At 65.6% G+C, this 57,671-nt stretch carries 50 protein-coding genes, 1 tRNA gene and 1 pseudogene (2 of these 52 cut by a window edge); 19 read left to right on the top strand and 33 right to left on the bottom strand.

Annotation, left to right across the window (positions count from 1 at the left end):
* The 7 genes from AC3A6P_RS23725 to AC3A6P_RS23695 form a co-directional block, all read right to left on the bottom strand.
* Positions 1 to 112, bottom strand: partial view of an SDR family NAD(P)-dependent oxidoreductase gene (locus tag AC3A6P_RS23725; RefSeq protein WP_487694309.1) — the 5' end (the start) only. 725 nt of this gene lie to the left of the window's left edge; only the first 112 of its 837 coding nucleotides appear in the window; it begins with the start codon at positions 110 to 112; the stop codon falls past the left edge of the window.
* A 202-nt stretch (positions 113 to 314) separates the two neighbouring features.
* Positions 315 to 1,583 (bottom strand): phosphoribosylamine--glycine ligase, encoded by a 1,269-nt coding sequence (gene purD, locus AC3A6P_RS23720; protein WP_487694308.1) that lies wholly within the window; start codon positions 1,581 to 1,583, stop codon positions 315 to 317.
* A 21-nt stretch (positions 1,584 to 1,604) separates the two neighbouring features.
* Positions 1,605 to 2,216 carry a TetR/AcrR family transcriptional regulator gene (locus AC3A6P_RS23715; protein ID WP_487694307.1) on the bottom strand — a complete coding sequence of 204 codons (612 nt, stop codon included), beginning with the start codon at positions 2,214 to 2,216 and terminating at the stop codon, positions 1,605 to 1,607.
* A 61-nt stretch (positions 2,217 to 2,277) separates the two neighbouring features.
* Positions 2,278 to 2,721, bottom strand: a complete 444-nt coding sequence (locus AC3A6P_RS23710) for a carboxymuconolactone decarboxylase family protein (RefSeq protein ID WP_487694306.1) — start codon at positions 2,719 to 2,721, stop codon at positions 2,278 to 2,280.
* Between the two features lie 2 nt (positions 2,722 to 2,723).
* Entirely contained in the window at positions 2,724 to 3,599 is an 876-nt protein-coding gene (locus AC3A6P_RS23705) for an NAD(P)-dependent oxidoreductase (RefSeq protein ID WP_487694305.1), read from the bottom strand.
* Positions 3,596 to 4,357, bottom strand: a complete 762-nt coding sequence (locus AC3A6P_RS23700; RefSeq protein ID WP_487694304.1) for an SDR family oxidoreductase — start codon at positions 4,355 to 4,357, stop codon at positions 3,596 to 3,598. The genes AC3A6P_RS23705 and AC3A6P_RS23700 overlap by 4 nt, the downstream gene beginning before the upstream one ends.
* 20 nt (positions 4,358 to 4,377) lie before the next feature.
* Positions 4,378 to 5,847 carry an aldehyde dehydrogenase gene (locus tag AC3A6P_RS23695; protein WP_487694302.1) on the bottom strand — a complete coding sequence of 490 codons (1,470 nt, stop codon included), beginning with the start codon at positions 5,845 to 5,847 and terminating at the stop codon, positions 4,378 to 4,380.
* Positions 5,848 to 6,035: 188 nt separating this feature from the next.
* Here AC3A6P_RS23695 and AC3A6P_RS23690 point away from each other — a divergent pair, with 188 nt between their 5' ends.
* The 7 genes from AC3A6P_RS23690 (at position 6,036) to AC3A6P_RS23660 (ending at position 12,028) form a co-directional block, all read left to right on the top strand.
* Positions 6,036 to 6,629, top strand: coding sequence for a TetR/AcrR family transcriptional regulator (locus AC3A6P_RS23690; RefSeq protein ID WP_487694301.1), 594 nt, complete (start codon positions 6,036 to 6,038; stop codon positions 6,627 to 6,629).
* Entirely contained in the window at positions 6,626 to 7,849 is a 1,224-nt protein-coding gene (locus AC3A6P_RS23685; protein ID WP_487694300.1) for a cytochrome P450, read from the top strand. The genes AC3A6P_RS23690 and AC3A6P_RS23685 overlap by 4 nt, the downstream gene beginning before the upstream one ends.
* Positions 7,850 to 7,852: 3 nt before the next feature.
* Entirely contained in the window at positions 7,853 to 8,680 is an 828-nt protein-coding gene (locus AC3A6P_RS23680; protein ID WP_487694299.1) for an SDR family oxidoreductase, read from the top strand.
* Positions 8,677 to 10,038: a cytochrome P450 gene (locus AC3A6P_RS23675; RefSeq protein WP_487694298.1), complete on the top strand. Its 1,362-nt coding sequence runs from the start codon at positions 8,677 to 8,679 to the stop codon at positions 10,036 to 10,038. Before AC3A6P_RS23680 ends, AC3A6P_RS23675 begins: the two co-directional genes overlap by 4 nt.
* Before the next feature lie 5 nt (positions 10,039 to 10,043).
* A complete protein-coding gene (locus AC3A6P_RS23670; protein WP_487694297.1) occupies positions 10,044 to 10,250 on the top strand; it encodes a ferredoxin in 207 nt (68 codons plus the stop codon).
* Between the two features lie 2 nt (positions 10,251 to 10,252).
* Positions 10,253 to 10,792: a nuclear transport factor 2 family protein gene (locus tag AC3A6P_RS23665; protein ID WP_487694296.1), complete on the top strand. Its 540-nt coding sequence runs from the start codon at positions 10,253 to 10,255 to the stop codon at positions 10,790 to 10,792.
* A gap of 108 nt (positions 10,793 to 10,900) precedes the next feature.
* A complete protein-coding gene (locus tag AC3A6P_RS23660) occupies positions 10,901 to 12,028 on the top strand; it encodes an NDMA-dependent alcohol dehydrogenase (protein ID WP_487694295.1) in 1,128 nt (375 codons plus the stop codon).
* Here AC3A6P_RS23660 and AC3A6P_RS23655 read toward each other — a convergent pair.
* The 7 genes from AC3A6P_RS23655 to AC3A6P_RS23625 form a co-directional block, all read right to left on the bottom strand.
* A complete protein-coding gene (locus tag AC3A6P_RS23655) occupies positions 12,007 to 12,297 on the bottom strand; it encodes a hypothetical protein (RefSeq protein WP_487694294.1) in 291 nt (96 codons plus the stop codon). The two genes, AC3A6P_RS23660 and AC3A6P_RS23655, sit on opposite strands and share 22 nt — an antisense overlap.
* Entirely contained in the window at positions 12,294 to 13,514 is a 1,221-nt protein-coding gene (gene otnK, locus AC3A6P_RS23650; protein WP_487694293.1) for a 3-oxo-tetronate kinase, read from the bottom strand. The genes AC3A6P_RS23655 and otnK overlap by 4 nt, the downstream gene beginning before the upstream one ends.
* Before the next feature lie 23 nt (positions 13,515 to 13,537).
* Positions 13,538 to 15,334: a dipeptide ABC transporter ATP-binding protein gene (locus tag AC3A6P_RS23645; protein WP_487694292.1), complete on the bottom strand. Its 1,797-nt coding sequence runs from the start codon at positions 15,332 to 15,334 to the stop codon at positions 13,538 to 13,540.
* On the bottom strand, positions 15,331 to 16,251 hold the full coding sequence (locus AC3A6P_RS23640) for an ABC transporter permease (protein ID WP_487694291.1): 921 nt from the start codon (positions 16,249 to 16,251) through the stop codon (positions 15,331 to 15,333). The genes AC3A6P_RS23645 and AC3A6P_RS23640 overlap by 4 nt, the downstream gene beginning before the upstream one ends.
* Positions 16,252 to 16,254: 3 nt before the next feature.
* Positions 16,255 to 17,277, bottom strand: a complete 1,023-nt coding sequence (locus AC3A6P_RS23635; protein ID WP_487694289.1) for an ABC transporter permease — start codon at positions 17,275 to 17,277, stop codon at positions 16,255 to 16,257.
* Between the two features lie 2 nt (positions 17,278 to 17,279).
* Positions 17,280 to 18,893 (bottom strand): ABC transporter substrate-binding protein, encoded by a 1,614-nt coding sequence (locus AC3A6P_RS23630; protein WP_487694288.1) that lies wholly within the window; start codon positions 18,891 to 18,893, stop codon positions 17,280 to 17,282.
* Positions 18,894 to 18,954: 61 nt separating this feature from the next.
* A complete protein-coding gene (locus AC3A6P_RS23625; RefSeq protein ID WP_487694287.1) occupies positions 18,955 to 19,719 on the bottom strand; it encodes an SDR family NAD(P)-dependent oxidoreductase in 765 nt (254 codons plus the stop codon).
* A 206-nt stretch (positions 19,720 to 19,925) separates the two neighbouring features.
* Between AC3A6P_RS23625 and AC3A6P_RS23620 the strand changes: the two genes are divergently transcribed.
* Both AC3A6P_RS23620 and AC3A6P_RS23615 read left to right on the top strand, forming a co-directional pair.
* The gene (locus AC3A6P_RS23620; RefSeq protein ID WP_487694286.1) at positions 19,926 to 21,050 is read left to right on the top strand and encodes an LLM class flavin-dependent oxidoreductase; all 1,125 of its coding nucleotides are present in this window, start codon (positions 19,926 to 19,928) and stop codon (positions 21,048 to 21,050) included.
* Positions 21,047 to 21,412: a cupin domain-containing protein gene (locus tag AC3A6P_RS23615; RefSeq protein WP_487694285.1), complete on the top strand. Its 366-nt coding sequence runs from the start codon at positions 21,047 to 21,049 to the stop codon at positions 21,410 to 21,412. The genes AC3A6P_RS23620 and AC3A6P_RS23615 overlap by 4 nt, the downstream gene beginning before the upstream one ends.
* 48 nt (positions 21,413 to 21,460) lie before the next feature.
* Here the strand turns inward: AC3A6P_RS23615 and AC3A6P_RS23610 are convergent, their stop codons facing one another.
* The 12 genes from AC3A6P_RS23610 to AC3A6P_RS23555 all read right to left on the bottom strand — a co-directional run bounded on the left by AC3A6P_RS23610 (position 21,461) and on the right by AC3A6P_RS23555 (position 34,434).
* A complete protein-coding gene (locus AC3A6P_RS23610) occupies positions 21,461 to 22,273 on the bottom strand; it encodes a hypothetical protein (protein WP_487694284.1) in 813 nt (270 codons plus the stop codon).
* Between the two features lie 17 nt (positions 22,274 to 22,290).
* Positions 22,291 to 24,204, bottom strand: coding sequence for an ABC transporter permease (locus AC3A6P_RS23605; protein ID WP_487694283.1), 1,914 nt, complete (start codon positions 24,202 to 24,204; stop codon positions 22,291 to 22,293).
* The gene (locus AC3A6P_RS23600) at positions 24,204 to 25,244 is read right to left on the bottom strand and encodes a glycine betaine ABC transporter substrate-binding protein (protein ID WP_487694281.1); all 1,041 of its coding nucleotides are present in this window, start codon (positions 25,242 to 25,244) and stop codon (positions 24,204 to 24,206) included. Before AC3A6P_RS23600 ends, AC3A6P_RS23605 begins: the two co-directional genes overlap by 1 nt.
* Positions 25,241 to 26,458, bottom strand: coding sequence for a quaternary amine ABC transporter ATP-binding protein (locus AC3A6P_RS23595; protein WP_487694280.1), 1,218 nt, complete (start codon positions 26,456 to 26,458; stop codon positions 25,241 to 25,243). Before AC3A6P_RS23595 ends, AC3A6P_RS23600 begins: the two co-directional genes overlap by 4 nt.
* 63 nt (positions 26,459 to 26,521) lie before the next feature.
* Positions 26,522 to 26,890 (bottom strand): nuclear transport factor 2 family protein, encoded by a 369-nt coding sequence (locus tag AC3A6P_RS23590; protein ID WP_487694279.1) that lies wholly within the window; start codon positions 26,888 to 26,890, stop codon positions 26,522 to 26,524.
* A gap of 57 nt (positions 26,891 to 26,947) precedes the next feature.
* Positions 26,948 to 28,255 carry a flavin monoamine oxidase family protein gene (locus AC3A6P_RS23585; protein WP_487694278.1) on the bottom strand — a complete coding sequence of 436 codons (1,308 nt, stop codon included), beginning with the start codon at positions 28,253 to 28,255 and terminating at the stop codon, positions 26,948 to 26,950.
* Positions 28,256 to 28,280: 25 nt separating this feature from the next.
* Complete coding sequence (locus tag AC3A6P_RS23580) at positions 28,281 to 29,135, bottom strand: SMP-30/gluconolactonase/LRE family protein (protein WP_487694276.1); 855 nt, start codon at positions 29,133 to 29,135, stop codon at positions 28,281 to 28,283.
* Entirely contained in the window at positions 29,132 to 29,725 is a 594-nt protein-coding gene (locus AC3A6P_RS23575; RefSeq protein ID WP_487694274.1) for an NADPH-dependent FMN reductase, read from the bottom strand. The genes AC3A6P_RS23580 and AC3A6P_RS23575 overlap by 4 nt, the downstream gene beginning before the upstream one ends.
* A gap of 61 nt (positions 29,726 to 29,786) precedes the next feature.
* Positions 29,787 to 30,440, bottom strand: coding sequence for an aspartate/glutamate racemase family protein (locus tag AC3A6P_RS23570; protein ID WP_487694273.1), 654 nt, complete (start codon positions 30,438 to 30,440; stop codon positions 29,787 to 29,789).
* Positions 30,440 to 31,195 (bottom strand): SDR family NAD(P)-dependent oxidoreductase, encoded by a 756-nt coding sequence (locus AC3A6P_RS23565; RefSeq protein ID WP_487694272.1) that lies wholly within the window; start codon positions 31,193 to 31,195, stop codon positions 30,440 to 30,442. The genes AC3A6P_RS23570 and AC3A6P_RS23565 overlap by 1 nt, the downstream gene beginning before the upstream one ends.
* 112 nt (positions 31,196 to 31,307) lie before the next feature.
* Positions 31,308 to 32,972, bottom strand: coding sequence for a PucR family transcriptional regulator (locus AC3A6P_RS23560; RefSeq protein ID WP_487694271.1), 1,665 nt, complete (start codon positions 32,970 to 32,972; stop codon positions 31,308 to 31,310).
* A 13-nt stretch (positions 32,973 to 32,985) separates the two neighbouring features.
* On the bottom strand, positions 32,986 to 34,434 hold the full coding sequence (locus AC3A6P_RS23555; protein WP_487694269.1) for an APC family permease: 1,449 nt from the start codon (positions 34,432 to 34,434) through the stop codon (positions 32,986 to 32,988).
* Between the two features lie 115 nt (positions 34,435 to 34,549).
* On the opposite strand from AC3A6P_RS23555, the gene AC3A6P_RS23550 reads away from it, so the two are divergent.
* The gene (locus tag AC3A6P_RS23550; RefSeq protein ID WP_487694268.1) at positions 34,550 to 34,951 is read left to right on the top strand and encodes an HIT family protein; all 402 of its coding nucleotides are present in this window, start codon (positions 34,550 to 34,552) and stop codon (positions 34,949 to 34,951) included.
* On the opposite strand, the gene AC3A6P_RS23545 is transcribed toward AC3A6P_RS23550, so the two are convergent.
* Together AC3A6P_RS23545 and AC3A6P_RS23540 are read right to left on the bottom strand one after the other, a co-directional pair.
* On the bottom strand, positions 34,952 to 36,409 hold the full coding sequence (locus AC3A6P_RS23545; protein ID WP_487694266.1) for a sensor histidine kinase: 1,458 nt from the start codon (positions 36,407 to 36,409) through the stop codon (positions 34,952 to 34,954).
* Between the two features lie 17 nt (positions 36,410 to 36,426).
* Positions 36,427 to 37,152, bottom strand: coding sequence for a response regulator transcription factor (locus AC3A6P_RS23540; RefSeq protein ID WP_487694265.1), 726 nt, complete (start codon positions 37,150 to 37,152; stop codon positions 36,427 to 36,429).
* 115 nt (positions 37,153 to 37,267) lie between these two features.
* Here AC3A6P_RS23540 and AC3A6P_RS23535 point away from each other — a divergent pair, with 115 nt between their 5' ends.
* From AC3A6P_RS23535 to AC3A6P_RS23510, 6 genes and pseudogenes are all read left to right on the top strand, one after another.
* On the top strand, positions 37,268 to 38,017 hold the full coding sequence (locus AC3A6P_RS23535) for a hypothetical protein (RefSeq protein WP_487694264.1): 750 nt from the start codon (positions 37,268 to 37,270) through the stop codon (positions 38,015 to 38,017).
* 95 nt (positions 38,018 to 38,112) lie between these two features.
* Positions 38,113 to 38,172 (top strand): annotated as a pseudogene (locus AC3A6P_RS23530) (hypothetical protein); the annotation flags it as partial.
* Positions 38,129 to 38,203 (top strand) — tRNA-Thr (locus AC3A6P_RS23525). The pseudogene AC3A6P_RS23530 and the gene AC3A6P_RS23525, both read left to right, overlap by 44 nt.
* Positions 38,204 to 38,556: 353 nt before the next feature.
* On the top strand, positions 38,557 to 44,871 hold the full coding sequence (pks2, locus tag AC3A6P_RS23520) for a sulfolipid-1 biosynthesis phthioceranic/hydroxyphthioceranic acid synthase (RefSeq protein ID WP_487694263.1): 6,315 nt from the start codon (positions 38,557 to 38,559) through the stop codon (positions 44,869 to 44,871).
* A 9-nt stretch (positions 44,872 to 44,880) separates the two neighbouring features.
* Positions 44,881 to 46,332, top strand: a complete 1,452-nt coding sequence (locus AC3A6P_RS23515) for an acyltransferase (RefSeq protein WP_487694262.1) — start codon at positions 44,881 to 44,883, stop codon at positions 46,330 to 46,332.
* Between the two features lie 28 nt (positions 46,333 to 46,360).
* Positions 46,361 to 47,608 (top strand): glycosyltransferase, encoded by a 1,248-nt coding sequence (locus AC3A6P_RS23510; protein ID WP_487694261.1) that lies wholly within the window; start codon positions 46,361 to 46,363, stop codon positions 47,606 to 47,608.
* 2 nt (positions 47,609 to 47,610) lie between these two features.
* Here AC3A6P_RS23510 and AC3A6P_RS23505 read toward each other — a convergent pair whose 3' ends face one another.
* Complete coding sequence (locus tag AC3A6P_RS23505; RefSeq protein ID WP_487694259.1) at positions 47,611 to 48,579, bottom strand: rhamnan synthesis F family protein; 969 nt, start codon at positions 48,577 to 48,579, stop codon at positions 47,611 to 47,613.
* Positions 48,580 to 48,589: 10 nt separating this feature from the next.
* Positions 48,590 to 50,320 carry an AMP-binding protein gene (locus tag AC3A6P_RS23500; protein WP_487694257.1) on the bottom strand — a complete coding sequence of 577 codons (1,731 nt, stop codon included), beginning with the start codon at positions 50,318 to 50,320 and terminating at the stop codon, positions 48,590 to 48,592.
* A gap of 251 nt (positions 50,321 to 50,571) precedes the next feature.
* Between AC3A6P_RS23500 and AC3A6P_RS23495 the strand changes: the two genes are divergently transcribed.
* The 3 genes from AC3A6P_RS23495 (at position 50,572) to AC3A6P_RS23485 (ending at position 55,574) form a co-directional block, all read left to right on the top strand.
* Positions 50,572 to 51,402 (top strand): phthiotriol/phenolphthiotriol dimycocerosates methyltransferase, encoded by an 831-nt coding sequence (locus AC3A6P_RS23495; RefSeq protein WP_487694256.1) that lies wholly within the window; start codon positions 50,572 to 50,574, stop codon positions 51,400 to 51,402.
* Positions 51,403 to 51,547: 145 nt separating this feature from the next.
* Complete coding sequence (locus AC3A6P_RS23490; RefSeq protein WP_487694254.1) at positions 51,548 to 54,721, top strand: adenylate/guanylate cyclase domain-containing protein; 3,174 nt, start codon at positions 51,548 to 51,550, stop codon at positions 54,719 to 54,721.
* A 106-nt stretch (positions 54,722 to 54,827) separates the two neighbouring features.
* The gene (locus AC3A6P_RS23485) at positions 54,828 to 55,574 is read left to right on the top strand and encodes an SDR family oxidoreductase (protein ID WP_487694253.1); all 747 of its coding nucleotides are present in this window, start codon (positions 54,828 to 54,830) and stop codon (positions 55,572 to 55,574) included.
* Positions 55,575 to 55,589: 15 nt separating this feature from the next.
* Here AC3A6P_RS23485 and AC3A6P_RS23480 read toward each other — a convergent pair whose 3' ends face one another.
* The 3 genes in view from AC3A6P_RS23480 to AC3A6P_RS23470 are tightly spaced (at most 9 nt apart) and all read right to left on the bottom strand, a layout consistent with a single transcriptional unit that may run on beyond the window.
* A complete protein-coding gene (locus AC3A6P_RS23480; protein ID WP_487694252.1) occupies positions 55,590 to 56,072 on the bottom strand; it encodes a MarR family winged helix-turn-helix transcriptional regulator in 483 nt (160 codons plus the stop codon).
* Between the two features lie 9 nt (positions 56,073 to 56,081).
* Positions 56,082 to 57,329 (bottom strand): MFS transporter, encoded by a 1,248-nt coding sequence (locus AC3A6P_RS23475; protein ID WP_487694251.1) that lies wholly within the window; start codon positions 57,327 to 57,329, stop codon positions 56,082 to 56,084.
* Positions 57,326 to 57,671: the 3' portion of an ArsR/SmtB family transcription factor gene (locus tag AC3A6P_RS23470; protein ID WP_487694250.1), read on the bottom strand. It continues 41 nt past the right edge of the window; the window shows 346 of its 387 coding nt (coding positions 42–387); its start codon lies beyond the right edge, outside the window; the stop codon is at positions 57,326 to 57,328. The genes AC3A6P_RS23475 and AC3A6P_RS23470 overlap by 4 nt, the downstream gene beginning before the upstream one ends.

Raw genomic sequence — 57,671 nt, 5'->3', positions numbered from 1 at the left:
CATCGGTGCACAACACGTGAGCACCTACCTCGATCAGCGCGCGGCACAGTGCGGCGCCGATTCCCGAGCCCGCACCGGTGACGATGGCGTGTTTGCCGACAAGAGATCTCACGCCTGCGCCGTCCGCGCGGCGTGGCCGAGCACGGTGCCGACCCGGACCAGCGGTGTGGGACAACAGTCGACCACGGCGTCGCGGTCAGCGTCGGTTTCGGACAACTCGGCTCCTGGCGCGTGCGGGGGCATTACAGCTGACGCGTCAACTGTAAGTCATACCGCACGGACTCCGGCAGCGTTTCGCACAAGCCCGCCCGGCCTCAGAGCTGGATGCGGCCTTCCAGTGCCGCCAGCCCGATGTCGGTGCGGAAATGGCTGCCCGGCAACCGAATCGCCCCCGTGAGTGCATAGGCGGCGTCGCGCGCGGCGGCCAGGTCGGACCCGGTTCCCACCACCGACAGCACCCGTCCACCGGAGGAGACGACGGCCCCGTCGTCGCGGCGGGCGGTGCCCGCATGCAGGACGCCGGCGGCCTCCGCACCGGTGATGACATCACCCAGCCGCGGACGGCCGGGATAGTTCTCCGCGGCGATCACCACGGTGACCGCCGAACCGTCCTGCCAGCGCAGCGGGCCGAAGTCACTCAATGTCCCGGTGGAGGCGGCGTAGAGCAGCTGGCCCAGCGGTGACTCCAGCAGCGCGAGCACCGCTTGGGTCTCCGGGTCGCCGAAGCGGCAGTTGAACTCCACCACAGCAGGACCGCCCGACGTGATGGCCAGCCCCGCGTACAGCAGTCCGGTGAACGCACTGCCGCGGCGGACCAGTTCCGCCGCAACAGGTTTGACAATCTCGTCGACGATCTGGGCGGTCACCTCGTCGGGCAGCCACGGCAACGGTGCATATGCGCCCATCCCACCCGTGTTGGGCCCGGAATCATCGTCGCCCACCCGTTTGAAGTCCTGAGCCGGCAGCAGCGGCACCACCGTTTCACCGTCCACCACACAGAACAGCGACACTTCTGGACCGTCGAGGAACGACTCGAGCAGCACGGGGTGACCGCCGTCGAGCAGGCCGGCCGCATGGGCGCGCGCGACGTCGCGGTCCGGAGTCACCACCACACCTTTGCCGGCGGCCAGCCCGTCATCCTTGACCACCCACGCCTGTTGGCCGGCCGCCGGACCGAATCGGTCGAGCGCGGCATCGAGGTGGCCGGGGTTGTCGACGACCTCGCTGACAGCGGTGCGCACTCCGGCCGCCGCCATGACATCCTTGGCGAACGCCTTCGAGCCCTCGATGCGCGCCGCGTCCTTGGACGGGCCGAAGGCCGCGATACCGGCGGCACGCAGCGCATCGGCCACGCCGAGGACAAGCGGCACCTCTGGCCCGATGACCACCAGGTCGGCGCCGAACCTGCGGGCCAGCGCCACCACTTCGTCGCTGGAGCTGATGTCGACGTCGTGCTGTTCGGCCGCTGCGGCGGTGCCGGCGTTACCCGGGGCGATTGCCACCGCGTCAACCTGGGGATCCCTGCCCAACGCCAGCAGCAGAGCATGTTCACGAGCACCGGAGCCGATTACGAGGACGCGCACGAGGGTCAAGCCTAAACCGTGTCAGGACGCGCGCCGAGCAACCTCATGAGCGGCAGCGAAGGCAGCGACCGCGGCGCCGGCCCACACCCAGGGCCGAGCGGTGGCGCCGCACAGGGTGGGCGCGACCAGGAACGCGAACACCAGTTCCCGGTCGACCTCCCCGAGATCGGCTCTGGCCTGCGGACAGTCCAGGACGTCGTACAGCGGCGCCAGGCACCATTCCCGCAGGTGATCGGACAGCGCGCGCCGCTCGTCGGCGTCCGCGTCATCAGGTACCAACACCTCATCGAGGCGCGCGGCGGACCCCCGGTCGAGCGCTAGCCAGCACAGGCCTTCCACCAGATGCGGCGACTCGGTGACTGCGCGGGCCTGCTCGGCGAGTACCGCGCTGAGCCGCTCCCGCCACGGTCCCGGCGGCGGTGGCGGCGGCGTGGGCGGGATGGTTTCGTTGAACGCGGCGGCGACCAGTTCCCCGCAACCCGGAAACTGCCGGTACAGCGTGGCCCGAGATACCTGGGCGGCGGTGGTCACCGCGTCGACGGTGATGGCCGCCGCGCCCCCGGTGTCCAACAACTCGACGGCGGTGTCGATCAGCAGCTCACGCGACCACACCGGCCGTGCGTCCGCCACCACGATGCCACCCCTTTGCCTCGCCGCCTACTGAAAGTTATACAGTAGCGACGTCAGTTGACGGTCACTCCTCGCCGAGGTTCTTGCCGGTATGCATCCGCACCGCGTCGTTGACATTGGACTTCTTGTCCGCGCCTTGGCCCTTCTCCGCGGCTTTCCTGCGCTTGGCCGCGACCCGGCCGACCACGCCGTTGAGGCCGGACCCCAGGGGGAACCCGACGTAGTGGGTCAGGAAGACCGCCATCTCCTTCAGCTCGGCCTCGGTGAGCTCTTCGTTCTCCAGGGCCGCGTTGACTTGTACCTCGGTCAGATCCTGCAGCCCCAGCGCGGTCACCACCGACAGGGTCATCAGGCGCTTGTCGCGCATCGACAGGCCCGGCCGGGTCCAGATGCTGCCGAAGAGATGCTCGACGGTGAGGTCGAAGTACTCGTCACCCTCGATGTTGGGCATCTCCCAGGCGTAGACCTCGTTCATCTTCTGCAGGCCTTTGCGGCGCAGCTCGTCCATCGTCATTTCCCTCGGTCATCTTCTTCGCCGTGCGGCACACCGAGCCCGGTGGCCAGATTCTGCAGCGCGATCTTCGCCAGGGGCAGGTCCACCCCGGTCGCCTCACCCAAGCCGAGCGCCAACCGCAGGTCCTTTTCCCCCAGGCCGCGGGTGTGGACGAACATGTCGTACAGGAAGTGGTCGGGGGTCAGCGGTTTGGTGTCATCCCGGGCCATGATCGCGCCGGGCCCACCGCTCTGCGCATCACTGTGGCGCACCACCCGGCCCAGCTTCTGCAAATCGATACCTGCCGCCTCGGCGAGCTGCTGCGCCTCACATGCAGCGGCAAAACCGATGAACGTCAGCATGTTCCGGGCCAGCTTCATCCGGGTTCCCGCGCCCGGTTCGCCGGCGCGAACCACCAGGGAAGCCCACTTCTTGAACACCGGCTTGACCAAGGCGTAGGCGTCCTCGTCGGCGCCGACCATGACAGCCAGTTCACCCTTGTCAGCTGCCGCCGCACCACCGCTGACCGGCGCATCGACGATGTGAACGCCCCTGGGCCGCAGCTGCTCGGCCAACTCACCGGCGGTGCCGGGCTCGATCGTGGAATGGATGGCGATGACGGTGCCGGGTTCGGCATGCTCGGCCAGCTCGCCGACGACACTGCGCACCTGCGCGTCGGTGAGCACGGTCACGCTGATGACGTCAGCCCGGGCGACGTCGGCGACGGTGTCCGCCGGCGTCGCTCCCAGCTCGGTCAGCGGGCTCATCGCCTCCGCCCGAACGTCGAAAACGACAAGGCCGCCCGGCCAATCGACGAGCCTCTTGGCCATCGGTGCGCCCTGGTTGCCCAGACCGATGTATCCCAGCTTCAGCTCGCTCACCGGTGCACTCATCGAATGATCTGTCCGCCGTCGACGTTGAAGATCTGGCCGGTGATCCATTTGGCTTGGTCGGACAGCAGGAACAACAGCATGCCCACCAGATCCTCCGGCTCACCCATACGCGAGAGGGGGATGCCCTTCACGATGTCGGCGACCATCTCCTGCGGGGTTGTGGTCCGGTTGGCCTCGGTGTCGATGGGCCCCGGCGCAATCGCGTTGACCCGGATGTTCTGGCCGCCGAGTTCGGTGGCCAGCTGCTGGGTCAGGCCGTTGATACCGACCTTGGCCAGGCCATAGAAGTTCGAGTAAAGCCAGGCCGCCGTGGAGGATTGGTTGACGATGGCGCCGCCACCGCGTTTGGCCATCTTGCGGTACACCGCCCTGGTGCACACCAGTGCGCCGTCGAGGTTCACGCTCATGAACTTCTTGTAGTAGTCCCAATCCACGGTGATCAGGAAATCCAGCTTCATACCGCCGAAGATGGCGGCATTGTTCACCAGGTAATCGATGCCGCCGAACTCCGAAAGAGTCTGCGCGGCCATCTCCTTCGCCGATTCGGGATCCGAGACATCGACCCGGACGGCCAGCGCCGTGCCGCCTTCACCCCTGATACCGTCGGCAACCTTCTGCGCGCCGTCGGTGTTGATATCGGCGACCACCACCGCCGCACCTTCCCGGGCGAGTGCTTCCGCGTAGGCCTGTCCGATACCGCCACCGGCACCGGTGACGATGGCCACCTTCTCCTTGAACTGATCGCCGTAAAGACCCATGCACAGGCCCTCCATTTCTCCTAGTTGACAGCCGTGGCAATGAGTTTCGTCTCGAGGTACTCCTCGAACCCGGCCACACCCATCTCGCGGCCGACCCCGGACTGCTTGTACCCGCCGAAGGGTGCGTCCGCTGAGTACCAGACGCCGCCGTTGACGTTGACGGTGCCCACCCGCAGCCGCGACGCCACCGCCTGCGCGCGGTCGTCATCACCGCTGTACACCGTGGCGGACAGTCCGTAGGGCGAGTCGTTGGCGATCCGCACCGCGTCGTCGTCGCCGTCGTGGGCGATGACGACGAGGACCGGCCCGAAGATCTCCTCCCGCGCCACCCGGGCGTCGTTGGTCAGCCCGGAGATCACCGTCGGCTCGATGAAGAAGCCGGTCTCACGGTCAGCGGGGCGTCCTCCACCGCAGGCGAATCGGCCACCCTCGGTGATCGCCAGATCCAGATATCCCTGGATGCGATCGCGCTGCCGCGCCGAGATCACCGGGCCACACACCGTGCGTTTGTGGGTGGGATCCCCCGGCTTGATGCCCCCCATGGTGGCGGCCGCCGCAGCGACGGCGTCGTCGTACTTCGCCCGGGGCACCACCAGACGGGTGGTGATGGCGCAGCCCTGACCGGCGTGCATGGCGGCGGTGAACGCCGCGATGGAAGCGGCCACACCCAGGTCCGCGTCGTCGAGGACGAGGAACGCCGACTTGCCGCCGAGTTCGAGGAACACCTTCTTGATGGTGGCAGCGCCGTCTGTCATCACAGCGCGTCCCGTCGCGGTCGACCCGGTGAACGAAACCATGTCCACACGAGGGTCTTTCGACAACAGCGCACCGACAGCGTGATCGCTGGACGTGACGATGTTCAGCACGCCCGGCGGGATGTCGGTGTGCTCGGCGGCGATCTGACCGACCGCGGCCGCGCACCACGGCGTGTCCGGCGCGGGTTTGAGCACCACCGTGTTCCCGGCCGCCAGCGCGGGGCCCAGCTTGGCGAAATTGATCTGGTGTGGGAAGTTCCACGGAGTGATGGCCCCGACCACTCCGACCGCCTCGCGAGCAACCGTGCGTCTGGTCGGAATGCCCTGTGGCGCGGCGTCATCGAGCTGCTGCCGCCACTGATAGCTCGCGGCGGTGTCCGCCGAGAACGCCAGATCGTCGATCGGGCCCTCGAGTTGCGCACCCGAGGTCAGCATCAGCGGCGCACCGACCTCGGCGATCGTCAACTCCCGCAGTTCTTCGATGTGGTCCTGGAGCGCATCCCGCAACTGACGAAGACAGCGCACCCGGAACTCGGTGTTGACCGACCAGTCGGTGTCGTCGAAAGCCCGCCGGGCAGCCTCGATGGCGCGGCCCATGTCTTCGATGTCGGCGTCCGCGGCCACCCCGAGCGTCTCTTCGGTGGCGGGGTTGACAGTGGGGAACGTGCCCGCACTGCCGGCCACCAACTTGCCGTCGATCAACAGATCGCTGGTACCACCAGCCAGTAATCCCATCGGTGACTCCTCCTGAGCAAGCTGCGTCGGCATCCTGGACACGTGTCTGATCGGTGTTGGTCCGAACATAGCCGCCGGGCAACTCCGATAGCAAGAGCCTCGACGACACAGCTACGCAAAGATGCCTTGAACTGCGAATTCATTACACCGTCTTGCCGTAGGTACGCGTCCTCGGTTACGTTGGACATGTGTCCAGCGATGCCGTGGTGGCGGTCACAAACGAACTCGGCTCGGTTTCGCGGAACCGGCGCCAGGAGGAGACCTTCCGCAAGGTGTTGACCGCGGGCGTCGAGATGTTGCGCGAGTCGTCCTACGCCGACCTGACGGTGCGTGCCGTCGCCAAACGCGCGCAGGTCGCCCCCGCCACCGCCTACACGTACTTCTCGTCGAAGAACCACCTGATCGGTGAGGTGTACCTGGACCTGATCAAGCAGGTGCCCTACTTCACCGATGTCAACTCCCCGGTGCTGACCCGGGTCGACAACGTGCTGCGCGCACTGGCCCTGGTGGTTGCCGATGAACCGGAGGTCGCCGCGGCCTGCACCACCGCACTGATGTCGGGCAATGACCCCGCGGTCACGGCGGTGCGCGACCGCATCGGGGGCGAGATCCACCGCAGGGTCACCTCGGCCATCGGCCCCGAGGCCGACCCTCGCGCGGTGTCAGCGCTCGAGATGGCGTTCTTCGGCGCTCTCGTCCAAGCCGGAACCGGGGCCGTCACCTACCACCAGATCGTCAACCGGCTGACCTACGTCGTCGGCCTAGTCCTGGGAGATCAATGACCGTTTCAGCCGAGAACGAACGTACGCATCCCTTTCTGGATCCGTACGACTACGACTTCCACGAAGACCCATACCCGTACTACCGCCGGTTACGTGACCATGCGCCGCTGTACCGCAACGAAGAGCTGGGCTTCTGGGCGCTGTCGCGGCATGCTGACGTGCTGCAGGGCTTCCGCAACAGCACCACGCTGTCCAACAAGTTCGGGGTGTCGCTTGACCCGGCGTCGCGCGGGCCGCACGCATCCAAGACCATGTCGTTCCTGGCGATGGACGATCCCTCACACCTGCGGCTACGGACCCTGGTGTCGAAAGGCTTCACGCCCAGGCGGATTCGCGAGCTGGAGCCGCGCGTCACCGAGATCGCCGTTGCACACCTGGATGTCATGGTGGAGAAAGCGTCCGGCGGCGAGACCGTGGATTACGTCGACGAGTTCGCCGGCAAGCTGCCCATGGACGTGATCTCCGAACTGATGGGTGTCCCGGAACCCGACCGCGACACGGTGCGCGCGTGGGCCGACGGTGTGATGCACCGCGAGGAGGGGGTCACCGATGTTCCTCCGGAAGCCATCGAGGCGTCGCTGAACCTGATCGTCTACTACCAGGAGATGGTCGCGCAGAGGCGCAAGAACCCCACCGACGACCTGACCTCAGCGCTGCTGGACGCCGAGATCGACGGTGACCGCCTCACCGATGACGAAGTGCTGGGTTTCATGTTCCTGATGGTGATCGCCGGCAACGAGACCACCACCAAACTCCTTGCCAACGCCGCGTTCTGGGGGCATCGAAACCCCGATCAGCTCACCCCCGTGTACGAGGACCCCTCACGGATCCCGCTGTGGGTCGAAGAGACGTTGCGCTACGACACCTCCAGCCAGATCCTGGCTCGCACGGTCCAAGGCGACCTCTCGCTGTATGACACCACCATTCCCGACGGCGACGTGGTCCTGTTGCTGCCGGGTTCCGCGCATCGCGACGAGCGGGTGTTCGACAACCCCGACGATTTTGTGATCGGCCGAGAAATCGGATCGAAGCTGATGAGTTTCGGCAGCGGCGCCCATTTCTGTCTGGGTGCGCACCTGGCGCGGATGGAAGCCCGCGTCGCGCTGACCGAACTGTTCACACGTATTCGCGGTTTCGACGTGGACGAGGACAACGCGGTCCGGGTGCACTCGAGCAATGTCCGCGGGTTCGCCACCCTTCCGATGAGCCTGGAGATCTGACACATGCCCCGTTTCGCACCACTGCCCGAACGCAGGCCCGCCATCGTCGCGGGAGCCTCGTCCGGCATCGGCGAGGCCACCGCGATCGAGCTCGCCCGCCACGGCTTTCCCGTGGCCCTCGGCGCCCGCCGGGTGGAGAAGTTGAATGACCTGGTGGGCAAGATCAACGCAGACGGCGGTGAGGCCGTCGGGTTCCACCTCGACGTCACCGACCCCAATTCGATCAAATCCTTTGTTGCACAGGCTAACAGTGCACTCGGCGATATCGAGGTCCTGGTCGCCGGTGCCGGTGACACCTACTTCGGCAAGCTCGCCGAGATCGCCGGTGACGAGTTCGACTCCCAGCTCCAAATCCACTTGGTCGGCGCTTTCCGCCTCGCCTCCGCGGTACTGCCCGGCATGCTCGAGCGCCAGCGCGGTGACCTGATCTTCGTCGGCTCCGACGTCTCGCTGCGTCAGCGTCCCCACATGGGTGCCTACGGCGCCGCCAAGGCGGCGCTGGTGGCCATGGTGAACAACTTCCAGATGGAGTTGGAGGGCACCGGCGTTCGCGCTTCGATAGTCCACCCGGGCCCCACCAAGACCTCGATGGGATGGAGTCTGCCCGCCGAGAAGATCGGCCCCGCCCTGGAGGATTGGGCCAAATGGGGCCAGGCCCGACACGACTATTTCCTACGCGCATCCGACCTGGCGCGCGCCATCACCTTCGTCGCAGAAACGCCGCGCGGCGGCTTCATCGCCAACATGGAACTGCAGCCCGAAGCCCCGCTGGCCACCACGACCGACAGACAGAAGCTTGCTTTGGGCGAGGAAGGGATGCCTGCGCAATGACGACAACCACCGAAGTACCCAGAGTGTCCGGGGGCGAAGAGGAAGAACACGGACATCTCGAGGAGTTCCGCACCGACCCCATCGGACTGATGAAACGCATCCGCGAGGAATGCGGCGATGTCGGCTGGTTCCAGCTGGCCGGCAAGCAGGTGGTCATGCTCTCCGGCGCGGAGGCCAACGAGTTCTTCTTCCGTTCCAGCGACAGCGATCTCAACCAGGCCGAGGCCTATCCGTTCATGACCCCCATCTTCGGCGAAGGCGTGGTGTTCGACGCCGATCCCGAACGGCGTGCGGAGATGCTGCACAACTCCGCGCTGCGCGGCGAGCAGATGAAGGGCCACGCCGCCACCATCGAGAACGAAGTCAAGCGGATGATCGCCGACTGGGGTGACAGCGGGGAGATCGATCTGCTGGAGTTCTTCGCCGAGTTGACCATCTACACCTCGACGGCCTGCCTGATCGGGGTCAAGTTCCGCGACCAGCTCGACTCACGGTTCGCCAACTACTACCACCTGCTCGAACGCGGCACCGATCCACTCTGTTACGTCGACCCGTACCTGCCGATCGAGAGCTTCCGGATTCGCGACGAGGCGCGCGCCGGTCTGGTCGAACTCGTGCAGGACGTGATGAACGGCCGTATCGCCAACCCACCGGCGGACAAGCGGGATCGCGACATGCTCGACGTGCTGGTCTCGATCAAGGACGAGGAAGGCAATCCGCGCTTCTCCGCCAACGAGATCACCGGCATGTTCATCTCGCTGATGTTCGCCGGCCACCACACCAGCTCGGGCACGTCGAGCTGGACCCTGATCGAACTGTTGCGCCACCCCGACTACTACGCTCAGGTGCAACAGGAACTCGACGAGCTCTACTCCGACGGTCAGGAGGTGAGTTTCCATGCGCTGCGCCAGATCCCGAAAATCGACAACGCTCTCAAGGAGACGCTGCGCCTGCACCCGCCGCTGATCATCCTGATGCGGGTGGCCCAGGACGAGTTCGAGGTGGCCGGGCGCCCCATCCACAAGGGCCAGATGGTGGCCGCGTCCCCGGCCATCTCCAACCGCATTCCCGAGGACTTCCCCAATCCGGACGCGTTCGACCCGGACCGCTACGAGAAGCCGCGCCAGGAAGATCTGCTCAACCGCTGGACCTGGATCCCGTTCGGCGCCGGCAAGCATCGCTGCGTGGGAGCCGCCTTCGCCCAGATGCAGATCAAGGCGATCTTCTCGGTTCTGTTGCGTGAGTACGAGTTCGAGATGTCCCAACCACCGGAGAGCTACCGCAACGACCACTCCAAGATGGTGGTGCAGTTGGCTCGGCCGGCGAAGGTCCGCTACCGCAGGCGAGTCAAGGACTGAGCCTGATGGGTTGCTATCGCGTGGAAGTCGACGAGGACCTGTGCCAGGGCCACGCCATGTGCGAGCTGGAGGCCCCCGACGTCTTCACCGTGCCCAAGCGCGGCATTGTCGAGATCACCGACCACGAACCTCCCGACGAGATCCGCGAGGATGTCGAGCGGGCCGTTGAAATGTGTCCCACCCAAGCACTTCTCATCACAGACAAGGATTGACAATGGCGTCACACAAAGAGCTGCAGGACTGGACCGACCGCTGGTTGCAGGCCAACCGGGACGCCGAGAAAGCCGGTGACTGGAAACCCTTGGCCGACTTCTACACCGAAGACGCCACCTACGGCTGGAACATCGGCCCCAAGGAAGACGTCATGTGCATCGGCCGCGACGAGATCCGCGACGTGGCACTGGGTCTGGAGATGGAAGGGCTGGAGAACTGGGTCTACGAGTACCAGAAGGTGCTCATCGACGAGCATCAGAACGAGATCGTCGGGTTCTGGAAGCAGATCGCCAACAAGAGCGACGGGTCCAAGGACGAGATCTACGGCATCGGGGGCAGCTGGTTCCGGCTGAACGACGATCTGTTGATCGAGTGGCAGCGGGACTTCTTCGACTTCGGCCACGTGCAGAAGGCGTTCCTGAAGCTCATCGAGTCGGGCGATCTGACGCCCACCATGCAGAAGCGCATCGAGCGCAGTCTGGCCGGGGAGAAGCTGCCCGGTTACTACCCGCTGGGTACCGCACCTGTCCCGATCTGGTGAGGTCCGGGTGTAGCGCTTGACACCCGTCGAGATCAGGTGAGACCTTCGTCACTACAGTAGTTGAAGCCGAGACGAGATCAGTTCTCCACAGAAAGCGAAAACGCGATCATGAAGACAAAAGGCGCCCTCATCTGGGAGTTCAATCAACCGTGGTCGATCGAAGAGATCGAGATCGGCGATCCCGTCAAGGACGAGGTCAAGATCCAGATGGAAGCGTCGGGCATGTGCCACTCCGACCACCACCTGGTGACCGGTGGCATCCCGATGGGCGGTTTCCCGGTGCTCGGCGGGCACGAAGGTGCGGGCATCGTCACCGAGGTCGGTCCGGGGGTCGAGGGTATCGAACCCGGCGACCACGTAGTCCTGTCGTTCATCCCGTCCTGCGGTGTCTGTCCGTCGTGTCAGTCCGGCCTGCGCAACCTGTGCGATCTGGGCGCCGGCCTGCTCGGGGGCACGGCCGTTTCCGACGGCACCCATCGCATCCAGGCCAATGGCCAGAACGTCTTCCCCATGACGCTGCTGGGCACCTTCAGCCCCTACATGGTGGTGCACAAGAGCTCGGTGGTGAAGATCGACAAGTCGATCCCGTTCGAGGTGGCCTGCCTGGTGGGCTGCGGCGTCACCACGGGCTACGGCTCCGCCACCCGCAGTGCCGACGTCGCCCCCGGCGATGACGTGGCCATCATCGGTATCGGCGGTGTGGGCATGGGCGCCCTGCAGGGCGCGCTCAACGCGGGCGCGCGCTACATCTTCGCCGTCGACCCGGTGGAGTGGAAACGCGATCAAGCGCTCAAATTCGGTGCGACACATGTCTACCCGGACCTGGACTCCGCAATGGCAGGCATTGCCGAGGTCACCTGGGGACTGATGGCCAAGAAGGTCATCGTCACCGTGGGCGAGCTCGACGGCAAGGACGTCGACAACTACCTCAACCTGACGTCCAAGGGCGGCACCTGTGTCATGACTGCCATCGGCAGCCTGCTCGACACCCAGGTGACCCTGAACCTGGCGATGCTGACCCTGCTGCAGAAGAACCTGCAGGGCACCATCTTCGGCGGCGGGAACCCGCACCACGACATCCCGCAGTTGCTGTCGATGTACAAGGCCGGCCGGCTCAATCTCGACGATATGGTCACCCGGCAGTACAAGCTGGAGCAGATCAACGACGGCTACCGGGACATGCTGGAAGGCCGCAACATTCGTGGCGTCATCCGCTACACCGACGCCGACCGCTGATCACTGACGCCGGGCAACCGTCCCCGTTTGGGGGATGGTTGCGAAGCCGGCGGCCAGCACCGACGGGGCCATCCTTCGATGAACAGCGCCTCCACGACCACCACATCCGGCTCGTAAGACGTCACGGTGAAACAGGTGTGGGTGATGTCCCGACCTGTTTTCAGCGCGGCCAAAGCGCTACCGTAGCGACCCCGGCCGAGGTCGATGGATGGGTGTCGCGCAGTGTCGCCGACATACAGGTTGCCGAGAGCGGTATTGGCGGAACTCACGAGCCGGCCACCACCAGCGCGTCTCGGAAGAACGACGGACCGCCGAAGTTCCCGGATTTGAAAGCGACTGCCAGCGGCCGGTCCTCGGCGACGATCCACGGAACGCCAACGCTGATGTCGGGGCCTATCCGCGCCGACCGCAGCGCGAGCGCCTCAGACACCGCCCCCGAGGTCTCGCCACCGGCGACGATGAGCCGTCGGACGCCGTGTTGTGCAAGCCTCAGCCCGATACGCCCCATCGCCATTTCGATCCGCCGGGAGACCTCCGCGGAAGCCTCGACCGCATCGTGGTCGGTGGCGATCAACAGTGCGCCTGCGGCGAGGTGCTGGTCGGCGAAGTCGAGAGAGCGCCGCACAGCGACGTCTCCGTCAACGAGATCGCCGACCTCGAGGGTCAGCGTCGGCCCGTCGAACGTCCGCACCTGCTGGCGCGTCGCGCGCGAGAGGCTTCCGGCCAGGATCGCTGCCGGACCGGGCGGCGGCATCGGCCGCTGCAGTCGGACACGAGCGGAGTGGCCTGCGCGGGCAAGCGCTGCCGCCGCGAAAGCTGCCCCGTACGCCGCGCCTCCGGCTGCGAGCCGGTCGCCCGCCGTGGCGGCGGCGATGGTGTCGAGATGTGGGTCCCGGATGGCGTCCGCGATCACGTGGTGGGCGCCGTCGACGCGGCGGGCGATTTCCGCCAGGCAGACAGTCAGCGCATCTGCACCCGCATCGACCACGTCCAGCTTCACGAGCTCCACGGCGCGCGATGTCTGCTCGGCGAGCACGCGCAGCAGTTGCGGATCACGCATCGGATTGAGTGGGTGGTCACGCATCGGGGACTCGTTGAGCAGTTGGTCCCAGACGAACAGGTAGCCGAGATAGACGGTCCGCCCGTTCGCGGGGTATGCCGGGCAGTGCACTACTCGATGAGCCGCCGTGGTATCGATCAGGGCGTCGGCGATCGGCCCGATGTTTCCGTCCGGGGTTGAGTCAAATGTGCTGCAGTATTTGAAGAAAAGCTGCTCGGCGCCCACGGCGCACAGTGCCGCGGCGGCCTCGTTCACGGCCGCCCGCGCCGCAGGCACAGGCGCGCTGCGGATCTTGTCTGCGACGACGATCGCATCCCCGCCGTCCGATGCGACCGCTGCGCCGCCGAAAGCAAGCCGGGTGTCGAGCCCGCGCGCCGACAGTGCACTGGCCAGGTCTGTGGCACCGGTGATGTCGTCAGCGATCAAGCCGATCGGCCGGACCCCTGCTCTCACTTGGCCACCACGGCGTCGGCGAAACGCGGCAGATCGGCCAGAAGCTGCTGTGTGTAGGCATGGTCGGGACGTGTCATCACCTGATCGACCGGACCGGCCTCCACCACGCGGCCCTGCTCCAGCACCATGATCTCCTGCGCGACGCTGCGGACCACGGCGACGTTGTGCGAGATGAACAGCATCGTCAGACCACGATCGAGCTGCAATTCGCGCAGCTGCTCGATGAGCAATGCCTGCACGGAAACATCAAGCGCCGAGGTGATCTCGTCGCAGACCAGCAGTTCGGGATCTACGATCAACGCACGGGCGACGGCGACGCGTTGCCGCTCGCCCCCGGAGAGCTGCTCGGGCATGCGGCCGGCCAGATCCGCTCCGAGCGCGACCTGTTCCAGTACCTCGCCGACCTTGCGGCGACGGTCGGGCCGCGACAGCCGCTCGAAGAACCTCAACGGCTCCTCCACGTTCTCGCCCACCGACAACCGGGGGTTCAGCGACGCGTAAGGGTTCTGGAAGATGTATTGAATCCGGCGGCGGTCCTCCGGACGCCTGCGGTGCACCTGCGGGTCCAGCGGCTGGCCGCCGAACATCACCTGGCCCTGCCATGCGCCGTGCAGGCCCACCAGGCAACGCGCCAATGTCGTCTTACCCGAACCGGATTCGCCGACCACGCCAAGGCAGCTCCCCGCAGGCACGGTGAAACGTACATCGTGCAACGTGGGCGTGGAGCCGTACCAGGCCGACAAACCACCGACCTCCAGGGTGCGCTTGCCCGCACCGGCCGGGCCTGCGACAGGCGCTGCCGGATTCGGCGTCGACCCATTCGGCTCGACCGGGTGATAACAGCGGACGACGTGCCCCGGTGCGACGGGACCCAGCATCGGCTGCACCTCGCGACACTTCGCCGTCGAGAGCAGGCACCGGTCCTCGAACGCGCACCCCGTCGGCCAGTGTCCCGGTCGTGGCGGCCTGCCCTCGATGCCCACGAGGACGCCGGCCCGCTCCGGCGTGGGTGCCGCCTGCAACAACCGCGTGGTGTACGGGTGACGGGCAGCACCGCCGAACACAGCCGTTGCGGACGCATGTTCGACGAGGCGGCCCGCATACATCACGGCGACGTCATCGGCGATCTCGGCCACCACGGGCAGGTCGTGACTGACGTACACAGCACTCACGTCGTGCACCGCGGTGAGCCGGCGGATCGTCTCCAGGATGTGGCGCTGGGTGGTGACGTCCAGTCCGGTGGTCGGCTCGTCCAGCACGACGAGCCGCGGCCGGCATGCGAAGGCCATCGCGATCGCGATACGCTGTGCCTGGCCACCCGACACCTGATGCGGATAGCTCTGCAGCAGTTGGGAAGTGGCGGGCAGGCGCACGTCTTCCAGAAGCGCAGTGACGCGTTCGTCCAGTGGCTCGGTGGCGTCGCCCTCGTCGTGGATGCGCAATGCCTCCCTCAGCTGGTAGCCGAGCGTCAATGCGGGATTCAGTCCGTTGGCCGGGTCCTGCGGTACATAGGCGACGAGCTTGCCGCGAGCTCTGCGCAGGGCAGCGCCGGTCAGCTCCAGCACACTGGTACCCGCGATGTCGACGCTGCCTCCCGCGATCGTCAACCCGCGCCGTACGTAACCCAGCAGCGACAGGGCCACCGTGCTCTTTCCCGAGCCGGACTCACCCACCAGGCCCATCACCTTCGCTGCGCCGACCGAGAACGTGACGTCCTCGACCACGGGTGTTCTCGACCTGCCGAGTACGACCTCGAGGCCCTCGACACGCAGCCGGGGTTCTTCTGCGGTCACTTCGACTCCTCGCTCGTGATACTCGTGGCCGCATTGAGCATCGCGTCCTCTCCCCGGGTCTCGCCGAGGTTGGCCCGCGCGATCGCGTCGGCAAAAGTGTTGGTCCCTACCGCGAGCAGCGCCAACAAGGCTGCAGGAGCGAGCACCCCGAATGCATTGGTGGCCAGCCCGATTCGATTCTCGTTGATCATCACTCCCCAGTCAGGTGCCGGCGGTGGCGAACCGAATCCGAGGAAACTCAGGCCGGCGATCAGGACGATGGAGTAGCTGAGCCGCAACCCGAGTTCCACCATCAGCGGAGTCGTGAGGTTGGGCAGGACATGCCTGCGCAGCACCGACGGTGTCGGCACACCCCACACCGCCACCGCCTTCACGAAGTCCTTTTCGCAGACCGACTGCGCCGCGCTGTGGACGACACGTGCGGTCTGCGGCGCCTGGGACAACCCGACGGCCAGGATCAGGAGCCACCACTGTGGGCCGATGAGGCTGAGCAACAGCAGCGCGAAGACGAGTTGCGGGATTGCCAGCGCCACATCGACGCCACGCATGAGCAGACTCTCGGTGAGGCCCCGGCGATACGCAGCGAGAACGCCGATGATCGCGCCCGAGCCGACGGCGATCGCGGTTGCGGCGAAAGCCAGGAGCATCAGATACCAGCCGCCATGCAGGACACGCTCTGCGACGCTGCGCCCGAGAACGTCGGTTCCGAGCAGGCCGGCGCTTCCTCCCGATGCCGAAAAGGGCGGTGCTGCGAACTCGGTCGGCGACCCGCCGGTGAGCGGACCGAGGAAGGCGACGGCCAGTACGAGAAGCGCGAGGCTGGCGCCGATCCAGCCGCGCCGGGTACGCAGTGCTGCGCCCAGCACACGGACGACGGCGCCGGAACTCCTGCGCATGAGGACAGTTGTTGTGGACATGGTTCACCTGGGTGCGCGTCGGCGCGGGGTCGAGAGGAGTACGAGAACATCCGTGAGGATGTTCAGCGTGACGTAGAGGATTGCCAGAAGAACGACGATGAACTGCAGTACCGGGATGTCGCGGTTCTGTACCGCGCTGGCCAGCGCGAGCCCGATGCCCGGGTACTGGAAAACGGTCTCCACCAGAACAATTCCTCCGGCCAGATACAGCAGGTTCAGTCCGAAGACCTGGATGGCGGGTGCGATCGCATTGGGTAGCGCGTGCCGGAACAGCAGCCGACCCGTGCCGGCTCCCTTGAGTTGGGCAACCTCGGCGTAGTCACTGGTGAGTGCCTCGATCATCGCCGCCCGCACCATGCGGAACATGTACGGCACCGTGACGATCACCAATGTCAGAGCCGGTAGGACGAGTTTTGCCGGCTGGTCCCAGATGCGGTCCTCGGGCGGAATGATCGACACGGCGGGAAACCAGCTGAAGATGCCCAGCGAGAACGCGAAGATCACGAAGACGCCGACGACGAACTCGGGCAGCGCGCTGACCACCAGCGCGAGCGCGGACGCCGAGTCGTCGAACTTGCCGTCGCGGCGGTGCGCCGCGACAACGCCTCCGACGACGCCCACCAACGTCGACACCAGGGCGACGACGATCACCAGCACTGCCGAATTCTGCAGGCGCGGGAGCACGAGTTCGGTCACAGGTCCGCGGGTGGCCAGCGAATCACCATACTGGCCGGTGACAAAGTCAGCGAACCACGAGAACAGTCCGGGCAGCAGCGACTGATCCAGCCCGAGCTCGGCCCGCATCGACGCCAGCGCCTCCGGTGTCGCGTACTGCCCAAGCACGGCCGCCGCCGCGTCACCGGGAAGCAGTCGCGTGGCGACATAGGTGAGGACACCGACGAGGACCACCGACAGCAGCGCCAATGGGATTCGCCAAACCAGCAGGTCGCGCACGGGGTGCGCCGCGCGGACACCTGAAGGCCCGGGTGTAGCAGCCGCGATGAGTGTTGCCTGGTCACCGGTCATGGTCAGCTCTGTAGCCATACGTTCTGCCAACTGCCTCCGTTGATCGGGATGCCCGTGATGTTCTCGGTGACCCCGCCGACACCGGAAGTCATGCCTTCGATGCCGGGGAAGTAGACCGGGATGATGTAGCCACCCTGGTCGTAGTCGAACTTCAGGAGCTCCCGCACCAGCTCACCACGGGCCGTCGGGTCGACGGTCGCCAGCGCCTGCTCGTAGATGCGCTGCCAGCCCGGGTCGGTCTGGTGGATCTCGTTGAAGGGCGCACCCGTCGCTATCCCGTGGCCCGCCATGGTCAGGTAGGAACCGGTGTTCCAGAAGCTCTGCGCGAAAGGCACTTTCGAGTACGACTGAGACCAGAACTGCGTGGGATCCTGCTTGGTGATCCGCACCCTCACGCCCGCCTGCTCGGCCTGCGTGGCGTACACACTGGCCATGGCCTCCGCGCCGGGACCGGTAGCCGCGGAGAAGAGCTCGATCTGTAGATCCGAATGCCCCGCCGAGCGCAGCAGCGACCGGGCCTGGTCCAGATCCTGTTCGCGCTGCGGATTGGCTCCCTCGTACGCCGCGTCGATCGCGCCGTAGGTGTCGTTGCCGATCGCGCCGAGGCCGCCGTAGATCTGAGAGTTCATGTCCTGGCGGTTGACCAGCAGGCGCAGGGCCTGGCGCACCCGAACATCGCTGAACGGTGCGGTGTCCACCCGCATCGTCAGCGGCACAAAGCCACGGGTCTTCGAGACGACGACCGTGCCACCGGCCTGTTCGACCAGCCCCACCGACGTGGACGACAGCTGGTCGATGAGGTCCACCTGACCGGACTGCAGCGCGTTGATCTGCGCCGTCTCATCGGCGAAGTTGATGATCACCAGTTCGTCGAGATAGGGCTGGCCGTTCTGCCAGTAGCCGTCGAATCGCGGGAAGCTCGATTGCTGCCCCGGGGTGAAGGAGCCGAACTGGAATGGCCCGGTACCGATGGGCGTCGCGGGGTCGTAGTCCTCGGGCACGATCCGTGTGGCGAAGACATCGGCGAGACCTTCGAGGAAGATGCCGAACGGCGCGCGGAACGGAATGCGCAGCGTGCGATCGTCCAGCACGTTCGCGTTGGCCAGATCCACCGGCCCCATCGTGCTGAGACCGGGGAAGTTGTTCTGTTCGATGCGCCGCAGCGAGAACAGAACGTCGGCGGCGCTCAGCGCTTTGCCACTGTGGAACGTGATGTCCGGTTTGACCCGGATGGTCCACTCCGTCGCATCCGCGTTGGGCTCGATGGATTCGGCGAGTATCAACTCCGGCCTGCCCGTCGTACCACTCATCTGGACGAGTTGTTCGAAGATCGCTCCCACCCGCACGAAATCCATTGTGGTGAGGGGGCTCTGCGCTTCAAGTGTGTCGCCGGTGCCACCGGAGGTGGCGCCGACGCGGAGAACTCCGCCCCGCGTGGGGGCTCCCCCGCCGCCGTCGGCCGGACCGGTTGCCGGGTCAGACCCCGACCCACCGCAGGCAACAAGGCCGCCCGCAGCCAGCGCCAACGCCCCCGCGCCGCCCACCTGGAGCAGCCTCCTACGGGTGATGGCGGTGACAGGTCTGTCGGAACTCGGGAGACGGCGATCGGGCTTCATGCGCGGCACTCCATGTTCATTCGTGGTGGGCTTGTTGGTGGGGGCCGGCAGGCCGGCGAACTCAGGTGAGGTTGATGCCGCCGTCGACCAGGAGATCGACACCGGTGGTGTACGACGACTCATCGGAGGCGAGGAACGCGATGGTCTTGGCGATTTCGGCAGGGCGGGCCATACGCCGCATCGGGATCTTCGCCACATCTCTGGCGACCCGGTCCGGTTCGGTCTTCTCGGCATACTCGACCTGCGGTGTCCGGACGTACCCCGGTGACACCGAATTGACACGGATGCCATGTCTGCCCAGGTTCATCGCGGCGTTGCGGGTGATCCCCAGCACCGCTGCCTTGGTGGTGACGTAGGCGATGAACCCGTTCTCCGTGCCGCCGCGGTGGGCCCAGGAGGAAGCGATGTTGATGATGGATCCCGAACCCTGCGACATCATCCCCGGCAGAACCGCCTGGATGCCCAGCAGGATGCCTGTCTGGTTGATCGCGGTGACGCGGTTCCACTCGTCGAGGCTGACGTCGGTGACGGAGGCAGGCGAGCTGATACCGGCGTTGTTGACGAGGACGTTGATCGGCCCCCAGGTGGGGTCGATGCCGGCGACGACTGCGGCCCAGTCCTTCTCCGAGGCAACGTCGAGATGGCGGTAGACGACCTTGAGGCCCTCGGCGTCGAGTTGCTCGGCGAGTGCCTCCCCCTGCTCGTCGAGCACATCGGTCGCGATGACGCGGGCGCCCTGACGTGCGAGCAGATCCGCGTGCGCAGCGCCCTGCCCCTGTGCGGCGCCGGTGACCAGCGCGACTTTGCCTTCCAGCCGATTAACCATGGCGCTGAGTTTTGTTGGCGTTCAACCGCCGCGCCATTGTGCGCCAACATGGACCGCAGCAGGTCTGTTGATCCGAAATCTAAGCTCCTGTGCGGATCTACAGCCGAAGGCCCGACGTTTGTGGTCGGCGTCAATTGTGGCCGGGCGGGAACTACTCGACCTTGGGGAGGTACCGCTGTACCACCGAAAAGGAATCGAACGAAGTCATGGACCTTGGACTCTTCAGCCCGCCATACGCGCAGGAGTACGTCGCCGGCCGACGCTCGCTGCAGGAAGTGATCGAGTGGGATCTCCAAATCGCCCGGTGGGCAGACGAATACGGCCTCGCCGAACTGTTCTTTGCCGAGCATCACACCATCGGCCACGAGCCCAACCCCGCTCCTGATCTGATGATCGCCGCGGCCGCGCGCGAGACCCAGCGGCTGCGGCTCGGCGCCGCGGCCCACCTGCTGCCATACCACAACCCGATGGCACTGGCGACTCGGCTCATGTACCTCGACCACATGACGGCCGGGCGCTACATCGCGGGGTTCGCACCTGGCTCGTTCCCCACGGACGGGCAGTTCTTCGGTGTCGGCCAGGGCAATGCGAAAATGATGGACGAGGCCATCGACATCATCGAGGCCATCTGGACCCGCCCCGGACCGTTCCGGATCGAGGGCGAATTCTGGACCGTTGACGTGCCTGCACACTCAAATCAGTGGAATGGCCCGCACCTGAGGCCTTTTCAGCGGCCACGTCCCGAGGTGGTGATGACCGGCGTCCAGCCCACGTCACCTACATTCACCGACGCCGCCCGGCGCGGGTTCTCCCCGATGAGCCAGCAGGTCGGCATGGCCGCTCTCCGCCAGCAGTGGGACACCTACGCGCACGCCGCGACCGAGGCCGGCCACACTCCCAACCGGGCGAACTGGCGCATCATGCGCGACGTCTTCGTCGCCGAGACCGATGAGGAGGCACGTCGTCTGTTTCTGGAGGGGCCGGCGGGCCGCACCTGGGATGAACTGGTGCTCCCGACGTTTCGCGTGGTTCGAGACCGCGGCGGTAAGCCGTACGCGCTCGGCGAACTACTCCTCGATCCCGGTATGACCATCGACGAGCTGACGCTCGAGTGGATGGTCGATCACTTCTTCCTCGTCGGATCGCCGGACACAGTGGTCGAGAAGATCACCCAGTTCAACGACGATCTCGGCGGCATCGGTGCTCTGCTGTCGTTCACATTCGACTTCAGCCGAGATCCCGAGCCGTACCGGCGTCATCTCGAACTATTGGGACGCGAGGTCGGCCCGCGGATCGCCACGGTCGGCGCTCGTGCAGTGGTCAGCGCATGACCGGCGACACGGTGCCGGCCATCGTCTACGACGCAGAGCCCGGGAAGCTGCAGTTGAGCGTCCAGCGATGGCGTGAACCCGCCCTGGCCGGTGCGCCGGTCGAGTCGTTCCATGTGTTGCACCATGACTCGGGTGGACGCAGCGGCGTCTGGGAGTGCACTCCCGGCAGCTTCGAATCCGCGCGCAACGGTGACACGGAGTTGATGCACTTCCTCACCGGTGCCGGCACGATCACCACCGCTGACGGCACCGTCCACGAGATTCGTCCCGGCGTCGTCCTCATCGCCCCGGACGGGTGGCGCGGCACCTGGGACATCCGGGAGACGGTGCGCAAGGTATACACGATCTGGAACACCGTCTAGCGGGGGATCTCCTGTGAAGGGCGGCTTCCAGACTCGGATGCCGCCCTTTCAGGCTGTGGGCACCAGACGCGTCAACGCATCGTCGACGCTGATCCGTCGGTACGTCTCACGCAGACCCGGCGCTTCTCCCAGCGCCGCTCGGCGTGATCGCGCCAGTTCAAGCCCGTGCTGTGCCTCGTCGGCGCGCTGAAGCACCAGGTGGGCCCACTCCCGGTGCAGCAGAATCTGGTCCGTGGAATCCAGGCGCCTGAAACCGGGATCGGACACCTCGGCGCACATCTTCACGGGGTCGAGGACGTCGAGCGGATTGCTCTCGACGGAAGCTCCGATGCCGCGAATCGTGACGTCGGCCGGATCAACCCGCCCCGTCGCCGAATAGGCGAACACGCTCTGGATCCGGTCGCGTGCGGCGGCGGGTTCCTTGTACTCGTGCTCCACCGGCGTCGGCGGGCCGTCCGGGACAGCCAGGCGGGTGATCGCCCGGTCGTTGATGGCGTCGAGGACCAACCGGGCGTCGGCGCCGACGAAGACCTCCTTGCGGGCCGGCCAGAAGTCGAACATGCTGTGGTCACCGTGGCGGCCACCCACGTGGAATACGTAGATCTCCGGGTATATCGCCACCTCGTTGGGCTCGGCTATTCCGGGTCCGCGTCCAGCGCGGCGCTCTGGTCGCACGTCGTAGAAGGCGACGATGGACGCCTGAATCAGATAGCTGGCACCGATGGCGCCAAAGGGTTCATGGACAACGATGCCGAACCTGTCATGCTGCTGCCAGTCGGGGAACACTGACGCCAGATCACCTGGGAAACCGCCGATCTCGATGGCAAAGTCCACGGCACTGAGTTGAAGGGCGGTATGCATGATCGCTTCCTCGAGAACTACTGGACGTGCTCGGCGCGCCGGATGACACCGACCAGACCGGTCATGAGCTGACTGAACACGGTGGCCAGGATCAGCATGCAGAGTCCCGCCGAAATGCCGGCCGCCAGGTCGACTTGAGCAACGGCCACCAGAATGGTGCGTCCCAGACCGGGTGCGCCGATGAACGAACTGACCACGGTCATGGCCAATGCCATCGTCACGCTCTGATTGATACCCGTGAGGATCATCGGTGCCCCCAATGGCAGCGACACCGTGCGTAGCCGTTGCCAAAAGGTGGCTCCCACCGAGGTCGAGGCCTCGATGGGCCCGGGGGGCACTTCCTTGATGGCCAGGCAGGTCAACCGGCAGGCCGGCGCGAGTGTGTAGAGCACCGTGGCCAGGATGCCCGCTGGCAGCCCCGATCCGAGCACCACGACCGCGGGGATGACGAACAGGAAGATCGGCAGACTCTGCAGGGTGTCCAGGACCGGGCGCAGCGCACGTTCCACCCGGGCGTCCGCGCTGGCGAGGATGCCGAGTGGGATGGCGACGGCCAGCGTCAGCACGACCGAGACTCCAGTGATGGCAACGGTTTCTCGTGCCTCCGACCACAGGCCGAGGAATCCGATACCGGAAATCAGTGCGGCCAGCAGGACTGCCCGCAGCATACCCAAAAGGGTGTAACCGGCGATTCCGACGATCGCCACAATGACCAGCCAGGGAACACCGGCCAAGGCACTGTTGAGCGGATTCAGCAGGTATACCACGAGCGTGTTCTTTATCGGGTCGATGAATGCCGCGCCGCTGAGGTTGAGCCAGTCGACCAGAGCGTCGGCGCGCCCACGCAGCGAAAAGTCCAGCCACTGTGGGGCACTGGAGAAATCGGCGAAGCGAAGGCTGCCGATGGATCCGCAGGCGATGACGGCCGCAACGATGGCGCCACCGGCGATTGTGGCCCGCCTCCGAAAAGGCGGCTGGGCGGGTCGAGACGAGGCACCACTCGCGCGGTCGAGGATGATGGCGATCAGCACCAGTGCGATTCCCGCGTCAAGGGCGAGTCCGAACTCTAGCCTGCCCAGGCTGGACCACACCGGGGAGCCGAGTCCGCCCGCGCCGATGATCGCAGCGATCACCGACATGGCGATCGCCAGCATGATGGTCTGGTTGAGGCCTGCCCGGATCTGCGGAAGGGACAGCGGCACCTGCACATCCCGCAGTAGCTGCCAGCGCGTCACCCCCATGGAACTCGCCGCTTCCACGGTGGCGTGGGGCACCAGTCGGATGCCCAACTCGGTCAGCCGAACCATCGGGGGCAGAGCGTAGATGATCGTCACCACCACCGCGGCGGTGTTGCCCGGACCGAAAACCAGCACCACGGGAAGCAGGTAGACGAACACCGGAATGGTCTGCATGGCGTCGAGCAGCACCCCGACCGGGCCCCGCAACCGCGGCAGCATCGCGGTGCAGATTCCGAGCACGACCCCTATCGCAGCGGCGGCAGAAACCGAAATCGACACGAGGGCCAGGGTCTCGAGCAACGGACGCCACAGACCGGTGCCGATCACCCACAGCAAGGCCACGCCAGTCAGCAGCGCCAAGCCTGTTCCTGCCGCGAACCAGGCCAGAGCCACTAGCGCGACACACAGTGCGGGCGCCGGGATGAGCTGCAGCCACAGCAGAAATGCACTGAGCAGCCCGCGGGTCACGGCGGCGATCGGCTCGTAGAACCAGTCGCAGTTCTCGACGAACCAATCGGCGACCGCCGCGGCACTCTCTCCCAGTGGTAACCGGAATCCCGGCGCCGGAGCCGAGAAGAGCCACGCCAGAACCAGAATGCCCAGCGCCAGCGGTAGCGCACTGACTGACCTCAGGTATGCGCCTGCCGGTGTCAGCCGTGTGGTGGTTCCGGTGGGCGGAGCGGCAGTCACCATCAGACAGACGCCGGAATCCAGGACTGCCAGACGGATTCGTTGGCCGTCATCCACTCATCGACCGCTTCTTCGACCGTCAGGCCCTGCTCCTCGATGTTCAGCATGATCTCGTTCTGCGCGTCAACCGGCAGTGAGTACGCTTCGAGGAACTTCGTCGCGACCGGGTGCCCGGCGGCGAAGTCTGCTGACGCCACAATCGAATTGGATGCGACCTCCCAGGCACACGCGTAGGTGGTGCCCCAACACTCCTTTGAATACGGCGGCATCTCCACCAGTGTGAGGTCGTACTTGGCGAAGAGCATGTGCGGGTTCCACATCAGCCCCATCACCGGCTCGCCTCGATCCAGAGCGCGCTTGAACTCAGCCACCAGTGCGGCCTCCGAGCCCGCGTACTCCTGTTTGACGTTCAGGCCGAGATTCTCGATGCGCTGTTGGTCGCCGAACAGCGGTTCCCAGGCGGGGTCTCCCGCGAGATAGCGTGCCTTGCCATCGGTGGTGGGCGTCGCGAACACCGCGGCGCAATCGTTGATCGCGCGGTAGTCAGGCAGGCCCGGACACGACGGCTCGATGCCACGCTGCGGATCGCCCTCGATCATGTAGGTGGGCACGTACCAGCCCTCCACGGTCTCGTATCCGGTCTCCCCGATCTGTGCGACCGTCTTCTTCCCGGTCACGTACTCGTCCCAGAACTTCTGCGCTGTGGGCCGGAAGACCACCATGTCCACCATGTTGTCGCTCTCGGACATCGCGGCGAATACGGTGGTATCGTCGAGTGCTTGCACGGTGACGTCGGCGCCCATCGCCGTGAGCACCCTGCGGGCCATCTCGGTGTTGAGCTGCTGGTTGGTCCAGTTCATCTGCGCGAGCACGATTTCACCCTCTGCGGCAATGGCGGTACCGACTTCCTCGTTGACCTCGACCGCTTCCTCGCCTGCCTGAGGCGGGCTGGCGCAGGACACCGCCAGGACGGTGGAGACTCCGAGCAAAAGGGTTGTTCTCCACAGCTTGTGGAGGTTCTTGGACGGGAGGAGGGTCTTCATCGTTGCGGATCAGCCTTACTTGTATCGAGGTGCAGGGCGGAGTTCTTCTGTAGTAGGGACAAGACATCTCGGACGTCGAGGCAGCCGATCAGGCGGTCTCCGTCGGTGACCCCAAGGGGCCCATCAGCCCCGAGCAGCGGCTCGATGGCATCGCAGATCAGCGTCTCCCGGGTGACGGTGCTCGAAATCTGCTGCCCGTCGGCTTGTTTCATGATCCAGCTGACGGGTAGCACCTTCTCCCGGCTGACGTCACGAACGAAGTCCTTGACGTACTTCGTGGCCGGGGAACCGACGAGGTCTGCGCCGGTTCCGACCTGGACGAGTTCGCCATCCTGCATAAGCGCGATACGGTCGCCGAGTTTGAGCGCCTCGTCGAGATCGTGGGTGATGAACACGATGGTCTTGCCCATTTCGCGGTGCAGGCGCGCCACTTCGGACTGCATATCGCGGCGAATGAGTGGATCGAGCGCTGAGAACGGTTCGTCGAACAACAACACGTCAGGGTCGCCGGCAAGAGCGCGGCCCAGCCCGACACGCTGCTGCATGCCGCCCGACAGTTGTTCGGGGTGGGCAGATTCGAACCCTTCCAGCCCCACCAGCTTGATCACCTCGTGGGCGCGCGACTCGCGGCTCTTCGAGTCTTCACCACGCACCTTGAGACCGTAGGATACGTTCTCCAGGACCGTCTTGTGCGGCAGCAATCCGAAATGCTGGAACACCATGGAGAATTCGTTGCGTCGAAGGTCGCGCAGCTGCTCTCTATCGAAGCCCAGGACGTCTCGTCCCCGGTAGAGGACCTGGCCGGCTGTGGGCTCGATGAGACGGGTCAGACACCGGATCAACGTTGACTTTCCCGAACCCGACAGGCCCATGATGACGAACACCTCTCCGGGCATCACGTCGAAATTCACCTCACGTACCGCGGCCGTACAGCCTGTCCGCGATCGCAGTTCGGCGCGGCCCAGGTGAGCCAGTTCACGGTCATCGACAATCCGATGAGGCTTGGGACCGAAGACTTTCCAGAGACCCCTCACGCGTATCGCCGGCTCGCCGGTCTCGTTGCGCAGCGGTGGCGCGCCCGGTGCGACTTTGTTTTCCAGCCGATTGACCATGGCGCCCAGTTTTGCGGCCCCACCAGCGCTGCACCATTGTGCGCAGACATGGACCGTTAACCTTGCGTTAGTCGGAGATCTAAGCGCCTGAACCCGGGTCACCTGCCAATGCCGAAATGGGGCGGTGTCCAGTCCCGGACACCGCCCCTTCGTTGCACTGTTCGGTCAGTCGATGGCCGGGGCGGGCGCTTCCTCGTAGGAGCGGACCGTCTTGAACTTCTCACCCTCGATCTCGACGATGTTGACCCCCTGCAATGTGAACCGGTTGCCGTCGTGGTCCTTCATACGCGCCCGGAACTCAATGACAGCCGAGGTCTCGCCGTCACCCCATTCGTCCAGGATGTCGACTTCCAGTTCCGGGAAAGCCCGGAAGAAGTCCTCGGTCATTTCGCGGATTCCGTCGTGGCCCTTCATCAGAGGCTTGCCGGTAGCGTGAAAGGTGGCGTCGGGGTGAAAGTGGCTCAACAGGCCATCGATGTCGTGCCGGCATTCGGCCTCCCACACGGACGCCTGAAGGTCACGGGCAAAGCTCATCGGGGTCTCCTATCGTAACGAGGTGAAAAACTGTGCGGTACAGGGGATCTACGCAGATCACGCTTCGGCCAGAATGGCTGACAGTCGGGCCGCGGCGACGCCGCCGGTCGCCACAGCACCCTCCATCCAGCCACGGAACGCATGCGCGATGTCAGAACCGGCGAACACGAGCCTGCCCTCGTCGGCCTCGAGTGCGGAGGCGTATCTCGACAGCAGCCCTGCGGGTGCCGCACACCAGGTTCCCTTGGAATACGGGTCGGCGAGCCAGTCGTATCCGTCGACCTTCAGAACCCCCGCGCCAGGGATATAACGCCGGATGGCCACTTCCATGTCGTCGCGGTCCAGCATGTCCAGTCGACGTTCCTGTGTCGAGAAACCGACCACGAGGTCGCCACCCAGGCCGGTGTCGTCAGCCGGGTAGTCGGTGAAGAAGACGTCGATCGGCTCGGCGTGCTCGCCGATCGCAAGGAGCTTGGGCGGCAGATCCGTGACGAGCGCCCACAGCTTCTTCGCGGCGCCGGACTGGCCGATCGCCACACCGGCGGCTTTCTCCGGCGACAGTTCGGGCTCGAAAGCGATGTCGGGCAGACAATTCAGGGGAACCGCCACGACAGCGCCGCGCGCCCGCAGCCGTTCGCCACTGTGGGTGCATACTTCGACGCTCTCAGCTGTCTGTGTCACCGACGCCACCGGCGTCGACAGTCGCAGCTCGGCGCCGGAGTCGTCCAGCATCCGCTGCAACAGGTCGATGGTTCCCGCGGCGAAACGGTGGGTCGGCGTGCCACCGATCGCCAGCACGTCGTCGTTGAGATTCGGGATCCACGACATCAGATGCAGAGCGGAGATCTGCGACTCATGACACCCCGTCTCCTGACGAATCCAGGCGCCCATCAACTCACGCAGCGTCGCCGACAGCCCGAAACCGTCCAGGTAGTCCCCGAGGGGGACATCGAGGTCGGAGACGCCCTGAATATCCAGCGGCAGCGCCGAATTGATTCGTCGTACCTGCGCGGAGGCCTCCTGGACAAAGCCCTTCAACGCGAGCTCGTCATCGGCGGAGATAGGGCAGGCGTCATGGCTGAGAACGCCGTCCAGCAGGGAGACGTGATTCTCGGCGCGCGGGCTCTGGGACAGCGTGATCCCGTAGCGGTGCACCTCGGCCATCAGCGCTTCGTTGCCGTCCGGATCGAGCCAGTTGCCGCCCATCTCGATGAAGAAATCGGTGTCGGCGAAAGGCCGGTACCAGGTGCGCCCGCCGATGCGGTCGCGCGCCTCCACGATCAGCACCTTCTTCCCGTCCTTGGCGAGATCGCGTGCGGCCGTCAGCCCTGCGAATCCCGCGCCGATCACCAAAACGTCGTACATCTGCAGATCCTTCCGTTGTAGGTCGTCAGCTCAGCCCGACCGGCAGGTGCAGCGGCGCGCCGCGGAACCCCGGATCACACGCGGTCACCACCAGCGTGCCCAGAGAGGCGAGTACCAGGACGTCGAGCTCGGGCCCGGCGAACGCGAGGTTCGTCGGCGTCGGCGCGTACACACCGGACCAGTCGTCGACGACGACGTCGAGCGCGCCGTCCGGGGTGAGGCGGTACACACGGTTGGGCTGCCAACAACCGATCCACAGGCCGCCTTCGGTGTCGAACGCGATGCCGTCCGGGACCGCGCGGTCGAGAACGATCACCGGTTCCGGCTCACCGCCGGTCAGCGGGATCCGCACGATCCGTGGCCAGGTCGATTCGACGGCGTACAGCCAATCTCCGTAGAGCGCAAGGCCGTTGGCGAAGTGCAGGCCTTCCAGTATCCGCTCGGTGGCGCCGTCGGGGTCGATGCGCACAATCCCGCCGGTCGCCTGGCCCCAGTCGCCAGAATCGGAGACCCACAGCCGGCCGTCTCCGTCGAAAACGGGGTAGTTCGGGTACCCGATCGCGGCGCCGTACCGGCGGATGTGGCCGCCGGGCTCGATCTTCTGGATGCACCCGTTGCCGACGTCGCAGACGTACACCGCACCGGCACCGTCGAGCGCGAGTCCGAGCATGGAGCCGCCGGGCACGGTACAGACCGTGTCGAAGTTTCCGCCCTCGAGACCGAAACGGTAGAGCTGACCGCCCTCTCCACCCGCGTACAACATCTGCTCGGCAGGGGACCAACACACGCCCTCGGCGTGCTGCACACCTTCGACCAGGGTGCGGAGTCCGGGTCCGAGGACCGAAGCGGGAACGCCGGTCGACGTCTGCGGTTCGGTCACGACGCGACTCCGACGGCGGTCGCCGCCCGTTGCCAGCGGGCCAGCCCGACAACCTGGTCCACGAGTAGGCCGAGCTGCGGCGCCGCGGCCACGATCGGATCCGCATCGCCGGCCGGGGTCGAGTTGATCGTGACGCCCAACGGCGTCGGCCAGCCCCGCAGAGCGTGGACCGTCGACCGCAGGGCCGCGAGCGTGGTGGCCGTCGCCTGCCATCCTGCCGCGCACACGATGCACCCGATCGCACGGCCGTCGAGGTACGGCCGTGCGTCTTCGCGCAGCTCCTCCAGGTGGTCCAGCGCATTCTTGATGAGGCCCGATGGCCCGCCGTGGAAACCCGGGCTGGCGATGATGACCCCGTCCGCACGGCGGACGAGATCCACCAGCCGGGCGGCCCGCGGGTCGATCGGCCCACGTTCCGGCGCGTATGCCGGCAGGTCCAGTTCATCGGCCAATACGATGTCGGTGTCCGCACCGGCGCGTTGGGCCAGGTCCAATGCGGCGCGCAGGGCCCGCTCGGACGACGACCCCGACCGGGTGGTACCGCCGAGCCCGACGATCCGGGGCTTCCAGTTCACATCCACGTCAATCATGCTCAAGGATTCCTCTGACCTGCACCATTAGTTGGAGGTACCAACGTCGGCGGGCTGCTCATCACGGCATACAAGCGAGCCGCTCCATCGCCAGCCGCGGACTCGACAGCACCGGGGTCCCGCCTGCGGGCCGCAGCGCGGCGATCCGCGCCATCGAGGCCTGCGCGAGCACCACGACGTCGACCTCGCCTGCCAGCCGGTCGAGTTCCTCGGCGACGATCGTGTCGTGTCGTGCGCGGTCGCCGCGGTCCAACGCAGCGAACGCGCCGTCGCAGAGTCGCGACACCACCGTGACGGCCCGGTCTGCCTCCTGCGCGGCGGCCTCGACCAGTTCGGTGGTCGGGGCGAGAGTCGTTGACAGGGTGGCGAGTACACCGATGCGCGCGCCGAGCGTGACGGCACGTTCTGCCATGGCACGGTCCACCCGCAGCACGGGGACTGCCGTCACCCGCGCGATCTCGTCCACCACGGCTCCCACCGACGAGCACGTCACGAGCACGGCATCAACACCGAAGCCGGCCAGTGCGGCGACATGGCCGTGAAGCCGGTCCCGCGTCATGGCGTCGACGGCGCCGTCGCGGACCGTCCTTTTGAGCAGGAGTTCGTCGGCGATGACGGTGGTCTCGACCCCAGGCAAAAGTTCTCCGGCGAGTTCGGAGAAGGTCGAAGCGAGCTGGGAGACGGTGTGGACGACCCCCAGCTTCTGCAGCGCCATCAGTAGCACTCGGCCAGCAGGCCACCGTCGACCACGAGCGCCTCGCCGGTGACGAATGCAGCGTCATCGGAGGCGAGGAACAACACTGTCCTGGCCACCTCGCGGGGCTGGCCTATCCGACCGAGCGGGTACTCGCCCTCGGCCTGGGCGCGCAGTGCAGCTGGGTCTTCGGCCGCCGCGAAATACGCCTCCACCATTTCGGTCTGGATGTCGCCCGGGCACACGGCATTACATCGAATCTTGTCACGCCCGTATTTCACTGCGGCCGACTTGGTCATCGCCAGCACCCCGCCCTTCGCGGCACCGTAGGCCGCCAGCATGGGGTCACCGGCCAGGGCGAGCACCGACGACACATTGACGATCGCGCCACCGCCCGCGCCCCGCATCACGCGGATGGCGTGCTTGCAGCCGAAGAACGGCCCCTTCAGGTTGACGGCGAGCACACGATCGAGTTGTTCCTCGGTGGTGTCGGCCAATTCCCTCTCGACCTGGATCGCGGCGTTGTTGACCATGACGTCGAGCCGACCGAACCGCTCTACCGCCTCGTCGACGAGTGCGGAGACCTCTGCTTCTTTGGAGACGTCGGTGTGGCGGTAAAGCCCGATGCCTGCCATCACTGCCGTTCCAGGTTCGTCGTTGACGTCGCAGCCCAGCACGTGTGCGCCCTCGGCGGCGAACTCCCGTGCCAGGGCACTCCCGAGACCGGAGGCGACGCCGGTGACGATCACGCTGCGTCCTTGGAACGACGGGCTCATGACTGCTTCTCCTCGCTGATCACCCGTGGCAGCCTGCCACTGGGATTCGTTGCTGCCCACTGTGCCTCGGCATGACCTGCGTCGCGCGGGTCATATGTGCGCACAGGTGTGCCTAAGTGGCGCGTGAGAGCGCGAGCGCCCGCAGGGCGAACCAGAGTTCGCTCACGTCGCCGGTGGACCGCATGGACCTGCCCGTCAGCTCCTGAATCCGCGCAATCCGGTAGTTGACGGTCTGTGTGTGGATGAACAGCAGTTCACTTGCGCGGCTCGGCGAACGGTCGCACTCCAGATACGCCTGGAGCGTCTTGATCAGCTCGGTGCCCTGTTCCCGGTCGTACTCGATGAGCGGGCCCAGCACCCGCTCGGCCGCCAACACGGATTCCGCGAGCGTGCGGGGCAGGAAGGACGGGCTGCTGTCGCCGTAGAGTGCCAGCGCCGAGCCGTCCGGGCTGACGGTCTCCAGCGCCCATCTCGCTTGGCGCACAGCGTCGCCGAGATTGCCGGTTTCCACAAACGGGTCACTCAGCCCGGCGCGCCAACGTTCCAGCGCGGTGCGTTCCTCGAGTTCAGCCTGCGAGACGTCGACGGCCCGGACCACCGCCACGGCGACCTGGCCGATCTCGCCGAGCAGAAACGGGATGCCACGGATCAGCCATCTGCGAGCGAGCCTGTCGATCGCTGCGGGGCGGCCGTCGACCGCCAACACGCGGAGTTCCCCCTGCAGGCGGCGCCCGTGGAACAGCGCGGTCAGGACCGACGGTTCCAGCCTGCCGTTGAGACCATCGTTGAGCAGCCCGGCACCTGACCGGCGGGAACGCTCCACCGCCGCATCCACCCGGCCGATCTCCAGAGCGCATGCGGCGGCGATTTGCTGCAACACTGCGAGCCGGGGCCGTGAGTCACCTTCGGGGAAGGCCACGATGCAGGCCGACCGCTCGCTGGGGATCGGCATGGTCAGTGCCGAGCGGTTACCGACCGTCAGGTTCATCACGAACGGCGCGCGGCCAGACGAGCGACCGACCTCGGCGTCGTAGACGTCTTTCCACTCGCGCCCGGGGATCTCGCCGCCACGGATCAGGGGTTCCCACATTTCCGGGTCAACGACGTGCAGCGTGCAGCCCACCACTCGGCTGAGCCGGCCGACGAACTCGGTGCCCGCGAGCGTCTCGCGCAGGCTCGCCATCACCTCGCCATTCACGCGGGCGATCTGGGTGAACGACTGATCCTCGCCGCGGGCGTTGGCGGCGGCGACGAACCGCACGTACTGAGCGAATGCGACGGCGTGCGCACCGTCGATCACCGGAAAACCCACCCGGTCGGCCGCAGCCAGCATCTCTCGGGACAGGTGCGGTCTGCGTTCGTCCTCGCCGACCACGATGCCACTCAGCCCGGCCTCGAACATCTTCTCGACGAACCGCGCCTGCGCCGACGGCTCCGCCGGAACGATGTAACCACACGTGAGCACCAAATCGCCCGGCTCGAGCCAGTTCCACGGGTCAAAGGCATCGCTCACATGCGCCCACGTCACCCGGCGGTCGAGCCCGGCTTCGCCGGCCAGCAATGTCGCTTGAAGGTGCCGCAACTCGACCACATCGCGGACGCTCACGCCGCCGGGCACCGGTGGCGTCACGAGCGGCCGGTCAGCGCGTAGGCCGGTGCGCCTGCATCGAACTTCAACGCACGGAGCTTCCTGCGCCGATCGATACCAGTCATCAGGGCATTTTATCGTTCGAAGGCGCGAAAGGACCTGTGTGCAGACACAAATCGATACGCCCACATTGTGTTGGAAGCTAAATGGTTACGTGATGTTCCTGGCGCCCGATCCGTGCGTAGACATCGGGTCGCCTCCTGCGAAGGACGCCGGCCGAGACCATTCCGAAGAGCACGACCCCCCAGATCGCCGCCAACAACATCACGGCCGCGGTACCGGTGAGACCGGACAGGATGTCGAACTGGACAGTGCCGACCCACAGGGCGAACAACAGGAAACCAGCGGCGACCGCGCACCCCACGGCATGCGGCATCTTGTCGCCGTTGGGGAACACCCCGCGGTTCTTCAGCAAGTAAGCGATCACCGAGATCGCCACCATGATCAATAGAACGAGTGCCGTGTAGCCGTACACCCCCGCCACCCCACCTTGAAGAACTGCGAGATTGCCGCTCCCAGAGGCAAGTCCGACGATTCCGAGCAGCGCCACCACACTGACCGTGAGCGAAGCACGCGACGGCGAGCCGTGCCTGCGATGCAGCTTGCTCAAAGCTCGGGGGAAGATGCCATCGGCGCCGAGGTTGAACGCGTAACGGGTCAAGATGTTGTGCGCGGCAACCACCAACGCCAACGAACTCGTGGCCAGGAGGATCAATGCGAGGTGGTGCGCAAGGTCGCCGACGTACTCCCGCACGCTCCCGGTCGCGGCGCCAGTCGGGTCCGTGACCGCACCCATGATCACATCGGCGCCATAGGAGTTGATGAAGATCCACGTCGTGCAAGCACAGAATACGGCGACGATTCCGATGACCAGAAAAGTGGCTCGTGGAATGGTCTTCGCCGGATCGCGAACCTCTTCACGGAATACCACTGTTGCTTCGAATCCACCGTAGAGGCCGAAGGAGAGCAGCAGCGCGATACCGACCGAACCCGAGAAGATGTGCTCGGCTTGGAACGAATCAAGCCGGAAGGCGTCGAATCCGATGCGACAGATCACCGCGATGTCATAGACCGCCATGAGCGCGAGTTCACATGACAGCAGAACAGTGAGTACGCGTGCCGAGAAGGCGATCCGGAAGTAGCCGAGGACGCTCGCGATTGCAAGAAGCACGAGAGAGTAACCCCACCAGGAGATTTCGGACCCTCGGTAGACAGCGCCCAGGAGCGAACTCAAGGCGATACCGCCGAAGGCACAGCCTGTCATCATCGCCGCGTAATAGCAGACCAGGGCAGCGTATCCGGCGCCGAGACCGACCCGCTTGCCGAGGCCCGCCGTCACGAGGGAGTAGAAACCACCCGGTGCGTCCACGCGCTGTCCCATCGCCACGATTCCGGCGGCGAGAAGAGCCAGGACCGCCCCACCGGCGAGCATCGCGACAGGAGTACCTACCCGGTTTCCCAGCATGATGGTCACCGGTATGTACGCCAGGAAGCCGACCACGGGGGCGTTGTACGCAAGAACCGTGAACGCGAGTTGGACCACCCCCATGTGTCCGCGCAGACGCTCGACGGAAGCCGCGGTTGAGTTCAATCGTCTGTCTTCCTCGAGATCATCAGGATGGGCAGAAGGCTAAGCGGGCCCGGCCGCGCCCGCCTGGCCTTCTGAGCGCCACGTTCTCGAGTGGCTCCCACCTAAGCTGAAGCCCATGGCAACCATCTTCACCAAGATCATCAACCGGGAGATCCCGGGGCGGTTCGTCTACGAAGACGACGAGTTCGTCGCCTTCCTGACCATCGCGCCGGTGACCCAGGGCCACACCCTGGTGGTGCCGCGGGCCGAGATCGATCAATGGCAAGACGTCGACCCGGAGGTCTGGGGTCGCCTCACCGCGCTGTCACAGCGCATCGGACAGGCAGTCGTGAAGGCGTTCGGCGCACCCCGCGCCGGGCTGCTGATCGCCGGCCTGGAAGTGCCGCATCTGCACGTACACGTCTTCCCGGCCTACACGCTGGGTGATTTCGACATCTCGGGCGCCGACCCCAACCCGTCACCGGAATCGCTCGACGAGGCCCAGGCCAAGATCACCGCCGCGCTGGCCGAGCTGTAGTCAGCTGACCGGCGCGGGTTCGGCGCCGGTGGCCTTGACGGCCGCGTCTTCGAAGCGCGGTAACCGCACTTCGAACCGGCACCCCTTGCCGGGGGCCGTGGTGACTCTCACGGTGCCACCGTGGGCATAGACCAGCGAGTCGACGATGGACAGCCCCAAACCGGTTCCGCCGCTGGCCCTGTCACGAGAAGAGTCGGTGCGGTAGAACCGCTCGAACACCCGCTGCGCGTCGTCCTCACTGATGCCGGGGCCCTCGTCGGCGACCTCGAGGATGGCGCTGTCGCCTTCGGTGCCAACCCGAACAGTGATACCGGCGGTTTCGGGGGTGTGCTGGATGGCATTGGCCACCAAATTGCCGAGCACCTGGCGCAACCGGGCCTCGTCGCCGATCACCTCCGGGGTGCCGGGGCCGTCGAACACCTCCATCGTCACGCGGCGCCGCGGTGCCACCGACTGCGCGTCGTGCACTGCGTCGGTGGCCAGGGCCAGGAGATCAACACGGTGCTGGTCGAGCGGACGCTGCGCATCCAGCCGGGCCAGCAGCAGCAGATCCTCGACCAGCAGGCCCATCCGGCTGGATTCACTCTCGATCCGCGACATCAGCATCTCGACGTCGCGGGCCGCGCCCTGGCGATAGAGCTCGGCGAAGCCGCGGATGGTGGTCAGGGGGGTGCGCAGTTCGTGGCTGGCGTCGGTGATGAACCGCCGCATTCGTTCCTCGGAGCGGCGCGCCTGCTCGGCGGAATCCTCCGACGCCGCCACCGCACGCTGGATCTGTGCCAGCATGCCATTCAGCGCAAGTGACAACCTACCCACCTCGGTGCGCGGATCACGTTGCGGCACGCGACGTTCCAGCTCACCGCCGGCGATCGCAGCGGCCGTCTGCTCGACCTCGACCAGGGGACGCAGGCTGCGGCGGACCACGGCGAAACTGACGATGCCGAGTACCGAGAGCACGGCGGCGCCGATGCCGAGTTGGGTGTAGACCAGCGACCGCACCGTGGACTGGACGTCGGAGAGATCCATCGCCACTGTGGTCAGCTCGCCGTGTGAGCCGCGCACCGACACCGCACGCCATTGCACATGTGATCCGTCGGTCGAGCCGACGGTGGTGGGGATGGGGCCGACATCGTTGTGCTCGGGTAGTGCGGGTTCGGCCTCGCGATCGTTGATCGCCATCCACACCCGGCCGTCGCTGCTGACCCCGCGCACATAGAAGTTGGACGGCGGCCGGCCCGGGTTGGGACCCTCATTCGGGGGCGCGGACATGGGCCGCGGTTCCTGCGCCCAGCTCTGAGACGCGTCGATCAGGGTCTCGTCGACGCGGCTTTCCAAGCTGTGGCTCATGATGGTGGTCACCGCGATGCCCGAGGCCAGCAAACCGCACGCAACCAGCACCAGCGTCGCCGCCACCAGTGCCACCCTCAGCGGCACACCTCGTCGTAGGTACTCGGACATAAAGCTATTGTCCGCCGCTACCGCGGCTCCCTGAGGACATAACCGACACCTCGCAGGGTGTGCAGCAGCCTCTTGTCGCCGGTGTCGATCTTGCGACGCAGATAGGACACGTAGGACTCGACCACGTTGACGTCACCGCCGAAGTCATACCGCCACACGTGATCGAGGATCTTCGGCTTGGACAGCACGGTGCCCGCGTTGATCACGAAGTAGCGCAGCAAGGTGAACTCGGTGGGTGACAGTGACACCGGCTCCCCGGCCTTCCACACTTCGTGGGTGTCCTCATCGAGTTCGATGTCGGCGAAGGTGAGCCGCGAATTGCGGGGCTCCTCGGTGGTCTTGCCGGTGCGGCGCAGGATGACGCGCAACCGGGCCACCACCTCTTCGAGGCTGAACGGCTTGGTCACGTAGTCGTCGGCGCCCAAAGTCAGACCCGCGATCTTGTCCTGCAGACTGTCGCGCGCCGTCAAGAACAGTGCGGGCGCATCGATACCGTCGGCGCGGAGCCGGCGCAACACACCGAAGCCGTCCATTCCCGGCATCATCACGTCGAGGATCACCGCATCGGGCTTGACCTCGCGCGCCCGGTCGAGCGCCGCGGGGCCGCTGACCGCGGTGTACACCTCGAAGCCCTGGAATTTCAGGCTGACGGACAGTAGTTCGACGATGTTCGTTTCATCGTCGACGACCAGCACCCTGGCCTCGGGTTTGGTGACTGCTGATGCCGGCGCTCCCATAAGCATCCAATTTCCTCCCAATTGCTTGTACACAACCGGGGAGAATGCTGTGCGGTTGCTGTGAGTCTGTTCTCGACAATACCGACGGTACGCGCAAAACCGCAGCCATACACTGGCCCGCATGAACCTTCTGGCACTGGCGACAGCGCCCGTTCGGATCGGCCTTGCCGCCACCGAAGCCGGCCTCGACATCGCCAACGGAGCGCTGGGCCTGGCCAAGAGGTCGCTGGCCGAGGCCGGGATCGAAGGTGCGGGCACCCCGTCGGTGACCAACATCTTCGGACTCAACGACACCGTCGCCCGGGCCAACCGCATCGCCGCGCTGATCGACGATGACGCTCCGCTGGGCCGGGCGCTGGCGCCCGACGGCCCGATCGACCGACTGTTGCGGCCCGGCGGCCTGGTGGATCGGCTGACCGCCCCGGGCGGGGTGCTGGACCGGGTGACCTCCGAGGACGGGTTGCTGGACAAGCTGACCGCCGAGGGTGGCGGCCTGGAACGCGCGCTGGCCCCGGGCGGCCTGGTGGATCAACTGCTCGACGAAGACGGCTTGATCGAGCGCATCCTCGCCGAAGACGGCCTGGCCGACCGATTGCTCGCCGAAGGCGGACTGGTGGAGAAATTGACCGCCCGCAACGGTCCACTCGAGCAACTCGCCGACGTCGCCGACACCCTGAACCGGCTGGCGCCGGGCCTCGAGGCGCTGGCCCCCACCATCGAGACGCTGCGCGAGGCCGTCATCACCTTGAGTTCAGTGGTGAACCCGCTGTCGAACATCGCCGACCGCATTCCGCTGCCACGCAGGTTCGATCGTCGCCCGCCGTCACGGAATGTGACGTCGCAACGCGTCATCGAGCACGAGGACAACTAGCCCTGCAGGTCGACAGTCACTCCGGAGATCGGCAGAAAGCCTGTCGGCGGGTGACTCTCGACGAGTTTCGTCGTCGGAGGGTTACCGGATAAGCTGTGCCCCGTTCGACCCGCCTCCGTAGCTCAGTGGTAGAGCACCGCTCTTGTAAAGCGAAGGTCGTCAGTTCAATCCTGACCGGGGGCTCCACATACTTTCGCGCGTCCCACCGCAATTTATTGCAACTTTCAAATAGGCCATGCCGTTCCGAAAGATGCCTCCCGGTTATCGCCTGTATTCATTGGTGATCGGTTAACATCTCTAACCACTGACGCGTGCCTAAACGGGTCGCAGCCGCAGCGGGGCGGCCGGCCAGCGGGAAATTCCGGTTACTCACCCACTTACTGCTTCTCGAGAAGAATCGACACTTCTCATTTGTTGCTGCCCCGGGCTATCTGCAGCTCACGGGCCACGCACCCTTGCCGCAAGGAGGGACCGGTGTCGCTGGGGGGATGCCTGACGGAGTGCGGCCGCGGAAATGCGAAGGAACTTCGGCGGGTGATATGAATTCACTTTTCTCTCCCATTGCAATCATCGGTATGGCCTGTCGGTTGCCCGGTGGCATCAGCTCACCAGAACAATTCTGGGAAGCGTTGATACGTGGTGAAGACCTGGTCACCGAAATTCCCCCCGCCCGGTGGGACGTCGAGGAGTATTACGATCCGCAGCCAGGAGCGTTCGGCCGGTCGGTGTGCAAGTGGGGCGCGTTCCTCGATGACGTCGCCGGTTTCGACGCCGACTTTTTCGGGATCACCGACGGCGAAGCGACTGCGATGGATCCGCAACACCGCTTGCTCCTCGAGACCTCATGGGAGGCGATGGAGCACGGTGGCCTGAGTCCAAACACGTTGGCCATGTCCCGGACCGGCGTGTTCATGGGATTGATGCACGGGGACTACCAATTCCTGCATGCCGAGGCCAACGCGCTGGAGGGACCGTACGGGTACCTGGGCAACAGCTTTGCCATGGGCTCGGGGCGAATCGCCCACGCGATGGGACTGCGCGGTCCAGCGCTGACGGTCGACACGGCATGCTCCTCCGGCTTGATGGCGGTCCACATGGCCTGTCGAAGCCTGAACGACAACGAAAGCGATGTCGCTCTTGCGGGCGGTGCGTCAGTTTCCCTGGAACCCCGCAAAGCCTGTTCGGGTTCTGCCATCGGAATGCTGTCCGCCACCGGACGCTGCCACGCATTCGACGTCGCCGCCGATGGATTCGTGGTCGGCGAGGGTTGCGCCGTACTACTGCTCAAACGGCTGCCGGATGCGTTGGCAGACGGCGACCGGATCGTGGCCGTCCTGCGGGGCACGGCCGCCAACCAGGACGGCCGCACGGTGAATGTCGCTACGCCGTCCCACACCGCTCAAGTCGAGGTCTACCGCGCGGCGTTGGCCGCAGCAGGTGTGGACGCCCGGACCGTGGGCATGGTGGAGGCACACGGACCTGGCACTCCGGTGGGTGACCCCATCGAATATGCCAGTCTCGCAGAGGTATACGGCCTCGCCGGACCCTGCGCGCTCGCGTCGGTGAAGACCAACTTCGGGCACACCCAGTCAGCTGCCGGAGCATTGGGACTGATGAAAGCGGTTCTCGCAGTACAACATGGCGTGATCCCGCGTAACCTGCATTTCACCCGGCTACCCGATGAGATGGCCCGGATAGAGACCAACCTCTTCGTGCCACAGACGAACACCCTATGGCCCGACAGCAACGACCGCGGCCCTCGGCGGGCGGCGGTGTCGTCCTACGGATTCTCGGGAACCAATGTCCACGCAATCGTGGAGCAAGCTCCCGAAGCGTCCACACCAGGTGTCTCCACCACGTCCGCCGTCGTCCGCCCCCTGCTCTTCCCGCTCTCAGCCACGTCCGCTGACGGGCTGCGCAAGACTGCGGCACGGCTCGCCGACTGGGTAGCAGCACACGAGCCGGGCCTGGCGGCACCGGACCTGGCGTATACCCTCGCGCGCCGGCGTGCCCATCGGCCAGTGCGCACGGCGGTCATGGCCGACAGCCTCGAGGAACTGACCAAGACACTGAGCAAGGTCGCCGACGGCGATATTCCTTGTCAACGTGCGGTCGGGCAGGACGATCGGGGTCCGGTATGGCTGTTCTCCGGCCAGGGTTCGCAGTGGGCTGCGATGGGCGCCGAATTGCTCGCGGCAGAGCCGGTGTTCGCCGCAACAGTCGCCGAGTTGGAGCCACTCATCGCGGACGAGTCCGGATTCTCTGTGACCGAGGCGATTTCGGGGCCCGAATCCGTGGCCGGAATCGATCGGATACAGCCCGCCCTGTTCACCGTGCAGGTCGCCCTGGCAGCAACCATGAGTGCTCACGGTGTGCGGCCAGCTGCCGTGATCGGCCACTCGATGGGTGAGGCCGCAGCCGCAGTGGTGGCGGGAGCGCTGTCGATGGAAGACGGGGTACGCGTGATCTGCCGCCGGTCGCGACTGTTGTCCACCATCGCCGGCGCCGGAGCGATGGCCTCGGTGGAAATGCCCGCCGAGCAAGTACTTCTGGAGCTGATGGCCCGCGGGATCAACGACGTGGCGCTCGCCGTGGTGGCCTCGCCGCAGTTCACGGTGGTCGGCGGCGCCACCCAAACCGTGCGGGAACTCGTCACTGCGTGGGAGCAACGGGAGGTGTCGGCCCGAGAGATCGCCGTCGATGTCGCCTCGCACTCACCACAAGTCGATCCCATCCTCGACCAGCTGTCCGAGGCGTTGGTAGAGCTCACCCCACGGGCACCGGAGATACCCTTCTACTCCGCGACGGCGTTCGACGCCCGCGAGCAGCCTGTGTGTGATGCCTGGTATTGGTCGGACAATCTGCGTCACATGGTGCGTTTCGCCGCGGCTGTCCAGGCGGCCCTGGAAGACGGCCACCGAGTCTTCGCGGAGTTGGGCCCGCATCCCCTGCTCACCCATGCCGTCCAGCAGACGGCCACCGGCCTGGGCATCCCCGTAGCCGTACTCGCTGCCAGTCGCCGCGAACAGAAGCTGCCGCATGGGCTGCGCGACTTCCTCGCAGACCTCCATTGCGCCGGTGCGGCGGTCGACTTCTCGGCGATCCATCCGGGCGGTCAGCTGGTGGATGCACCGCTGCCCGAATGGGATCACCGGACCCTCCTGCTTGCCAGAGGTGAAGGGGCAGGGGCGCGCAGCGGCTCGACGCGTCCGCTGATGGGGACGCGCGTGCGACTGCACGAACAGCCGGAGCGCCACGTCTGGCAGAGCGAGGTGGGTACCGCCGAACAACCGTGGCTCGCCGATCACCGGATACACAATGTGGCTGTTCTTCCGGCAGCGGCTTACTGCGAGATGGCGTCGGCCGCAGCTCGCACGGTCCTGGTCAGCGACGTCGAGGTCCGCGACATCCACTTCGAGACAATGCTTTTCCTGGATGCCGAGACACCGATATCCGCCATTGCCACAGTGGCCTCGCCGGGCTGTGCCGACCTGGTGGTGGAGACCTTCGCCGAGAACAAGCGAACTCGGCGAGCGACGGCGGTGCTTCAGAAGGCCGAGGATTCGGAGCAGCCGGCGGCCTACGACATCAACGCCCTTGTCCTGTCCCATTCATGCCGACTGGACGGCGCCGAGATGCGGGAACAGTTCGAACAGCACGGGTTGAATTACGGCCCGGCTTTCGCCGGGCTGACCGCGGTGCGCACCACCGACGAGACGGTCGACACGATGTTGGCCGAGATCCGGCTGCCAGGCCCCATCCGCTCTCAACACGGCGCGTACGGTGTTCATCCGGCGTTGTTGGATGCCTGTTTCCAATCGGTGGCGGCACACCCGCACGCTCAGGCGGTCGGCTGCGCCGGTCTGTTGCTGCCGGTCTCTGTACGCCGATTCCGCAGCTTCGCTTCTGCCCGCACTGCCCGCTACTGCTTCACGCGGGTGACCCGTACCGACGGAGCCGGTTTGGAAGCCGATCTCGATCTGCTCGACGAGCATGGGACAGTGCTGCTGACCGTCGGCGGACTTCGAGTGGGCAGCTCCGCTTCCGAGAGCGCCATCCGCGATCGTGTACTCAACGACCGACTGCTGACCATCGACTGGGAGCAGCGCGCTCTGCCGGAGGCCGACCACGAGGCCACCGGTACCTGGCTGCTGGTGAGCACCAGCGTGGACATCGACGCTCTGGCAACACCGCTCGCTGATGCGTTGAACGCCGACTCGGCTGGCTGCACCTCGATGACGTGGCCTCAGCACTCCGACCACCGAACCAAGGCCGGGTTGCTCACCTCGCATCTGGGTGCCGAGACGGTCCATGGGGTGGTCATACTCACCGGCGCCGGAACCGACTCCGCTGCCGACGATTCCGCGGTGCTCGGCCGAGGGCATGTCCAGCACCTGGCCCGCATGATCCGCGAGATCGCCGGAATGGATGATCCACCGCGGCTCTACGTCATCACACGGAACGCCCAGACCGTGTTGCCGGGCGATGTGACGAACCTCGCCCAGGGCGGGTTACGCGGGCTGGTGCGAACGGTCGGCACTGAATATCCTCACCTGCGCGTGACCCTGATCGACATGGACCAGGGCACCGAGGTCCAGCAGTTGGCACAACAACTGCTGGGGAATTCCAGCGAGGACGAAACGGCCTGGCGCGACGGCAGATGGTACACGGCGCGCCTCACTCCGGCGCCGCTGCGCCCCGAGGAGCGACGGACAGCCGTGCTCGCCCATCCGGACACCGGCATGCGCTGCCAGATCCGCACACCCGGTGACCTCCGCACACTGGAACTGGTTGCAGTCGACCGTGTTTCACCGGGGTGCGGCGAGATAGAGGTGGCTGTCACCGCAACGGCGGTCAACTACGACGATGTGCGCTACGCCCGCGGTGGACACCCCGGCGACGTACCGGTGCTCGGGATGGATTTCGCCGGCGTGGTGACTGCGGTGGGCCCCGGCGTGACCACCCATCAGGCCGGCGACCACGTGGGCGGCTTCTCCAGGAATGGTTGCTGGGCCACGTTCCTCACGTGTGACGCCCGTCTGGCAGCGACACTACCGCCGGGCCTTCCTGACGATCAGGCGGCGGCCGTGACCACTCCGTATGCCCTGGCGTGGTACAGCCTCCACCATCAGGCACGGATCACCGCAGGTGATCGCGTGCTGATTCACTCCGGCACCGGAAGTGTGGGGCAGGCCGCGATCGCCATCGCCCGCTCCGCGGGGGCGGTTGTCTTCACCACAGCCAGCAGTGAACAGCGGCGACGTCTGTTGCAGGACATGGGTATCGAGCATGTGTATGACTCGAGCAGCGCCGGATTCGCCGAGCAGATTCGCCGTGACACCGACGGAAGCGGCGTTGACATCGTGCTCAACTCGCTGACCGGTGAGGCGCAGCGCGCGGGCCTGGGAGTGCTGTCCGCCGGGGGACGATTCGTGGAGATCGGCCGAAGCGACGTCCATGACAACCCTCGGCTGGAATACTCCCCCTCCCAACACAATCTCACCTTTCATCGCGTCGATCTCACGATGCTGTCAAAGAGTCACCCGGCGCGGATTGGTGACCTCCTGAGTACGGTTTACCGCCTGGTCGCCACCGGTGAACTGCCGCTGCCGGAGGTCACTCATCACCGGTTGGGCGACGCAGCTGCCGCCATCGACGCGAAAAGCGCTGATGCGTCTACGGTCCGACACGTGCTCGACGTGCCGCAAGCCGGGAGATCCACCGTGGTGGTGCCGCCCGAGCGAGTCCGCGCCTTTCGAGCGGACGGTTCCTACGTCATCACCGGCGGGTTGGGCGGCATCGGACTGTTTCTGGCCGAGAGGATGGCCGCAGCCGGTTGTGGACGCATCGTGCTCAATTCCCGCGCGCACCCGAATCTCAAGGCGCGGGAAACGATCGAACTGATCCGGGCGATGGGCACCGACATCGAGGTGGAGTGCGGTGACATCGCCGAGGCCGGCACCGCCGCACGATTGGTGGCGGCGGCGACCGCCACCGGGCTCCCGTTGCGCGGGGTGCTGCATGCCGCCGCGGTGTTCGAGAACGCGATGCTGCCCACCGTCACCGACGAGCTCATCGACCGCAACTGGCATCCAAAAGTCGACGGCGCATGGAACTTGCATCTTTCGACCGCCACTGTGCCGCTGGACTGGTTCTGCGTGTTCTCCTCGGCGGTGGCTCTCGTCGGCTCGCCCGGGCAAGGAGCGTATGCCGCGGCCAACAGCTGGCTGGACGCGTTCACACGGTGGCGTCGGGGCCAAGGCCTTCCGGCCACGGGGATCGGGTGGGGATTGTGGAACGAAGTCGGCCGCGCCGCCGAGCTCCGAGCCGGGACCGGCGAGGACGTGTTGCTCGGACAGGACGGCGACGGCACAGCGATCGCGCATTGGCGGGACACCGCCTTCACCGCCGACGAGGGCGCCAATGCGTTCGAGGCCCTGCTGCGCCATGACCGGGCGTACTCCGGGTACGCCACGATGAGCGGGACGCCCTGGTTCGCCGCTTACGCCGAGCGGAGCCGGTTCGCAGAAACGTTCCGGTTCAAGCGGCACACCACCGGCCAGACACACGGGCTCCTCGACGAGCTGTGTGCACTTCCGGCAGAAGAATGGCCCGCGCGACTCCGCCGCCTGGTTTCCGATGCCGTCAGCCAGATTCTGCGTCGCACCATCGACCCGGATCACCCTCTGTCCGAATACGGCATCGACTCCATGGGCAACTTGGAGCTTCGCACGCGCGTCGAAGCCGAGACGGGGATACGGCTGACCACCAACGACGTCACCACCATTGCGGGTGTGGCCGGGCTGCTCTGCGAAAGGCTCCGAGTACCCGCTGGGTCACAGGTATCGGACTGAGGGGGAACGGTGCACGTAGGTGCAGGGTCAGCGGGCGGGCTCTTCGTGGGAACGGTGCACGACTGGGTGCCGGATCCCGGCAGGATCGTGTCGTGGCAACCATCTCCGGCATCCCTGGCCAAAGCCCGGATGGCTCCCGTGAGCGAGGTGCCACTCAGCGCGATGCAAGAGGGACACCTGCGGGGCTTCTCGCGCTACGCCAGCCGCGGACTCGACTATGCGCGCTTGGTGATCGGTGCCGGTGACGAACCCGGCCGGTGCGACCTGCGCGCGATGAGCTACTGCATCAACTCGCACCTGCGGCGGCACAAGACGTATCACAGTTGGTTCGAATACCGGGGTTCCGCGGACGTCGTTCGGCATACCATCCGCGATCCCATCGACATCGAGTTCCTGCCGATCGCCCACGATGCGATGGCCCCCGAGGAGTGGCAACGCTTTGTGCTGTCGACACCTGATCCAGTGCAGTGGGATTGTTTCCGGTTCGGCATCATTCAGTACCCGAGCCACTTCACATTCTTCTCGATCGTCGATCATGTGCATTGCGACCCGACGATCATCTCCGGGTTGTACACCGAGATCGCGATGAACTACCGGGCGCTCGTCCGAGGTGGTGCACTCGTCCAATCGCCGCCTCCAGCCAGTCATGACGACTTCTGCATACGCGAGAAACAACGCGTATCGGGCCTGACCGTGGATTCCCCGGAAATTCGGAGGTGGATCGAGTTCGCCGAGGACAACGGCGGAACACTGCCGGATTTTCCCCTGCCTCTGGGTGATCTGTCCGTGCCCACCGGTGGCGATGTCATGGTTGACCGCTTGATGGATCAGGATCAGACAGCCGAATTCGAAGCGCGGTGCATCCGGGCGGGTGCCCGCTTCAGCGGCGGCCTGTTCGCCTGCGTCGCTCTCGCACAGCACCAGTTCACCGGTGCTGCGACCTACTACGGTCTCACGCCGACGGACAAGCGACGGTCGTTGGCAGAGTTCTCGACGATGGGCTGGTTCACCGGCGTGATTCCCCTTGTGGTGCCGGTCGATCCGGCGTCGTTCGACGCTACTGCCCGGGCAGCGCAAGCCTCCTTCGATGCGAACCTGGACCTTGCCGATGTGTCGTTCAACGAGGTACTGACGTTGGCGCCCTGGCTGAGGCCATGGGGGCCGAATTGCACCATGGTGAACTACATGGATACCGGGCTTCCTCCCTTCTCCGCGACCGTCGCCTCACACATGAAAGACGCGAATGTCAGGATCTTCTGCGATCCCAGGGATCCCGCCCACCTCTACATCTCCATCATTCGTCTCTTCGACGAACTGTCGATATGGGTGAACCTGCCGGACAACCCGACTGCCAGGGATTCGGTCACCCGGTACCTGGTTGCGCTCAAGGCCGTTTTCAAGAGGGTCACCGATGGGCGACGCGCCGGCACGTTGATCCAAGTACTGGACGAAACACATTGATGGCTACGACCCACGAGCGGGTCCTCTGGTGAGGGTCGTGTTGGCCGCGCACGGAACTCGTGGCGATGTCGAACCCTGCGCCACAGTCGGTCTGGAACTGCTCCGTCGAGGGCACGAGGTGCACATGGCGGTTCCGCCTGACTTGGTCGAGTTCGTGGAGTCGGTGGGACTTGCTGCCGTCGGATACGGGCCGGTTTCGGAGGAACAGGTGAACGCGCTCGCGGATTTTGTTCATCACGCCTTCACACCGCAGAACCCAGTCAGTTTCGCTCGCGCCGGGCGAGAACTCTTCATCGAGGGCTGGGCGCAGATGAGCAAAACGCTGGTATCGCTGGCCGAGGGTGCGGACCTGCTGGTCACCGGCCAGACCTACCACGGAGTTGTCTCGAATGTGGCTGAATACCATGGTATTCCGTTGGTGTCCATCCACCACATACCGATCTCCGTCAATGGTCGACTCGCGTTTCCGTCGTTACCGTCGCCGGCTCCCCTCGTCCGCTTCTCTCTGAGGACGGCTTGGTGGCTGTACTGGCAGATGACCAAAGATGTCGATGACGCACAACGCCGTGAGCTGCGCTTGCCGGCGGCAACAGCGCCTGCCTCGAAACGAATGGCCGACCGCGGATCGCTCGAGATCCAGGCCTATGACGAAGCCTGCTTTCCCGGCCTCGCGACCGAATGGAATGGCCGACGCCCTTTCGTGGGCGCGCTGACCTTGCAGCTACCAAGCGAATCCGACAGTGAAGTGGAGTCGTGGATTCGTGCTGGACCATCACCTGTCTACTTCGGCTTCGGTAGTACACCCATCCGGTCTCCCGCGGACACCATCGCAATGATCGCGGCCGCCTGTACCGAAGTGGATGTCCGGGCGCTGGTCTACTGCGGCGCCGGCGGTACCGAACACTTCGAACACGTCAAACCCGTTGGGATGATCAACTATTCAGCTGTCTTCCCGATGTGTCGAGCGGCTGTCCATCACGGCGGTGCAGGCACCACGGCCGCGGCACTGCGTGCCGGGATCCCCATGGCGGTCTTGTGGGACGTTGCAGATCAACCGTTATGGGCGGCTCAGGTCACCCGATTGAAGGTCGGACGCGCCCAGCGCCTGTCGACGACAACCCGGAAATCGCTCGTCGCGAACCTGCGGCACGTGCTCCAACCGCAGTACGCCACCCGAGCTCGCGAGATCGCCACGCGGATGACCAAGCCCACCGAGAGTGTCTCCACGGCAGCCGATCTCCTGGAGAACGCCGGTGGCAGGAAGCGGGCGACCTGAGCTCACCCGCAGCCGAGCCTGTCCAGGTTCGATTGGATGAGCCCGTACGGATAAGGGGTGTGCTCGACGACGTGACGCAGGTGCGCCATGGATACCCGCCAGCGCTTGTCGCGGCGCGCCAGCACCGTCTTGAGGAAAGGGAAGCGAAGATCGGTGATGAGGCCGTCCCACTGGTAGAGGGTGCCGTTGTTCCTCGCGAAGCGCTCACTACCCCATCTCTGCGCCGACGAACTCCGGTAGATCGTCCGAATGGTGTCCGCGGAAACGAACGGTTTGACCCTGAGCCCCGCTTTACGGGCTCGTTCGGATATACCGACCTCGTACCGCCAGATGAGAGTCCCCTTGTGCACGACGTAGTGAAAGTCATTCCAGAACTCGTCGAGGAAGGGGCGGGTACGCGAGTTGAGATCCCAGGCCAGCAGAAACGATTGCAGATGGGGAACCATCTGGGTGTTCTCGATGGCTCCGTACATATCGGCATCCCGGAATGAACTCCACATCTCCTCGATGGGGAACAGCGGACCGTACACGCTGTCGTTGGCCATCACGAAGCGGTCGAACTGCGCAAGCGACCAACCGCGTTGCCTCAGTAGACACCATGCGAGGTGCCACGAGCCGAAGTCCAGGGAAAGGGTGCGCCGAGTGTAGATGCCGGCACAAAGAGGCAGGATGGGAGCGACCGAGCTCGGTACGAGCGTGGGCGATCCCGAGACGAAGACAATGGTGGCGCCCAGGTCGTGGAGCGCCTTCAGGTAATAGGTGACGTAGGGATCGACGACGCCCTGGGGATCATAGTGCGCGAAGAGGACGAGCGTGCGGCCATCCGCCGGAGGCTTCGCCGGCAGCTCGAGATGGGTCTCACACAGAAACCGGAAAGCGTTGCGGTCCACAAGATAACGGCCGGCTTCCGACGAACGTGCCAGCTCGGTGCCCAGCAGGTTCACTGGGTTCAGAAGGTTCTTCCCGAGCACCGACCACCTTCTAAGACGCGTCCAAGCGCACGAATTGGTTTCGGCGGTACAGCTCGACACAGGCCGCTCTTCTGACTTTTCCGCTTGTCGTGGTGGGGATCGAACCGGGCTCCACGACAACAAGATCGGTGAGGCTGAGCCCATGAATGCGCGAGATGGCAGACGTGACGTCTCGTTTCACGGTGTCGTAGCCGGTTGTTCCCTGGTGTCCGGACTCTGCGCGATTCTTGAGTTCGAGGATCGCCACCAGCCGTTCGGTCTCGCCGTCCGGAACCGAGATCGCGGCACACCGCCCGGGCGCGACACTGTGCATTGTTGCCTCCAGGTCGTCGGGTGAGTGATTGCGCCCGTATATGACCAGGAGATCTTTCATGCGGCCGACGATGAACAGCTCGCCTTCGGAGATGAAACCCAGATCGCCGGTCCTCAGCCACGGCCCCTCGGGGGTGCCCGCTACCGCAGACACGAGTCTGGCGGCGAACGTCTGCTCCGTCTCTCGCGGTTTCTTCCAGTAGCCGACGGCGACATTGCCTCCGTGCACCCAGATTTCACCGGTCGACCCCTGCGTGCACTCAGTTGCGGTTTCGGGATCCACGATGCGCACTGTCGGTGACTGTGGCACGCCGTAACTCACCAAGGGTGTGCCGCCTGCACCTGTCCACCGCTTCGCTCGGCCGGCGGTCAGTTCTCGAGAGTCGAAGTGGACGACTTTCGGAGGAGCACCCGCTTCGCGGGTCGCGATATACAGTGTTGCTTCGGCCATTCCATACGATGGCCGAAGCACACTTTCCTGGAGATTGAAACGCGCGAACCGCTCTGAGAAGCGCTGCAACGTAGCCGGCTGCACGCGCTCACCGCCGTTGAAGATGCTGAGTACGTTCCCCAGATCGAGCCCGGCCATGTCTTGGTCTGTTGTCTTGCGTGCTGCCAGTTCCAGCGCGAAGTTGGGCGCTGCCGAGAGTGCGCGGCTGTTACCGGCCAGCAACTGCATCCACCTCGCCGGTTTCTGCAGAAACGACACGGGGCTCATCAGCACAGTCGGCAACCCCGACAGAACCGGGCAGATGATTCCGAGATGTAAACCCATGTCGTGGAAGAACGGTAGCCAGGACACCAACGTGGTGTCCGGCGGAGCGACGCCGCCGTGGTCACCGAAGAAGGCGGCATTGATGTGCGCGAAATTGGCCACGGTGTTCTGGTACGAGACCATGACACCCGCAGGAGTGCGGGTTGATCCGGAGGTGTATTGCACATAGGTGGCGTCCGTCGCGCCGGGCGGCCGCGGCACCACTCGCCGCTTCGAGTCCAGGTCCAGCTGGTCGACTTCGACAACCACAGGAACAGATGCACGTGACGTCGACTCGACATGCTCGGTGAGTTCGCCGGCGACAGCGGATGTCGTGAGCACGACCGAGGGCGACGCGTCAGACAGCACTGAATCGGTCCGATCGTCATGGACGTTTCCCAACGGAACGGCGACGTATCCGGCATGCAGTGCACCGAGAAACGCCGTGATGTAGTCCAGTCCTTGCGGCGCCGAAATCACCGCCCGGTCACCCGGTGATCCATGCTGTCGGAGCTCGTGTGCGAGGTTGAGCACGCGCAGGTACAGCTGCGACCACGTCAGGGATTCGGCCGTGCCCGCTCGGTCCTGTTCGTAGTCCACGAACGTGAACGCCTTTTGGTGAGGCTGCAGGCTGGCACGCTCGCGCAGCAGGGCCGGAAGGGAACCCATCGCCATGGGCGTCAGATTATCGAAAACTGCCCAGGCTGGGGGACCGGTTTCGTCCAGTTGTTCGCGTACGCAACGATGTGCCGTCCGGCGGTGTCTTGCTGAGCGGCGACACGTGACATCAGTGTGCTGGAATGTGTTCAGTCACAGGACCTTCGATGGTGTGGGTGGCATCGGGTTAAAGGGCTCCCTGGCCTGCCGGGGTGGCCAACGTGCCGAAATCCCGCTATTCCAACCGATACTCATGCCATACTGCGCCGGTGGCGCTCCAACGTACGCCCACAGAAGGCCTCATTGCCCGACTGAACCGCAACCCGGTCTTGCTGAAGGCGCTTGACTCACGATTCAAGTACGGGTACCGGTTGCTCAGCCGTCTCCTCGCCAGAGACGACGTCCTCTTCCTCAACTACGGGTACGAAGAGGCTCCACCGATGGCCCTGCCGCTGACGGCGGCCGATGAGCCCGACCGGTTTCCCATTCAGCTCTACCACCGCACCGCTACCCAGGTCGATATCGACGACAGAGAAGTACTCGAGGTCAGCTGCGGCCATGGTGGGGGTGCCGCGTACCTGATGCGGACGCTGCACCCGGCCTCCTACACGGCGTTGGATCTGAACACAGTCGCAATAGACTTCTGCCGAAGAAGGCACAAGCTGCCCGGTTTGACGTTCGTCCAGGGCAACGCCGAGCGCCTCCCGTTCCCCGACAAATCCTTCGACGTGGTGATCAATGTCGAGGCCGCAATCAATTATCAGAACGTCCCGCGCTTTTTCGCAGAGGTGAGGCGCGTCCTGAGGCCGGGAGGCCATTTCCTGTACGCCGATATCCGCTACGCAGACACAATGGCCCAGTGGGAGAAGGATATTGCCGGCATACAGATGCGTATGGTGTCGGAAACCGTCATCAATGACGAGGTGATGCGCGGCTTGGAGAACAATCGGCTTCTCACCCAGATCACTCGCCGCCTGCCGAACATCGCCCTGGTCCGCGGAATCGCCAGCGACTACGCGGGCGGGCCAGGCTCGTTGATCTACCGGCGACTGGAGAATGGCGAGGCGTCCTACCGGTTGTTCTGCTTTGCAAATATCTGAGCCCGTCCGTACGGAATTTTGAATTGAACACGGCTCCTTGCGCCGTTGTTCGGCGTCGTTCGTGGCGAGCACCAACGCTCATCACAGACCCGGCTTATTCTTTGAGGACCCCCCCTAATTTCGGGGCCGGGAAGACGGAGGGCGGATGGCTGCCGTAGCTGCGTGCTGGACGTGCGGTACGGAGCGCCTCGAGAATGCACGGTTTTGTCACACGTGTGGATCGCCGTTCGCCGAGCCCGACGCACAGGCGGAATACAAGCAGGTCACTGTGCTGTTTGCCGACGTCGTGCAGTCCATGGGCATCGCCGCGGCCGTTGGCGCGGAGCGGCTTCGCGAGATCATGGCCGATCTGGTCAACCGCTGCACCAAGCTGGTGCACCGCTACGGGGGCACGGTGGACAAGTTCACCGGCGACGGGATCATGGCGGTCTTCGGCGCGCCCGTGGCCCGGGAGGACCACGCTTTGCGAGCCTGCCTGACCGCCTTGGGTATTCAAGAGGACATCAAGCGCCTTGCAGTCGAGGTCCGCGAGCGCGACGGGGTTGAGCTGCAATTGCGGGTGGGACTGAACTCGGGCCAGGTGATCGCCGGTGAGATCGGTTCCGGACCTCTCGGTTACACCGCGGTTGGCGAACAGGTCGGGATGGCGCAGAGAATGGAATCAGTGGCGCCGCCGGGTGCGGTGATGCTCAGTGACGCCACTGCCCGGCTCGTCGCCCACGCCACCGTCCTGGCCGATGCCGAGGAGGTGCGGGTCAAGGGCAGCGACGTCCCGGTGCGAGCGCACCGTCTCATCGGCCTGTCCGACGGACCTGCCAGAAGTGCTCGCCCGCACGCGGCCTTGGTGGGTCGCGAGTACGAAGTCGCAACGCTCACAAGCCTGCTGGATCGGGCGATGAGCGGGCGGGGGACCGTGGTCTCCGTTGCCGGCCCGCCGGGTATCGGGAAGACCCGGCTCGTCGATGAAGCGGTCGCGCTGGCCCGTCATCGTGGTGTTGAAGTGTTCACGGTCTTCTGCGAGTCGCACACCAGTGATGTCCCTTTTCTCGTGGCGGCGGGGTTGTTGCGCGACGCCGTCGGGATAACAGATCTCGACGAGGAGGCAGCGCGCGCACAGGTGCGTGCAGTCTTCTCCGGGGCCGCCGACGACGATGTGCTGCTGCTCTATGACCTGATGGGTATCGGCGAGCCAGACAGGCCGCCTCCTGCGATCCGCCCCGATGCGCGCCGTCGCCGGTTGAGCGCGCTGATCAACTCCGTGTCGCTGTCGCGTGTCCAACCGGTCCTCTACCGGATCGAGGACGCACACTGGGTCGATGAGGTCAGCGAGTCGATGCTGGCCGAATTCCTGACCGTCGTACCCCAGACCCCGGCGCTTGCACTGATCACCTACCGTCCCGACTATCACGGTGTTTTGGCACGAATGCCCAACGCACAAACCATTTCGCTGGCGCCCCTGAGCGATGCGGAAACCGCGGAACTGCTCGACAACCTGCTGGCCCTCGACCCGTCGGTTGCCGGCGTCAAGTCACTTGTTGCCGAAAGATCCAGCGGGAATCCGTTTTTCGCCCACGAGATGGTCCGCGAGCTCGCCGAGCGCAGTGTGCTTCAGGGCGACCAAGGCGGTTTTCGGTGCACCACGGACCTGGCCGAGATCACCGTTCCGGCTACTCTGCAAGCGACTATCGCCGCGCGCATCGACCGCCTCGATCCTGACGCCAAGAAGACGCTCAACGCCGCGGCGGTCATCGGGTCGCGGTTCACGCAGGAGTTACTGGCCGCGGTCGGCAATACTCCTGCCCTAGACGCGCTTTTACGGGCCGCGCTGATCGATCAGGTCCGTTTCATCCCCGATGCCGAGTTCGTTTTCCGCCACCCGCTCATCCGGACCGTGGCCTACGAATCCCAGTTGAGATCCGACCGCGCCCGGATGCACCGCCGGCTGGCCGGTGCGATCGAGACGCGCGAACCGGAATCGGCCGACCAGAACGCGGCGCTGATCGCAGAACATCTCGAAGCGGCCGGCGACCTGCGTGATGCCTACGGTTGGCACATGCGGGCGGCGGCGTGGGCGACCTACCGCGACATCGCGGCAGCACGGTCGAGTTGGGAAAGCGCCACCAAGCTGGCGGATGGCTTGCCCACCGTCGACCCCGACCGGGCAGCCATGTGCATCGCTCCACGCACGATGTTGTGCGGGATCGCCTGGCGCGTGCATGTGAACAACGTCGGAGACCGCTTCGACGAACTGCGGAACCTGTGCAGCGCCGCGGGCGACAAGGCATCACTGGCCATCGCGATGGCGGGCCTGGTGGTGGATCACACCTTCCAGGACCGGGTGCGTGAGGCGTCGGGGCTGGCGTCCGAAGCCATCGCCCTCATCGAGTCCATCGGCGATCCGGCCCTGACGGTGGGGCTGTCCTTCACGCCGATCCGCGCCAAGGCCGCAAGTGGGGAGTGGTCCGAGATGCTGCGCTTGGCGCAACGAGTCATCGACCTGGCCGACGGCGACCCCCGTATGGGCAATTTCCTGTTCGGCTCTCCCCTGGCCCTGGCCTTCGCACAGCGGGCCATTGCGCGTTACACCCTGGGCCGTCCAGGCTGGCGAGACGACCTGCAGCAGGGTCTGGCCATGGCGCGGGAGGCGGACTCCTTGTCCTATGTCACCGTGGTCAGCTATATCTACACCGCGGGAGTACCGGCCGGTGCGCTGCGGCCCGACGATGCCGCGGTGCGCGAGATCGAGGAAGCCCTGGCGATCGCTGAAAGGTCCGGCGACGACCTCCAGTTGGGTGTCGCCTGGTTGACGTTGGGTCTTGCGTTGGTGCACCGCGACACCGATGCCGAGCGTGATCGCGGACACCAGCTGCTGACGGAGGTCCGTGACGTGTTCGTGCGCGGAGGGCATTTTCTCTGCGACATCGCGATGCTCGACGCGTTCATCTTGCGCGAGGCAGCGCGCCGGGGAGATCGCGACCGGACGCTTCCCCCGATGCGCGCCGCCGTCGACCACCTGAACCGGGCCGGGCAGCTGCTGTCGTGGGGCATCATGGCGACGGGCGTTCTGGTGGAGACATTGCTGAGCCGCGGCACCGACAGTGACCTGATCGAAGCTCAACGCGCAATCGAGTTGCTCGCGGCCGCCCCCGCCGACGAGGGCCTGGTGGGGCGCGAGATCTGGTTACAACGGTTGCGGGCCCTGGTGGCGCAAGCGCAGGGTGATGCCGAGGCATACGTTCACTTCAGGGATCGCTATCGGCAGTTGGCGCGCGCACACGACCTCGAGGGCCACATCGACTGGGGTCAGTCGATGCCCTGACCACGACGGCCTTCTCCGGCCCCGGGGAATAATCGTGACATGTCACCTACTTATGTCGGACAGGTCGGGAGGACTCACCTCCGGACACGACATCAAGGAGAACGTCATGGCGCAGTTGACGGGCAAGACGGCACTGGTGACAGGCGGCACCTCGGGTATCGGACTGGCGGCAGCTCAGCGCTTGGCCGAAGAGGGCGCGCACGTCTATCTGACCGGCCGAAGCCAGGAAGGTGTCGACAAAGCGGCAGCCGAGATCGGGCGCAATGTCATCGGCGTCCGCAGTGATATCACCAGTCAAGCCGATCTCGACCATCTCGCCGGGGAGATCCGCGCCGGCGGTCACGGACTCGACATCATCTTCGCCAATGCCGGCGGCGGCGAGTTCGCCACGCTGGAAGATGAGACGCCGGCGCATCTGGCGGACACCCTCACCCGCAATGTCGGGGGCACCACGTTCACCGTTCAGACCATGCTGCCGCTGCTGAACCGGGGCGCGTCGGTGATCCTGGCCGGATCGACCGCCGCCACCCGCGGCACCCCGGCGTTCGGCGCCTACGCCGCCTCGAAGGCTGCCATTCGCTCCTTGGGCCGCACCTGGGCCGCCGAACTCGTCGACCGCGGGATCCGCGTCAACACCGTCATCCCCGGGCCCATCGAAACCCCTGGACTCAAAGAGCTGGCACCCGCCGGCCAGGAGCAGCAGATCCTCGACGCCCAGGCCGCGGCCGTTCCGATGAGCCGCGTCGGCCGTCCCGAGGAAGTGGCCAACGCCGTGGTGTTCCTGGCCTCCGACCAGAGCAGCTTCATGACGGGCTCGGAGGTGTTCGTCGACGGCGGGGCGAATCAGGTCTGATCGAGCGCGCTCATGTCACGGAAAGTCCGGACGGGGCAGGGCGCCCTCCCGCAACAGCGATTCGTACACGGCACCCAGGACGTCGGCCAGCGCCGCCTCCTGTCCGCCGTCGAGGTCGGCGAAGAACGCGCGGCGCACCCATTCGGCGTGGATGGGTGCCGCCTCGCGCAACACCGCCCAACCGTCCTCGGTGAGAATTGCGTCGATGCCACGGCCGTCGGTCGCCGAGGCGGCCCGATCGACCAAGCCCCGCTTGGTCATCCGCACCAGGTGATGTGAGAGCCGGCTGCGTTCCCACCCGATCGTCGTCGCCAGGACCGTCAGCTGGGCACGGCCCTCCGGGGCGTGCGACAGGGCGTTCATCACGGTGTAGTCCCCCAACGACAGGCCCGAGTCGTTCTGGAGTTGCCGGTTCATCTCGTATTCGAGCCGGTGATACACCTGCATGTAGTTCAGCCAGGCGCGTTGCTGCGACGGGGTCAAGGGGTAGTCGCCCACACCGCCTATCTAAGCAACCACCCGGTGGTGGTGAGCGCCACCGACACGGGCCCCCGCGGTCGGCCACATCCGCGCCGCCACGCAGGCGGCCGTCATCGCCAGCGCCGCCAGAGTCCCCGCGGCAACCGCCTGGCCTGCCCACAACCCGAGCCAGCCCGCCAACGGGTAGGTCAGGAAAAAACATGCGTGCGACAGCGAGAACTGCGCGGCGAACACGGCCGGCCGCCCTGCGGGTTCGGTTTCGTAACGCAGCAGCCGCGCCGAGGGAGTGTTGATCAACGACGCTCCGGCACCCAGCGCCAGCCAGGCAACCGGGAAGGTGAGCCACCCGAGCACCGTCGTGGGGCCGATGAGCAGCAACCCCGACGTGACGGCCAGACCCCCGGTGATCACGGCGGCACCTGTCAGCATCATCCGCCGGTCGGTGACAACGGCGAGCAGCCGCGGCACCACCAGCGCGACCGCCATCGAGCCCCCGCCGTAACACGCCAACAACACGGCCACTGCGGGATTTCCGCTGCCGAGGACGTCATGGACGTACACCACCGTGTTGACCACCACCAGCGCCGTGGCCGAGGCGACGGCCAGATTCAACACCACCAACGACCTCAGCACCGGACGACGGAACATCGTCTGCACACCGGCGCTCACCCGTTGCCGAAACGATCCACCGGCTTCGCCGTAGACAACTTGCGGCAGAGAGGTTTTCAGGACCAGGACAGCGGACATCACGAACCCTGCCACGGTGCCGAGGAACAGGTGGTGGTAGGTCATCACCGACAGCAGAGCGGCTGCCAGAAGCGGACTCAGCAACGTCTCGAGGTCGTATGCCAGGCGCGACAACGACAATCCGCGGGTGTAATCCTGTTCGGCGACAAGGACAACCGGGATCACCGACTGGAAGGTCGGGGTGAAGGTGGCCGATGCCGCCTGCAAGACGAAGATCAGGGCATAGATCTGCCAGGTGTGGTCGACGAACGGCAGCAGCAGCGCAATCGAGGCCCGCACCGCGTCCGCACCGACCAGCAGAACCCGTCTGGAGATCCGGTGGGTTGCCGCCGAAACAACCGGTGCCACAACCACATAAGCCACCATCTTGATGGCGAGTGCGGTCCCCAGCACCGCACCGGCAGCGGAGCCGGCCAGGTCATAGGCCAGCAGCCCGAGCGCCACCGTCAGCAGTCCGGTTCCCACCAGCGCGACCACCTGCGCGGCGAACAGGCGCCGGAACCGCGGGTCGTGCAGCACCTCGATCACGGCAGGCTTCTCGGCTCGGCCGGGCGCACCGCGGGCTGACCACGATGATGGTCGGGCACCCCCGGGCCGGCATGCTCGGCGTTGAACACCGCATCGCGCACCAGCTCACGGACGTGCTCGTTCTCCAAGCTGTAGTAGATCGTGGTACCCGCACGCCGAGTGCGTACCAGTCGCGCCATGCGCAACTTAGCCAGATGCTGCGAGACGGACGGGGCCGGTTTGGCGACGTGCTCGGCGAGCTCGTTGACGGAGAGTTCACCGCCGACGAGTGCCCACAGGACCTGAATGCGGGTGGCATCGGCCAGCATGCGGAAGACCTCGACGATCAGCGCGGCCTGATCC

This window comes from Mycobacterium sp. Soil_C_30 (assembly GCF_057656995.1).
This window is presented reverse-complemented; position numbering and strand designations above follow the sequence as displayed.

Coding starts and splice junctions, on each gene's coding strand:
- AC3A6P_RS23710 (WP_487694306.1), bottom strand. CDS start 2,721: ATGGACGAGCTGCGCCGCAAAGGCCTGCAGAAGATGAACGAGGTCTAC.
- AC3A6P_RS23705 (WP_487694305.1), bottom strand. CDS start 3,599: ATGAGTGCACCGGTGAGCGAGCTGAAGCTGGGATACATCGGTCTGGGC.
- AC3A6P_RS23700 (WP_487694304.1), bottom strand. CDS start 4,357: ATGGGTCTTTACGGCGATCAGTTCAAGGAGAAGGTGGCCATCGTCACC.
- AC3A6P_RS23695 (WP_487694302.1), bottom strand. CDS start 5,847: ATGGGATTACTGGCTGGTGGTACCAGCGATCTGTTGATCGACGGCAAG.
- AC3A6P_RS23685 (WP_487694300.1), top strand. CDS start 6,626: ATGACCGTTTCAGCCGAGAACGAACGTACGCATCCCTTTCTGGATCCG.
- AC3A6P_RS23680 (WP_487694299.1), top strand. CDS start 7,853: ATGCCCCGTTTCGCACCACTGCCCGAACGCAGGCCCGCCATCGTCGCG.
- AC3A6P_RS23675 (WP_487694298.1), top strand. CDS start 8,677: ATGACGACAACCACCGAAGTACCCAGAGTGTCCGGGGGCGAAGAGGAA.
- AC3A6P_RS23670 (WP_487694297.1), top strand. CDS start 10,044: ATGGGTTGCTATCGCGTGGAAGTCGACGAGGACCTGTGCCAGGGCCAC.
- AC3A6P_RS23665 (WP_487694296.1), top strand. CDS start 10,253: ATGGCGTCACACAAAGAGCTGCAGGACTGGACCGACCGCTGGTTGCAG.
- AC3A6P_RS23660 (WP_487694295.1), top strand. CDS start 10,901: ATGAAGACAAAAGGCGCCCTCATCTGGGAGTTCAATCAACCGTGGTCG.
- AC3A6P_RS23640 (WP_487694291.1), bottom strand. CDS start 16,251: ATGTCCACAACAACTGTCCTCATGCGCAGGAGTTCCGGCGCCGTCGTC.
- AC3A6P_RS23635 (WP_487694289.1), bottom strand. CDS start 17,277: ATGACCGGTGACCAGGCAACACTCATCGCGGCTGCTACACCCGGGCCT.
- AC3A6P_RS23630 (WP_487694288.1), bottom strand. CDS start 18,893: ATGAAGCCCGATCGCCGTCTCCCGAGTTCCGACAGACCTGTCACCGCC.
- AC3A6P_RS23625 (WP_487694287.1), bottom strand. CDS start 19,719: ATGGTTAATCGGCTGGAAGGCAAAGTCGCGCTGGTCACCGGCGCCGCA.
- AC3A6P_RS23620 (WP_487694286.1), top strand. CDS start 19,926: ATGGACCTTGGACTCTTCAGCCCGCCATACGCGCAGGAGTACGTCGCC.
- AC3A6P_RS23615 (WP_487694285.1), top strand. CDS start 21,047: ATGACCGGCGACACGGTGCCGGCCATCGTCTACGACGCAGAGCCCGGG.
- AC3A6P_RS23610 (WP_487694284.1), bottom strand. CDS start 22,273: ATGCATACCGCCCTTCAACTCAGTGCCGTGGACTTTGCCATCGAGATC.
- AC3A6P_RS23605 (WP_487694283.1), bottom strand. CDS start 24,204: ATGGTGACTGCCGCTCCGCCCACCGGAACCACCACACGGCTGACACCG.
- AC3A6P_RS23600 (WP_487694281.1), bottom strand. CDS start 25,244: ATGAAGACCCTCCTCCCGTCCAAGAACCTCCACAAGCTGTGGAGAACA.
- AC3A6P_RS23590 (WP_487694279.1), bottom strand. CDS start 26,890: ATGAGCTTTGCCCGTGACCTTCAGGCGTCCGTGTGGGAGGCCGAATGC.
- AC3A6P_RS23585 (WP_487694278.1), bottom strand. CDS start 28,255: ATGTACGACGTTTTGGTGATCGGCGCGGGATTCGCAGGGCTGACGGCC.
- AC3A6P_RS23575 (WP_487694274.1), bottom strand. CDS start 29,725: ATGATTGACGTGGATGTGAACTGGAAGCCCCGGATCGTCGGGCTCGGC.
- AC3A6P_RS23570 (WP_487694273.1), bottom strand. CDS start 30,440: ATGGCGCTGCAGAAGCTGGGGGTCGTCCACACCGTCTCCCAGCTCGCT.
- AC3A6P_RS23565 (WP_487694272.1), bottom strand. CDS start 31,195: ATGAGCCCGTCGTTCCAAGGACGCAGCGTGATCGTCACCGGCGTCGCC.
- AC3A6P_RS23550 (WP_487694268.1), top strand. CDS start 34,550: ATGGCAACCATCTTCACCAAGATCATCAACCGGGAGATCCCGGGGCGG.
- AC3A6P_RS23545 (WP_487694266.1), bottom strand. CDS start 36,409: ATGTCCGAGTACCTACGACGAGGTGTGCCGCTGAGGGTGGCACTGGTG.
- AC3A6P_RS23540 (WP_487694265.1), bottom strand. CDS start 37,152: ATGCTTATGGGAGCGCCGGCATCAGCAGTCACCAAACCCGAGGCCAGG.
- AC3A6P_RS23535 (WP_487694264.1), top strand. CDS start 37,268: ATGAACCTTCTGGCACTGGCGACAGCGCCCGTTCGGATCGGCCTTGCC.
- pks2 (WP_487694263.1), top strand. CDS start 38,557: ATGAATTCACTTTTCTCTCCCATTGCAATCATCGGTATGGCCTGTCGG.
- AC3A6P_RS23500 (WP_487694257.1), bottom strand. CDS start 50,320: ATGGCGATGGGTTCCCTTCCGGCCCTGCTGCGCGAGCGTGCCAGCCTG.
- AC3A6P_RS23490 (WP_487694254.1), top strand. CDS start 51,548: ATGGCTGCCGTAGCTGCGTGCTGGACGTGCGGTACGGAGCGCCTCGAG.
- AC3A6P_RS23485 (WP_487694253.1), top strand. CDS start 54,828: ATGGCGCAGTTGACGGGCAAGACGGCACTGGTGACAGGCGGCACCTCG.